We start from the raw sequence: 57,671 nt of genomic DNA on the forward strand, positions 1-57,671 counted from the left end.
GTATATTTTTAGTAATCCCCCTGATGAAACAGTGAGAGTTTTTCTGTTTTGCCGTAAAATAGCGGAAATGTTAATAACAACTAAAGTATAACCCGTGGGGCACGGGTTATACTTCCGTACCCCACGGAAGTAGGACTTGTCGTTATCTATATCTACACCAACTACGGTAGGTTAATATTAATTAACGATTTCTCATTATTAGTAGTTCCGAAAAGAACATACCCATAATAAAAGTGCCATGCCCAACCGCGTACACAGGTTGAACATGGCTGAATATAGGTTGTTGGGGGCTTAAGAATTGAAATCAGGTTTTCCCCAGTCTTCGTATTCAAAGGAACCTTCTTTGGCACCGATGTCGTCTTCATCACCGGGCTTGATGGAATGGTCCGGGTCGTTATCTATGCCGATACTCCATACTTCCATCAAAGCGTTGCCATCTACTTCAATCACCTCAACAAGAGGTTTTATATATGCTGTTTTTTTCATTTGTTCGCTCCTCGTTTATTTAATTATTACCTTTTTGCCGTTGTGGATGTACACACCCTTTGAAGGCTTGCTTACCTGTACACCATTCAAATTATAGTAAGGCGCATTGTCGTTGTCCTTGCCAAACTCGGTAATACCGTCGATGCCCGCAGGAACATCCTCATCGTCGAACACAATGCTGAAACCCTTGGCAGGACTTGTCGGGCTGTTTTTCAGACGGAAGTATGCCTTGAAGTAAGGGATTTTAACTCCATCCATGACCTTTACGAACTTACCATACTTCTTGCTGAAAGCATAGTATTGGAAGCCTGGCTCATTCGTGATAGATACATCTTCTACTGCTTCAACCATGCGATTTTCAGCATTTTTGTTGTAACCAACAGCTTGAAGTTTATCTTCTTTATGCATTTGGTCTTCGTCCATCTGGCAGTAAGAAGTTACATTGTCTGTTTTCTTACTACGGATAAGTGCACCAACGTATGCAGGTACATAATAGTCATCGAGGCTGTATGCACGTACGATAGGGTTAGAAGCGGCATAAGCATAAGTGTAATCTACCGGAACGTATGGCTTAATGTCGTTGGCATCTTTTCCTGTCGGGTACTTTACATCGAATGGGAAGCATACAGTGCCTCCGTTCTTATTGGTTATCTGTGGAATTTCGTGCGTGATGTTCAGCGTGTGATTGTCAATCTGCCATTTGTCCTTATAAGCGGCAACCTTGCTTTGCTTTACATAGATGTTCTGGTTGTCGGTAAATGGGTAATAATTTGGGGTCTTGAAACTGACAGACGCCATGTTTGGAACCGTATTGTCTACAAAATAGATGTTCTTGATCTTGTTGTTTTCTCCGCTCGTGCTTTTCTTGCTGAATGCATTGAGTCCTATTTCCTCCAGATCACCCAAGAACACTACAGTCTCAGTTGCCTGATTGTCCTCAAAAGCATAATCGAGTACTGTAGCTACTTCATACGTATTGGTAGTTCCGTTGTACTTCTCGTTTACCTTTTCTGGAATAATGACCGAGTTTCGTGGCGTGTCGAAAGCGATGACACCCACTGTGTTTATTGATGTGGGGAAATACTCAATGCCACGGTCATAATCGGGATTTGGGGCTATAAACGAAGGATGAATATCCTTAAATCCTTTGGTCTTCATGTTGGCTATGGTTGTTGCATTGTTGGAATCCTCGAACCAACGCTTACGCACAAACAGGGTAATTTTTGTAACATCGGTGTTTAGGAAAGCCCTATCTTCCAATTTAGGAATGTCGCCTAAGAAGCTGATAGACGTCAGGTTCTTGGTGTTAGAGAAAGCGAAGTCGCCGATTTCTGTCACCGTTTTCGGAATCGTTACGTTGGTCAGCTCCACACAACTATAAAAAGCGGAGTCGATTGCAGTGATGAAAGATGGCACCCGCGTATATCTGCTGTTGGCTTTTCCCGGAGGAAATGTCATCAGACGTGTCTTGTCCTTGCTTACGAGCATACCGTCAAGAGAGGTATATTTCTCATTGTCCTTGTGCACATTGATGGATACCAGTTTGCTGCATGAGGTGAACGCCTGCGATGCTACGTTGGTAGTACCGGCAGGAATGTCTATTGACTCCAGTTTCTTACAACTGTGGAAGGATTCTACTCCCAGTGTTTTCAGAGACTCGGGCAGTTTGATGCCTGTAATTGCGGAGTTCTGGAAAGCATTGCGACCAATCTTCTCTAATTGGGAATTGTCGGGGAAAGTTACGTTAGCCAGCTTGCTGCATTCCGTGAATGCGCTCTCGCCAATAGTCGTCAGTGAGGCTGGCATCTTGACTTCAGTCAGTGCAGTACAGTTCTGGAAAGCTCTCGTGCCGATTGTTTCCAAGCCTGAATTTTCGATATTCAGGTTTACCAGACTCTTGCAATTCAGGAAAGCGTTATCCCCGATGCTCTTCAGTGACTTAGTATCAGCATTAACCGTTGTCAATGCAGAGCAGTCTTTAAAAGCTTCCTTTCCCAATGGGATTTTGCTGTTGGCACCGATATTGACTGTTTTGAGATTGGCGCACCCTACAAAAGCTCTGTCAGCCATTTTGTTAAGTTGTGAGTTGGCATCAAAGTTTAAGGTCTGCAGGTTTTTGCAGCCATAAGCCACTTCATAACCCATTTCTTTAACCGATGCCGGAATAGTGAGTTCCGTTACATTTTTCAAAGAGCGGAATGCAGATGAACCGATATAAGATACCTGTGATGTTGCATCAAAGATAATCTTGCTGTACTCTGACCCCTCAAAGGCACCGCTTTCAAGTCTCTTGACCGTATTGGGGATATGCTGATCCACTGTCTTTCTCACATTGCAGAAAGCGTATAGCCCGATAGTTTCTACTACGGCAGGAATCGTATATTGTTCCCCCGGCTTCTGGTTGCATGGGAAAGCGTAGAGTGTCTTTTTGCCTTTGGTAAACATTACGCCATTTTCAGACTCGTATTTCGTATTTCCAGCGTTCACAGTGATTTCAGTCATCCTCTGGCAGGAAAGAAAAATATTATGTCCCAAATCTGTTGCTGACGCAGGAACATTGACCTTTAGCAATTCACTGCCATAGAAAGCACGGTCGCCGATTTTGGTAACACCCTCGGAAATCGTAACTTCCTTCAACTTTGCATACATGAAAGCTCTGTCTGCAAGCTCCACGCCTGAAGGGATTGTTATTTTTTCCAACTTTGAACGGAAAAAAGCTCTTGTTGCGATTTTCTTTACTGAGGTAGGAATATTGTAGCTGCCGTCTGTAAACTCTTTACCCTGTGGACTTGAAATCAACTCTTTCTTCTGTTTATCGAAGAGTATGCCATTGTCTGCAGAATAGTTGGGATTCCCTGCAACCACTGTAAACGTAGCCAATTTGTCACATTCTGAATAAAATCCCTTATCTGCCGGAATGTTAGTCATCTGGGCAGGGAAATTGAGAGATGTAAGTTCCTTGCATCTATTGAATACAATTCCATTCATAGTGGTTGAACTCCCAAGATTTATGGAAGTCAGGTTGTTGCAATTTGTAAAGGCTCCGACCTCCAAAGTCTTTATCTCTGCTGGCACGTTGTACGAGGTAGCCGTCTTTCCTTGCGGATAAAGGATAAGGGAGCCGTCCTTTTTACAGAGGACACCGTCAATGTCCTTCCACGTGACATTGGTGCTTGCTACCGTTATTTTATTTACCTTGGGGCTGTTTGTAATAAGATTTATGCCAAGCTTGGTTACCGACGCCGGAATATTAAAACTCACAAGGTCCGGACTTTCAGAAAATGCGCCGTTTTGAATCGACTCAATTCCTTCCGGCAGGGTCACGGATGTTACGCCTTCAATATTGAAAGCAATTGGTTCTACACCGATTACGTTGTATTCTGTGCCGTAATCGTCTGTGATTTTTTTCGGAATCGTAATGGCACCGGTCTTGGTGGTTCCCGTCGACACGTAAACCTCACCAGGGGTAACTGTACCGGAAGCAGCAGTGGAAACCTTGGTAATCTTGTAAGAGATGCCGCCTACATCGATGACATCACCTACATTGTACGCTCTCATTACTGATGTCATCGCCAGTAATAGGAGCAACAATAAAACTTTTGTTTGTTTCATGTTTACATTTGATTAAAATTAAAATATCGTTTTTTATAACTTTTGAATATTCTTGGAAAAAACTTCTAAACTTATCTTCTGTTGGCAACACTTGACCAACGGACACGATGATTTAGGGAAAGAAATTCCATTGGTTTCCTTTTTCTATCAAGGTTGCACGCAATGCCTCTCGCGCGTACGTTTAAATATTTGTATAAGAATTTAGCGACGGTGCGCCTGTGTGTTGGCAAAATATTCGAGCTAACCAAATATAACGAGTTAAAAATTGCATAAACATCTCTGTTTCCTTGCAACTTATCCATACCGTTATTATATAAATCAGAATAACACATTTTTAAGTTATTTATCCTTTGCAGCACAAATCTTTTCATAAATTGGTGCAAAGATAATAAATATTTATGATATAAACAAGAATAGTTATAAAAAAGCGTGAAACGATATATATCAACATACTAATATATAGCTTGAAAAGAAAGAAGTATTATAACGTTAATTCGGCATAAGAAAGCAGATTAAGTAGACTATCTCTCAGATATTTTTAGCCCCCCTAATGAAACCGTGGAGTTTTTCTGTTTTGCCGTGAAGCGGCAGAAATGTTAATAACAACTAAAGTATAAGTAGTGGGGCACTACTTATACTTTAGTGCCCCACTGAAGTAGGACTTGTCGTTATCTATATCTACACCAACCACGGCAGGTTAATATTAATTAACGATTTCTCATTATTAGTAGTTCCGAAAAGAACATACCCATACTGAAAGTGCCATGCCCAACCGCATACACTGGTTGAACATGGCTGAAATAGTTATTAGTTATCCCAAGAATTAAACCCCGAAAATCCCCAGTCATCGTCAAAAGAACCCTCCTTGGCACCGATGTCGTCGTCTTCGATTTCCTCTCCCGGATTAACCTGTACACTCCACCATTCGCCGTCCATAAGCGTATCACCATTCACGATAACCACTTCTGCTTTGGGCTGTATATATTCTTTTTTATTCATTTCGAAATCTCCTTTATTTGATGATTACTTTCTTTCCATTATGTATGTATACTCCCTTGGCAGGATTGTTCACTCTCATACCGTTCAGATTGTAGTAAGGCGCACTGTCATTGGCGTCTTCTGCTACCTCGATGTTTTCAATGCCCGTTGTAGAAGGGTCGTCATCGTCGAAGCGGAACGAGAAACCTTTAGCCTGATTGTTGCTGTCCAGCTTCAAATAAGCACTGAAGTAAGGCATCGTGTTACCCGGAGCCTGCTTAATCTTCAGGAATTGTCCCTTGCTCTTGCTGAAAGCATATAAATTGTTGTTGGCATCGCTCATTACCTGCGTTTCCTCAACAACACCCACCATCTTGTAGGTAGATGCAGAATACTTACCCGATGGGTCGTTTACGGCGTGATGGTCTTGTGCATCGGTCATCTCGCAATAAGAGGTGGCACCGGCAGCGTTAGGACTGTGCAGCAGCACTCCGAGGAAAGCAGGTACATAGCCGTTGTCGATACGACGTGCCCTAGCATACGGATATGCAGGTGTCATGCGGCTGAAATCAACGGGCAGATAAGGGCGAACATCGCCGTTGTTGTTGTACTGCACATCGAACGGATAGCAACGAGTTGCACCGTAACTGTGGGTTGTCTGTGGAATTTCGTGCGTGATGTTCAGATTATGATTATCAATCAGCCATTTGGTCTTATAATTGTCTACCTTACTCTTCTTTACATAGATATTCTGACCGTCGGTAAATGGGTAATAATCCGGAACTTCGAAGCTGACAGATGCAAGGTTTGGAACCGTATTGTCTACAAAATAGATGTTCTTAATCTTGTTTTCGGCAGTACTTGTCTTCTGTTTGCTGAATGCATTAAGACCGATTTCTTCCAAATCACCCAAGAACACTACTGTCTCAGTTTTCTGATTGTCCTCAAAAGCATAGTCAAGTACTGTAGCCACCTCATAGGTATTTGTCTTTCCTTTGTACTCCTCCTTTACCTCTTTTGGAATAATAACCGAACTGCGAGGATTCTCAAAGGCGATGACACCTACTGTGTTCATTGATGTGGGGAAATACTCAATGCCACGGTCATAGTCGGGATTTGGGGCTATAAACGAAGGATGAATATCCTTAAAGCCTTTTCCTTTCATCTTGTCAATGATTTCCTTATTGCTTGGATTCTCGAACCAAGCCTTACGCACAAACAGCGTAATTTCTTTAACATCAGTGTTGAGGAAAGTCCTGTCTGCCAATGTAGGAATGTCACCAAGGAAACTGATAGACTTCAGGTTCTTGGTGTTGGAGAAAGCAAAATCGCCAATTTGTGTTACCGTTTTCGGAATCGTTACATTGGTCAATTCTACACAACTGTAGAAAGCGGAGTCGATCGCAGTAATGAAAGACGGCAGACGTGTATATCTACTGTTTGCCTTTCCCGGAGGGAATGTCATCAGACGGCTCTTATCCTTATTTACCAGCATGCCGTCAAGAGAGGCATAATTTGGATTGTCTTTGTGCACGTTGATGGAAGTCAGCTTGCTACATGAGGTAAACGCCTGCGATGCTACATTGGTAGTACCGGCAGGAATGTCTATTGACTCCAGTTTCTTACAACTGTGGAAAGATTCTACTCCCAGTGTTTTCAGAGACTCGGGCAGTTTGATGCCTGTAATTGCGGAGTTCTGGAAAGCATTGCGCCCGATTTTCTCTAACTGTGAATTGTCGGGGAAAGTTACGTTAGCCAGCTTGCTACATTCCGTGAATGCGCTCTCGCCAATGGTCTTTAGTGAGGCTGGCATGGTAACGGCTGTCAATGAAGTACAGTTCTGGAAAGCTCTCGTGCCGATAGTTTCCAAGACCGAATTTTTGATGTCCAGAGTTGTCAGGTTCTTGCAATTCCGGAAGGCATTATTCCCAATGCTCTTCAACGAGCCGGATTCGACCTTGACCGTTGTCAATGCTGTACAATCTTGGAATGTATTGTCACCCAATGCAATGGGGCTGTTAGCTTCGATATTGACCGTTGTGAGTTTTGGGCAGCTTGCAAAAGCTCTGGGAAGCATTCTTTCAAGTTTTGAGTTGGCAGCAAAGTTTACGGTCTGCAATTTTGGACAGCCATAAGCCACTTCAGTACCCATTTTTTCAACCGATGCCGGTATAGTGAGTTCCGTTACATTTCTCAAAAGGCGGAATGCAGACTCTTCAATAAGAGAAACTTGTGATGGATCATCGAAGATAATCTTGCTGTAGTGTGACTGCTCAAAGGCACCGCTCTTAAGTACCTTGACCGTTTGGGGGATATGCTGCTCCACTGTCTTTTTTACATTGCAGAAAGCGTATAACCCGATAGTATCAACGGCAGCGGGAATCGTATAAACTTGTTCCGGTTCCTTGTTGCAAGGGAAAGAGTAGAGTGTCTTTTTACCTTTGGTAAACATTACACCATTTTCAGATTCGTATTCCGTGTTTCCATCTGCCACAGTAATTTCAGTCAAGCTCTGACAAGTAAGAAAAATGTTATGTCCCAGCTTGGTTGCTGATTTAGGAACCTTAACGGTTTGCAATTCACTACTATAGAAAGCACGCTCACCAATGGTTGTAACACCTTCAGAAATATCAACAGTCTTCAGCTTTGAATATGCAAAAGCTCTGTCTCCAATCTCCACGCCTGAAGGGATTTTCACGTTATCCAACTTTGAATAGAGAAAAGCTCTTGTCGAGATTTTCGTTACTGTGTTGGGAATGGTATAGCCGCTTGGAAAATCTTTTCCTTGTGGGCTCGAAATCAGCTCAGTCTTGTTTTTATCGAAGAGTATGCCATCTTCTGCGGAATATTTGGGATTCCCTGTTGCCACAGAAAACGAGGACAAATTATCACATTCATAATAGAAACCTTTCGTTGTCGGAATGTCAGTCATCTCGGCAGGGAAAGTGAGAGATGTAAGATTCTTACAGGTATTGAACACTATTCCCGTCATGGCGGTTGAATGTCCAAGGTTTATGGAGGTCAGGTTTACGCAATCGGTAAAGGCTCCGGCCTTCAAAGTCTTTATAGATGTTGGCACGGTGTACGAGCTTTCCGTCTTTCCTTGCGGATAAAGGATAAGAGAATCATTCTTTGTACACAGGACGCCGCTAATATCTTTCCAATCAGCATTGCCGCTTGCCACCGTTATTGTCTTTACCTTGGGGCTTTTAACGATAAGTTTCTCGCCAATCTTGGTTACCGACGCCGGAATTTTAAAACTCTCAAGGTCCGGACTTTCGGCAAATGCGCTGTCGGCAATCGTCGTAATTCCTTCCTGTAACGTCACTGATTTTATCCCCGCTTTGTTGAAAGCATTTGCCCCTACGCCGGTTACATTATATTCTGTAGCGTAGTTGTCTTTGATGCTTTGGGGGATAGTAATGTTACCGGTCTTGGTTGTTCCCGTCCATACCGATACCGTACCGGGGGTAACCGTACCTCCACACTGGCAGATGCCTTGGTAATCTTGTAAGCGATATTGTCTACTATTATGACATCGCCCACATTGTACGCCCTCATTACCGATGTCATCGTCAGTAATAGGAGCAACAATAAAACTTTTGTTTGTTTCATCTTTACATTTGATTAAAATTAAAATATCGTTTTTATAACTCTTGAATACTCTTGGAATATTCTTAGAAAAATCTTCTAAACTTATCTTATCTTCTATTGGCAACACTTGGCCAACGGACACGATGATTTAGGAAAAGAAAATCAACGAAATTCCTTTTCCTATCGAGGTTGTACGCAATGCCTCGCGCGCGTACGTTTAAATATTTGTATAAGAATTTAGCGACGGTGTGTGTGTGTGTGTGTGTGTGTGTGTGTGTGTGTGTGTGTGTGTGTGTGTGTTAGCAAAATATTCGAGCTAACCAAATATAACGAGTTAAAAGTTGCATAAACATCTCTGTTTTTTTGCAACTTATCCATACCGTTATTATATAAAGCGGAACAACACATTTTTAAGTTATTTATCCTTTGCAGCACAAATCTCTTTATGAATTGGTGCAAAGATAATAAATGTTTTTGATGTAAACAAGAAAAGTTATAAAAAAGCGTAAAACGATATATATCAGCATACTAATATATAGCCTGAGAAGAAGAAAGATGTATTATAGGTTACGATTCTTTCAGCAATTGCTCGGCAACAGCTTCCAATTCGGCATACCATTCTTTGCCAAAACGGCGAATAAGCGGACCTTTTAAGAATTTATAAATAGGCAAATCGAGTTCCCTACCCTTCTTCACGGCGTCTTTGCAAATGTCCCAACGATGATAATTCAGACCGACAAGATTGTTGCCAAACTCTTTTACACGAATGGGATAGAGGGCACACGAAATAGGTTTCACGAAGTTTGTCTTCCCCTCACGATACGAACGCTCCAACGCACAGAGGCAACAATCTTTGTCGTGGTAGGTAAAAACACAGTCTTTTCCGTGTACAATGCCGGTTACCAAGTCGCCTTCTCGGTCGGTATAAGCGATGCCCTGCTTGTCGATAACGGCTTGTGCAGAAGCACTGAGGTCGCTCCACACCGTATCTACGGCGTCTTCGATGGCTGCTATTTCGTCCATAGAAACAGGCGCACCTGCATCGCCTTCCACACAACAGATACCTTTACAAGCGTCGAGGTCGCAACAGAACTTCTCCGTTATAACGTCAGGTGAAACCAAAACATCGCCAACCTGCAAGATAGGCATCATCTTCTTATCGCTCATTTCTTTCCTTTTCTCTTTCCCAAATAGGAATTTACCAATCTATTTCGTCCAATCTCTGCTGCTTTAAATAAGCGTTGCAACATGTAAATTGGTGCTTTTTAAATTTATATCTTTGCCTTGCAGCAGGGTGGTATGACTCGATTATACAATGACGTTCGGTATCTATCAGTCTTTTTTTCTTCCTTGCATCATTTCCCCAAAGCATAAATACAATGTTTTCACGGTTTTTATTTAATGCTTTAATGGCTGCGTCTGTAAAATTCTTCCATTTTAATCTCTTATGACTATTGGGTTTAGCATCACGCACAGTCAGTGTTGTATTCAGTAACAACACACCTTGTTCAGCCCAACGAGTCAAATCGCCTGATTTGGGCATAGACTTGCAAAAGTCTTCTTCTATCTCTTTATAAATTTTTCGGAGCGATAGCGGCAGCTTTATTTTTTCAGGCACAGAGAAGCTCAAGCCCATAGCTTGTCCGTTGTAGTAAGGGTCTTGTCCAAGAATAACTACCCTAACCTTATCGAATGGGCAAAGATTAAAAGCATTGAAAATAAGCTCTTTTGAAGGATAACATACTTCATTTTCATACTCGCTATTTAGTTTTTCAACGAGTTCAGCAAAGTAAGGTTCTTCAATTTCTCCCCTCAAATTTTCTTCCCATGAAGCTTCAAGAGGAACATCTGTACCATTAATCTGCAAGATAGGCATCATCTTCTTATCGTTCATTTCTTTCCTTTTCTCTTTCCCAAATATGGATTTACCAATCTATTTCGCCCAATCCCTGCTGTGCTAAATAAGCGTTGCAACGTGAAAACTGATGCTGTCCGAACCAGCCACCTCTATTTGCCGACAGCGGAGAGGGGTGCACCGATTCGATAATACAATGGCGATTGGCATCTATCAATCGCTTTTTCGAGCGGGCAAAACCACCCCAAAGCATAAACACAACGTGTTCGCGATGGGCATTGAGTGCCTCGATAGCGGCGTCTGTGAAGTTCTGCCAGCCCAAAGTTTGATGACTGTTGGCTATATGCGCACGCACTGTCAGCGTGGCATTCAGCAGCAACACGCCTTGTTTTGCCCAACGTGTTAGGTCGCCCGATGTGGGTACGGGTTTGCCAAAGTCGTTTTGTATCTCTTTATAAATGTTTTGGAGCGATGGCGGCAGCATTATTCCTTCGGGCACAGAGAAGCTCAAACCCATAGCCTGCCCTTGCTCGTGATAAGGGTCTTGCCCAAGAATAACCACCTTAACCTTGTCGAACGGACAAAGATTAAAGGCATTGAAAACGAGCTTTCCCGGCGGAAAGCACAATCCGTTTCTATATTCGTTGCGCACACTTTCGGTGAGTCGGGCGAAGTACGGCTTTGTAAATTCCCCCTCCAAATGTTGTTTCCAAGAAGCCTCAATATCTACCATAACATTTTCTTAGATACAATTCAGCCCTATCAAGCATAAGTCTGATAGGGCTAAACCATTGTTTCTATCTTTATTTATCTTCTATCAGACATTCGCCGGTCATCTCTTTGGGTTGTTCCAAGCCCATAATGTGGAGAATAGAAGGCGCAACGTCAGCCAATCGACCCGACTTTACACGAGCCGAATTGTTGTCGGTAACGTAAATAAATGGTACAGGGTTCAACGAGTGTGCCGTATTTGGCGAGCCGTCTTCGTTCAAAGCATTGTCGGCATTACCGTGGTCGGCAATGATGATAGCTTCGTAATCGTTCGCCTTTGCTGCTTCGATAACCTCCTTCACACATTTGTCTACCGCATGAACGGCTTTCGCAATGGCATTCATAACGCCTGTATGACCCACCATATCGCCATTGGCAAAGTTCACAACAATAAAGTCGTACTCTGCCGTATTGATGGCTGCAACCAACTTATCTTTCACTTCGTAGGCACTCATCTCCGGTTTCAAGTCGTAAGTAGCAACCTTTGGCGATGCCACCAATATGCGGTCTTCGCCCTCGTAAGGCTCTTCACGTCCACCATTAAAGAAGAATGTAACGTGTGCATACTTCTCTGTTTCAGCCGTATGCAACTGTTTCTTGCCTTTCATGCTTAGGTATTCGCCAAGCGTCATCGTAACATTCTCTTTTGGGAACAGAACGTGAACACCCTCGAAACTTGCATCGTATGGTGTCATACAGTAGTATTGCAAATCCTTTATGGTGTGCATACCCTGCTCCGGCATATCCTGTTGCGTAAGAACGTAGGTAAGTTCCTTTGCCCGGTCGTTGCGGAAGTTGAAGAAAATAACCACATCGCCCTCGCCAATGGTTCCGTTTACATTTGCATTTGTGATTGGCTTGATGAACTCGTCGGTAACTCCGTCGGCATAACTTTCCTCCATAGCTTTCACCATGTCGGTAGCTTGCTTTCCTTTTGCATCGACAAGCAGGTCGTAAGCCTCCTTTACACGTTCCCAACGCTTATCGCGATCCATTGCTAGAAGCGTCCAACGATAGATGCAATGTGCGCACCGTTGGCGTCGCATACCTTCTGTATGTCGGCAATAAAGCCGGCACCGCTCTTCGGGTCGGTATCTCGACCGTCCATAAAGCAATGTACATAAACGTCGTTCAAGCCGTATTCCTTGCCGATTTCGATTAGTTTATGAAGATGTTCCAATGAAGAATGAACGCCACCGTTAGACGTTAAACCCATCAAGTGAACCTTCTTACCTGTCTTTTGCGCATAGCTGTAAGCGTTAATGACTTCTTTATTCTTCAGAATATCACCGCTTTGGCACGCTTTATTAATCTTTACTAAATCCTGATATACAATTCGTCCGGCACCAATATTGAGGTGCCCTACTTCCGAGTTACCCATTTGACCGTCCGGCAGACCCACATTTTCGCCCGAAGCCTCCAGCTGTGAGTGTGAAGAAACTGCATTCAGATAGTCCAAGTAAGGTGTTGGCGTATTGTAAATAACATCTCCTTTACCATGTTTTCCGAGACCCCAACCATCGAGAATCATCAGAAGTGCTTTTTTTGCCATAATTATTTTATTCCTTAAATACCTATTTTATTGATTTTTTATCCATTGCAAAGGTAGCAAAAAACTTACAAAGCACAAAGAAATAAGACTTTAAAGCCTTATTAAAGCATTAAAAAAAGTGCAAACTCCCTTATACAGATTATCGCTTTCCGATTTATCAATAACGCAGGCTCGGCATAAGAATTATGCCGGCATATTGTTTATTAAGATACTTAAAGAAGGAACTGTTTGAGATTTAATATGCTTATAATCAAGAAGAAGCGAAGTATCTTCGTCCTCAAATTCTTGCGGTGAACTCGCATTATTCATGAGCGAAAAGAAAACAATAAAAACGTAAATATTTTTCACAAATATAACTCTTATCTAACTATCTATTCGTCAGCGCATTACAAAACCTATTGTTTCGCATTCCAAAAGCGGCTGTTTTGCACGGTAAAAGCGTAGGTTTTGCGTTGCAAAACCTACGCTTTCGCAATGTCAAAACACAGTTATCGCTTTTTAACGGAATTATCATTACAAAGTTAAGCAGAAATATTCTCACGGTTTCATTAGCGAACTTGCTTAAAAACATCTGTGAGATAACCTTGTTTAACCTGTTTTCTTATATCGAACTCACGTATTGATAATATCGAAAAAGCGATAGCTTAATATGTCTTTATCTTACTTTTGCTTATAATAATGTATAGAGCAAATAGCCCCAATGTGCTACCAACGCAGCAGCAAGACCACCGATGGTATGCGAAAGAATGGCTTTTGAGGTGAGTTCACGATACCCGATTGTATCGAGCATGGCAGTGTGCGTGCTGAGGAAACCGCTCCAACACATACCCATACCCGTAAACACAGCAATGGCATTACCGTCTATCCAGCCTTCAGAAAGAAAGTTTGGAACAAGGCTAAGGGCAGCTCCCACAGCACCAAGTGCCGTAATAGGGAATGCAATTTGGTGTGGGTCGGAGAAGCCGAACAATGGTTCCAACAACCAGTTCAGGTAGTTGGCTGCTTTGGGCAATACTGCTATGCCTTCGTAAGCTGCACCGGTAAACTCGCCCGTCTTGCTTGGACCGAAAGTAAGAATCATTACAAGCGTAGAGATAATAAGCACACCGGGGATAATGGCAACACCTACTTCCACTCCCGACTTACCACCGTCGAGCAATGAATTAAGTGTGCGCAAGAAGACAGACTTATCTTCTTCGTGCTGCGGACGCTCTACCTGCTTTTCAAACTTCTCTGCATCGAGTGCATTTTCGGTAAGATATTGTGGATAAGACTTCAATACAAAGTATTGCATGCAACGTGTTGAAACGATGCAACCGCAGCAAGCACCGAAGAAACCAATCAGTGGCTCAACGAAATAGCCTTGTCCGAGCATAAACACAATTACAATAAGTCCCATACCGAACGCAGTACCGAAGTTGGTAAGCGAAATGTACTGAAACTTCTTGAAGTATCCGCTAAAGTGCTTATCCTGCGCTAAAGTAATGATAGCAGGGTTGTCCGAAAGGAAAGTAAGTATTGCTCCGAGCGATGCAACACCGGGAAGGTGAAACAACGGACGCATGAGCGGGCGCAGAAACTTCTCGATAAGGTCTACTACACCAAATTCTACAAGGAGCTTGCCTAACGCTCCGGTCAGTACACAGATTGCCATTAGATAGAAGCAAGTGTTCAACAACAAATCGTGCGCTGTGTGCATAATTGTGTTGAGCATAGGTGCAACACCCATTACCCAGCCAATGCCGCCGAATAAAGCAATAATAATGAGCAGACACATAACACCTTTGGGCAATATCTGCTTCGACTTTTGGGTCGTGTTTTGTTGGTTTTGTTCCATTTTTTGTTTAGGAGTTGTTTCACTGGTTTTAAATTTCGGGCGTAAAATTACTACATTTTTCATAATTACCGCATTAAAAATCGGAAAATCTTTCATTCTCTTCAAACATATTCGGGAAGTTCGGTAAGAAGACACGAATATAGCGTTTCTTCAACCGTTTTTTCATTATTATTGAGTATTGCCACATAAAACAAAAGTTCATATCTTTGCAATCAAGTAGGCGACATAATTAATTGGTACCGCACTCAGGTCTGTATTTCAGCCGGTCTGCCGGCTTGAAGAGGTTGCATAGCAGGCTACACAACTGACGAGAGACGAAAGAATGGTGCGGAAAAGGTGTAAAGGCAGATGGCAACGCCTATGGTAAAACAAAATAAAAAAGATGTAGGCGATTAATTTCAGACATCTATTTGCAAACAACTATAATCGTATAACAACAATGAAAAGAATTTTATTTATCTTCGCTTTGATAGCAACCATTGCATCGGCGAACGCACAAACAAGTAGAAAAAGCATGGAAGCGCAACCTCCAACCCTCACTTCCGACGAGCTATTGGACCAAGCTGCCCGGCTTGTAGGCAAGGAAGTATATGTAAAAGGCAAGGTTACGCATGTTTGCCATAACTCCGGAAAGAAGGTGTTTCTTGCTACCGGCGACGAGAACAAGACGATTCAGGTGTTCGCCGATGCAAATGGCAACATCGAAAAGTTCAGCACCGACTTGATAGGAAAGCAGATTGGCGCGAAAGGAATTGTTGCAGAACACCGCATCAGCAAGGAAACCATCGACAAACAAGAGAAGGAAATAGCAGCCGAATTGGAGAAAGAGGACTGCATGAACGTAGAAAGATGCAACAACGTAATGAGCAATTACAAGAAAATGCAGGCGTGGATAGCTGCCAACAAAACCGACTATTACCCCATTTACTTCGTGAAAGCCACATCGTACGACGTTCTGAAGTAAGCGCACAGCGCAACTTAAAAACAGTTGTTACTTAGCGGTGATAGCCTATTTAATGAGTGAAAAGAAGGGAATAAAAGAGGATAAAGCAACTTAGACTTACAAAAAAGCCCCATCGAAAGGTTATAGACAACCGACTGTAACCTTTCGGTGGGGCTTTTATATGGCTGCTGTTTATTTCTTTTTCAATAGCCGATAGCCAACCATTCCGCCAATGATGGACGCTACGAAAATACCAACTTTCGCCTGAATGTAATTGTCGGGCGAATTGAAAGCAAGCATCGTAACAAACATTGACATCGTGAAACCGATGGAAGCGAGAAATCCCAAGCCTACAACAGTGCGCCACGTCATAGACCGCGAACGCTTTCCGAGTCCCAGCTTCTCCGTTACCCACACGGCAAAGACAATGCCTAAAGGCTTGCCGAACAGCAAACCGGCTATCACGCCCAACGCTACGTTGTTGGCACTTAGCACTGTAAAGTTCATATCAACGAAGGATATTCCTGCATTCGCCAGCGCAAAAATGGGCATAATAACGAACGAAACCAAGGGGTGAAGCCCATATTCGAGACGCTGAAGCGGTGGCATTGCCTGTACAGAATCGTTCTTTACCTTTGCAAGAATTTCCAATTGCTCAGGCTCGAGCGTTCTGACATCGTTCGGTTCTGCCTGTTCAAACTGCCTTGTAAGCTTTTTTATGCGGGCAATAAAGGCTGTTTCGGGAATACGAGAGTCTGCCGGAATGACCATCGCAGCAAGAACTGCGGAAATCGTAGCATGGATACCGGACGTCAGGAACGCCACCCACACGCCTCCAATGCCCAATACGCCATAGAACCAAATGTTCTTTACGCCCAAGCGGTTGCCGATAAACATAACCAAAAGGAAGGCTAAGCCCACCGCCAAACTGCTAAACGAGATGTGAGAAGTATAGAACAGCGCGATAACAAGCACCGAACCAAGGTCATCGACAATCGCCAGCGTAGTCAGAAAAACCTTTGCCGAGATAGGTACACGGTCGCCGAGTATGTACAAAACCGCCAAGGCGAAAGCTATATCCGTTGCCATCGGAATTCCCCAGCCATGCGCTACGGGCGTTCCCCAATTGAAAAGAAGATAGGTTCCTGCGGGAAACAGCATGCCAAAGATGGCTGCAGCCACAGGCAGCGTAACTTTACGGAGTTCGCGAAGCTCACCGCCGACAAACTCTCGCTTTAGTTCCAGCCCCACCACGAAGAAGAACATCGACATAAGACCGTCGTTAATCCAGTGCTCTACACTGAAGTTCAGCAGCGGCTGCCCATCAACGATAAAGCCAAAATGATGTTCAAGGAAGTGGGAATAGTCCTCTCTTAAAGGCGAATTTGCCAATACCAACGCCAAAACGACGAAGATTGCCAAGACAATACCGCTCGAACGCTCACGCTGCAAAAACTGCATGGCGGGAATGATGAGGTGATTTTCGATATTCTTCTGATAGTTTTCTCTCATATATTATATAAATGTTATCCTGTTCGTAATAAACACACGCATAGTTTTAAGCAAGTTTCTGTGTAGAAACCAAGCCTGTTATCCGTTCCGTTTGCTCAGCTTTTTCTGTACTTCAACGTACTCTCATAATGTTTCACTGCCTAAAAAATCAAGCATAAATGCCACTAACAAGGTGGAGTTTTTCTACTTTTACAAGTACAAAGATACGTTAAAAATATTACAAAAGCAGAGTAAAAGGGCTTTATCGTTTCATTTTTAACATTTAATCTTATTCTTTTATAGCTTTTTTCAAGTATTGGTTGCTGCCGGAATGTTTGCTATTCAATTGTTATTGTTCAGAATTAAGTTGTATATTTGTGCTACAAAACAACATATACGGAACAGAATAACACATCATTTTGGCAGACAGTGAAGGGTTACTTCAATGCGCTGCCCGACAAAAAAAACGAGGAAGAAACGATAAAACAGATAAGCAGTGGCGTTGCTTTCCATAATTAATAGTGGGCGTTTTTTCGGCTTAACTTTGTAAAGATAATTCTCTTAAAAAACGATAACTGCGTTTTGGCGTTGCGAAAGCGGCTGTTTTACGATGTAAAACCTACGGTTTTACCGTGCAAAACAGCCGCTTTTGGAACGCAAAACAATAGGTTTTGTAATACACTGACGGACAGATGGTTAAGCGATAGTTGCGCTTGCGAAAAATATTTACGGTTTTATTACATTCTTTTCGTTCATTTCTCCTGCTCTTCCGTACTGCTTCTACCACACGCCTGCCCTATCGTTACTCGTCGTAACCGATGGGGCGGAACTGCTTTTGCCGCTCGCTATACACGAATCCTGCCGTTTTCAGGCGGGTTTGCAAATGCTCCGGCGTTTCGTTGAAATAGTAGCAGAGCGATGAAAGCGTATCAAATTCCTCGTCGCGCAAGAGCATGTTCACTGCACTTACAAGGATTGCGGGGTCGTTGGGTAATTTTTCCATAAGACTAAAATATGTATTCTGCATTGGCAAAACGTAGCAACAAAAAGCCTCAAAAGCCTATTTCTTGCAGCCCTGCCAATAAGTTCTGATTATAAGAAATGTCCCAAATGACAATGCAAATGGGACATTATTGGTTTATTTCATTGATTTTCCGACAAACTGCAAAGGCAGCAAGTCTTTAATGGTGTCGATAACATAAACACCTTCCGTACCGTAAAGCAAGATACGAACAGCCTGTTTGTAGCGGTCTTCTATTTCCAATACCACCTGTCGGCATGCTCCGCAAGGCACAATAGGCTGCTTCATCAGTCCTCCGCCATTGCGTGCAGCTATCGCCAACGCCTTTATGGGTTGGTCGGGGCGTGTGCTTTGCGCTGCAAAAACAGCCGAACGCTCGGCACAAAGTCCTGACGGATAGGCTGCATTCTCTTGGTTTGCGCCCATCACCATTTCGCCATTCTCCAACAGCAAGGCTGCTCCCACGCTGAAATGGCTGTAAGGCGAATAGCTGTTTTTGGTGGCTTCAATTGCCGTTGCTATAAGCGTTTGCTCGTCGGCAGACAGTTCTTCCAACCGGCAGACACCTATTTTAATATTTATATCAATTTGCTTCATAAGCTATTTCTTAGTCTTTCTTCTTTTCGGGTCTATATTCATAGCAACCTATGTCGGGCTTCTCGTCGCGTGCAAAGCCGTCGTGGTCGGTGGCACTGATGCCATTGGGCAAAGCAATACCTATATCGCGGGCTTTCGATTTCTCGGAAAGATGGAAGTCGTAAGCCTGCTTGTTGCCGTCTATCTTACAGAAATGCTTCTCTCCCGACTGCACCGTGTCGGCAGCTTCTTCCCACACCACTTCGACATACTTGGCTGCATCGAGTTCCTTTGGCTTTATGGTGCGCAGGATACTGTGGTCGAATTTGAAGTTCTGAGCGGCTTCATCGGTGAAAGCACCCATTATCACGTCTTCGGCATACCCCGTTATAAGGGTGTTGAAAACATTGAATTGTTGGAGCGTGTATTGCTTTCCGTCGTTACTGTTTCCGAACCGCAACGCTGCACCACGGTTTCCGTCGAAAGGATAGAACTGCGCAAGGGTGCAATGGCTCAACGTTATGTCGCCGCCAAAGAAGGCAGCACAGTCTTTCAACGTGTTTGTTATTTGGCTGTTGCTGATGTCTATTTTGCAGTTGGTAGCAAGCAAACCATACCCCTGACAGTTATGTACGGTGCTCCGACGGAGCGAAAGCGTAGAACGCTCGACACTCGACGAGTCGCACACAATGCCATTGTAGGTCGAATGAATATCGGCAAACTCTATTTCGTTGTCGTAACTTGACGTATTGAAATGAATGCCTTGCCACTGTCCGCTCACACGGTCGTAGGGCAAATAGTCGAACATATAGTCCAAACGGTCGCCCCGCAGCGTAACAATCTTGTCGGCTGTTCCTGCTATTTTCAGCTGTCCGTGCACATCAATGCCCGCCTTATTCGAGAAATAAAGGGTGGTTCCTGCGCCAATGGTAAGCGTTGCCCCCTCGTTCACCTTAATGCCTCCTTGCACCACAATGGCTTTTGGCTTTGTATGGTGGTATCGTGCTTTATCTCAATGTTATTCAAAAGTTCGGCGTCCCAACTGTAAGCCTTCAGGTTTACTTTCTGTTGCACGGTGCTTTCGAGTGTAAACACAAGGTTGTCTTCCACCAACTGCGGGTCGGTTTTGCCGTTCTTGGGCGTTGTAAGTTCCACGAAGACACGAATGCTGTCCTTGTTTCGCACCTCAAGTCCGTTTACCTGATACCCGTTTGCCTGTCCCAAGAAGATGCCGTCTACATTCACTCGGAATCCCGTTTGGTTGCCTTGCTCCAACCGAACATTGGCAAGGCGTATGCCATTGCCCGACCGATTGTAGACCCAAAATGTCTTTGTAGGGGTTGGAACTTTCGAGAACGTAGTATCAAGGCGCACCGTATCTGTTGAAAATGCCAACAGATTGCTTTTCGACGTCGTAAAAGTATCGTCGTCGTTGCAAGCCGTTACCAATCCGACAACAGCCAACAGCAGCATATATGCAAGTATTCTAAACTTCTCCATTGGTATAATAACGCAGAAAAACACTACTTATTACATTATTATAATAAAATTACAAGCAAACAGGAGAGTATCTTCGTCTTCAAATTATTACACCGAACTCACGTTATTCATAAACGAAAAGAAGATAATAAAGACGTAAATATTTTTCACAAACTCAGCTATTATCTAACTGTCTATTCGCCAGCGCATTACAAAACCTATTGCTTCGCATTCCAAAAGCATCATTTAAATATTAAGATATTTTAATAAATAGGGGGGTAAATGTACGAATATCAAAAAAAACTATTACCTTTGCAATTCAATTATAATTATAAAACAATCTGAACAATAAATAAACAGCGTCCATGAAACGAAAGAAATGTTTATTCAGCTTTATACTTGCACTATTAGCAAGCATACCAACATTAGTAAGTGCAGACATTGTTACGGGTAAAGTCGTAGACGACAAGACCGGCGAACCGCTGGCAATGGCCTCAGTACAGATAGTTTGCAAGAGGGGTGAATCTACATATTGGAACTCTACCACTACCGATTCGTTGGGCAACTTCAGCAATCGATGCTATGCCGAAGGGCGAATGACCGTAACGGTGAGCCTTTTAGGCTACCACAGCACAAAGAAAAGAGCCTACTGCGGAAGCGGTACAACTGCCGACACCATAAAGTTGGGAGAGTTCAGACTGAAACCGTCGGACGTTGTACTCGACGAAGTTTTGGTGTCTGCAAAGGCGAAACGTTTCACCATACAGGGCGATACGATTGTGTTTAACCCCGCCGCATTCAAGCTAACCGAAGGTGCACGACTGAAAGAACTCATAGAGAAGCTGCCCGGAGTAACAAAAAGGGACGGTAAACTATATTGGAACAACAAACCTTTACGCCTCCAAATGAACGGACGCGATATATTCGGGGGCAGCGGAATAGTTGCCGATTTGCCTGCCGAAGCCGTTCAGAACATTAAAAGCTACAACAAAGCAAGCGATTTTGCCAAACATTCGGGCAAGGACGACGGCAAGGAAGACCAAGTTCTGGATATTAAAATAAAGGCGAGCTTTATGGATAAATGGTATGGCGACATAAAGGCAAGGGTGCAATCGCCCAAGAACTATCAAGCTTCCATAAGTTCTTCAAAACTCAGTGATAAAAATCCGATAATGTTCCACCTCGATGCCAACAACATAAACCAATATCAGAAGGTGGGTACAAACTGGTGGGAAAACGGAGACTTCGACTATTTCGGCAAGGCGCAGAATGCCGCCTTAGGCTATCAGCATAATTTCACTGCACTCGAAAAGGAAACAAACTACATTGCCTTTACTTCCAACTTCAATCACAAAGACGGCTGGGGAACCGACTACGAAGCTGCGCAATACTTCTCGCCAAACAATATTACGACGTGGAGCCTCGACCGAAAGAAACACTATAACCACGAAATAGCACCCGAAGTGCGCGCCGATTTGGTTTCGTACACCGATAAAAAGAACTTCTTGGGAGTCAATCTTACGTTCAACTACAAACTGGAACGAAACAACACCGAGACCGGTAGCGCACGCTTCGACACCGATACAAAGCCTTACGGCGACTTTCCTTTAGACTTGGCTTTGAGCGCAGGGCACGGCGACGCTGTCTATCGGCACATCATTAACAGGGAGCGGTCGTACCAACAACGCATCAACGAAGGTGGAGAAATGCAACTCTATGCCCTCTGGAGACACTTCATCGGCAAGAAAGCACAGTTGGAAATCAACACCACTCTTTCGTATGGGAATGGCAATAACCGCTTCGACGCCCACCGCGAGTTGGAGTATATAAGCAAAGGAACAGCTTCGCCGCTCTATCAATACAGCCGTGCGCCCTACCATAACATAGAGGCAAACGGCAAGGTAACGTTGGAATACCATATCAACGATGCCCTCTTGCTGAAAGCCTCGCAGAAGTTCAAGGCAGGAAACAATACCATTCGGCAGAGTTTTTACAGTTCTTCAATCGCTTCAAAGATTGAAAACGACCCCGCAAGCGTGCTCGATGCGGCAAACAGCTATCGCAGTAAGCAGCACGAAACCAATACAACAAGCAGCGTAGGACTGGCCTACAAGGTGGGCAACTGGCAGTTTATTCCTAAAATAGACTTCAATTTAAACCGGGAAGAACTGAACTATCAGCGTGGACGACTGGACACCGTGGCACACCGCAACAGCAATACGTGGACGCCGGAAATGCTCATAAAGTGGAAAATAAATAAAAGCAACCGCTTCGATTTCGCCTTCAACTACACAACAAAACTGCCCGAACTGCTTTCAACTTTGGGCTACCGAGACGATACCGACCCATTTTGGATAGTGGAAGGCAACCCTTTCCTGCAACGCAGTCATCAGCACACAACCTCGCTAAACTATGTTGCCACACTGGGAAAGCAGCAGGCAATGTTCCTTTTCAAGGTGGGTTACACACACATTATCAACCCGATAGCAACCGTCTACGACTTCGACTCGCAAACAGGAGTGTACCGCAGCCACAGCGAAAACGTGCGCAGCGGAAACGATTGGTTCGCAGAACTGACCTTCGACAAGAGCTTTGGCGACTACATACACTTCTCGAACAAGGCGGAAGCGCATTTCAAGAAGTCGTATGGCTACCTTGCTGCCTTCAACGAACATACCGCACAAGAACAAAACCAGCTGAAAATGTTCACTTTCACATCAAATCCCGAACTGTCGTATGAGAGCGATTGGCTGCAAACAAGCCTCTTCGGAGAAATTGATTTGCAACGAAACAGATACTCGTTGGCAAGCCAATACAACAACACACCTATTCGCTACGCCTACGGTTTGCGCACAACAGTGAAGTGGAAGGGCTGGGAAATAAGCAGCGAAATAAAAGACAAAGCCACAACAGGCTATCTTGCACAGGAACTGAACCGCCACCGCATACTCTGGGAGGGCTACATTCGCTACGTTTGGAAGAAGAGCAAGAGTTGGATTGGCTTAAGTTTCGACGATATTCTGAACCAAAACCGCAACTATTCTCTCGATGTAAACTCATCGAGTCGCACCGAAAAATGGAACGAAATACAGCACCACTACGTTTCTTTAACCTTCAATTACCACTTCGATGCGAAGGGAAAGAAAAATAAGGAATAGTGTAATGCACAGCAAAACTGCCTTCGGCGCAATTTATTTACATGTAAATAAATTCTTCTTTACGTGTAGATAAATATTTACTTACACGTAAAGAAATATTTTTCTACGTGTAAAGAAATGAAGAAACCTAAACAAAGCCCCCTCTCGAGCGTCTGCTCAAGAGGGGCTTGCATATATTTTACGTGTCAGAAGCTGATTAGTCGAGCCACTTAACGTATGAGAAGTCTTGGCGGTGTGGCAGCAAATCGTTCTTAGGATACATACGAACGGCACACTTGAAAGCACCTGCATCAGAAGCATCGAAGTCTAATCGGAAGGTGTAGAGGTTGCCGTCGGTATTTACAAGCTTGAACGGAAGCACCTTGTGAATGGTTACATCGTCGGTAGGATTGCTGTCGAGCATCACAAATTCCAAACCTACTGCATCTTGAAGACCTTGTTCGTCGATGGTGTAAGTAAGGGTTGTTACCTTGCCTGTTACAGCATTGTGCAACGAATCGAAGTTGCTTTCTACGACATTGATGCTGTCCCAACGCTCGGCAACGGTCTCCTTCCACAGTGCAATTTCCTTTGCAAGGCGGTTGTCGTTGGCGTGCAACCGTGCAGCACGTTCTGCCTGCTTGTTGTAGAACTTAGAATAGTAGTCGTCCAACTGACGCTTCATGGTGTAATGAGGTGCGATAGTAGCGATTGAATTCTTTACTACCTTCACCCATTCTTCCGAATAGGTCTTGCCTTCGGTCTTGTTGAAGAACAACGGAGTTATCTCGTTTTCCAACAAACTGTAAATAGTTGCAGCATCGAGTTGGTCTTGATACTCTTGATTTTGGTAGGTACGCTTCTGCGGCAATGCCCAACCTGCGCCTTCGCGATAGCCTTCTACCACCAGCCGTCGAGTACTGAAAGGTTCACAACACCGTTCATCTCTGCCTTTTCGCCCGATGTTCCGCTGGCTTCCAATGGGCGTGTCGGGGTGTTCATCCAAATATCGACACCCGAAACAAGGCGGCGTGCAAGTTCCATGTCGTAGTCTTCGAGGAAGATAATCTTACCGAGGAACTGCGGCATACGCGAAATTTCAAAGATGCGCTTAATCAATCCCTGACCTGCACCGTCGGCCGGGTGTGCCTTACCTGAGAAGAAGAAGAGCACCGGACGCTCCGGATTGTTCACAATCTTTTCCAAACGCTCCAAGTCGGTGAAGAGAAGATGCGCACGTTTGTAGGTTGCAAAACGACGGCAGAAGCCTATCATCAATGCGTTAGGGTTGATTTTCTCAAGGATAGAAACCACCTTTGCCGGGTCGCCTTGGTTGCGAAGCCATTGCTGGGTGAACTTATCGCGGATATATTTAATAAGTTTGTTCTTCAAAGCCATACGTGTTTCCCAGATTTCGGCATCGGGAACATCGTATATTGCATGCCAAATGCTCTCGTTGCTTTGGTCTGCCATGAAGTTCTTATCGAAGTATTTGTTGTAGACTCTGCGCCATTCGGTAGCTGCCCATGTAGGGAAATGGACACCGTTAGTAACGTAGCCTACGTGGTTCTCTTCGGGGAAATAGCCCTTCCACAGCGGTGCAAACATCTTTTGGCTTACCCAACCGTGCAAGCGAGATACACCGTTGATTTCCTGCGACGTGTTGCAAGCGAAGGTACTCATACAGAAACGTTCGCTGTGGTCGTCGGGATTGGTGCGCCCCATGCCGATAAATTCGTCCCAAGTAATGCCCAACTTTGCCGGATAACCTGACATATACTTGCTGAAGAGCACTTCGTCGAAGTAGTCGTGCCCTGCCGGTACAGGTGTGTGAACGGTGTAAAGCGAAGAAGCGCGCACCAGTTCCATAGCCTGATTGAAAGTCAAACCTTGTTCAACATAATCGCAAAGGCGTTGCAAGTTGCAAAGTGCAGCGTGGCCCTCGTTGCAGTGGTAGATGTCTTTCTTTATGCCGAGCTTCTTCAAAGTGAGTATGCCGCCGATACCGAGCAATATTTCCTGCTTGATGCGGTTTTCCCAATCGCCGCCATAAAGGGCGTGGGTGATAGGACGGTCGAACTCTGAATTCATTTCGTTGTCGGTATCGAGCAAGTAGAGTTTTATGCGTCCTACGTTCACTTGCCATACCAATGCGTGCACTATATAGTTGTTATAAGGTACTTCAACCCTCATTTGGTTGCCGTCAGCATCAAGTACACGCTCGATAGGAAGGGAGTTGAAAGTCTGCGCATCGTACTTTGCTATCTGCTCGCCGTCCATTGAAAGGCTCTGACGGAAGTAGCCGAAACGATATAGGAAACCCACTGCGCAGAGGTCTACATTGGAGTCTGACGCTTCTTTAAGATAGTCGCCTGCAAGCATTCCCAAACCTCCTGAATAGATTTTCAGCACTTGATTGAGTCCGAACTCCATACAGAAGTAGGCTACCGAAGGACGTTTTGCGTTAGGTTTCACGTTCATATAGTCGGTAAACATCTTATAAACGTCCTTCACACGCTTCATCAAGTCTTTGTCTTTAACAATGGCTTCCTTGCGGTCGTAGCTTAATTGTTCGAGCAACAATACCGGATTGTGCCCTACTTTCTCGTAAAGGTCTTCGTCCAAACGAGTGAAAAGGCTGCGCGCCTCGTGTGTCCAACCATACCAAAGGTTGTGTGCTATCTCGTCGAGACAAGCCAATTCCTTTGGAAGACTTGATTTAATATTCACCTCTTTCCATTGAGGTTCATTTGAATAATCAGACTTAATTTTCATAATTTTATTTATTCTGTTTTTATATTTTATGCGTTAATCGTTGCTGTTCTATACGTTTGCTTTCGTTGTTTCGCATTTATTCTTGCGTTGCGGTTCTTTATTGCGATGTCGTAAGCAGTTTCGTAAGCGTGTATAAACTCGCTCCATAGGGCTTTCTTCGATAGCTTTTGTGCATTTGCCCTGCATTTATCGACTGCCTTTTTGTCCATTACGGCGTACTCTTTTATCGTTTCCTTGATGCTGTCTGCCACTTCCGAATAGTTGTCGTCGGTGCGATGTATCACCTTTACACCGTCCGTTATCTCGCAATATCTGCCCTTCCGGCGGTTTGCCCATAAGCCAAAGCCTGCAAGGTCGGTTGTTATGCAAGGCACTTTAAACGCTACCGCCTCCAACGGAGTATATCCCCAAGGCTCGTAATACGATGGATAGATGCAGAGGTCGTTGCCCAACACCACATCGTAATAAGGCATATCAACGATGCCATCGCTGCCATTCAGGTAGCAAGGCACAAATATCAGCTTCACTTTGTCGGTCGGCGCATTCTTAATACCTAAGTGGCGCATCATGTTCAGCACTTTATCGCTGTCCGTATCGTACAGTTCGTGGGTAACAAACGGCAGCTCCAATGCGGTGTCGTACACGTTGTTGGTTGCCAAACGCTCCTGCAAATCGGCACGAGGGCGTGCCACCCACCCCGGCACTTCTATGAAAGCGAGAACGTTGCGTTGCAGTTTCTCGTCGTGGTTCAGTCGGTTCATTGCATCAATAAACACGTCGATGCCTTTGTTTCTGAACTCATAACGACCACCGGTAGATACAATGAGTGTATCGTCGCCGAGTGTTGTGCCCGTGAGAGCCTCTGCTATGCGCAGCAACTGCTTGCGTGCTGCTTTGCGTTTCTTGGTGAATGCGGCTGCTTTCGGTACGAAATCGTCTTCAAAACCATTTGGTAGCACCACGTCTACAGGCTTATCCAAAAGTTCCTTACACTCTAAAGCGGTAATCTCGCTCACCGTTGTGAAGCAGTCTACATAATGTGCGGTTTGCTTTTCAATGGAGTGTTTGCTCTCCATATTCAGCTCTTCTGCCATCTGATCGCCATTGTAAGCCTGAAGATAGCCGTACAACGGTTTGTTGTTACCTGCTATACTGCGCCCTATTCCCGTTGCGTGGGTAGTAAAAAGTGTGGCTATCTCGGGCACATTGTGTTGCAAAACCAATGCTGCGAAGCCTGTTTGCCATTCGTTGGCGTGGAATATGACGTTCTTACAGTTGCGCAGGTAGAAACGGTAATAGCTTTCTACAACCTTCGCAGCTGCAAGAGAAAACATCGCGGAGTCGTCGTAATCGCCATAAGCATGCAGGCTGTCCACGCCATAGTGTTCCCAAAGTTCACCGTAGAAGCCATTCTTCTTGGCATAAAAAGATTGGAAATCTACCAAAAACGCTATCGGACTGCCGGGAACATTCCACCGCCCGACCTTTAAAGTCAAGCCTTCGTGGTTTGCAACTGCCACCCATTCCTTAAAAAGCTCCTTATCTTCTGTGAAATAAGGGTTCTCTGTTCCATTACAACAATCGGGACCGACAAACACAACGTGGTCTCTCATCTTGTCCTGCAATGTCTTTGCACGTGTGGAAAGTACTGTGTAGATACCACCTACCTTGTTGCATACTTCCCAACTTGCTTCAAAAATAAAATCCAGAAACATCTCTTTCGCTACTTATCAATCTTTGCAAAGGTAAGATAAAAAACGAATAACAAAGAACAAAACCTATTATTTTAAGACTTTTGACCTTTAAAATATGATATAAATCACGTTTTTAACGTGAATTCGGTATAAGAACTACACCGCTATATTATTCATTAAGATACTTAAAGAAAGAATTGATTATGATTTAATATGCTTATAATCAAAAAAAGGCAAAGTATCTTGGGGCTTAAATTCTTACACTGAATTTACGTTATTCATGGGTGAAAAGAAGATAATAAAGACGTAAATATTTTTCGCAAGCATAGCTATTGCGTAACTTATTCTGCATCAACATATTACAGAACCTATTGTTTCGCATTCCAAAAGCGGCTGTTTTGCACGGTAAAAGCGTAGGTTTTGCAGCGCAAAACAGCCGCTTTCGCAATGCCAAAACGCAGTTGTTGCTTTTTAACAGAATTATCTTTACAACGTTAAACAGAAAAACGCTCACTGTTTCATCAGGGGATTTGCTTAAAAACATCTGTAAGACTACTTGCTTAAACCTGCTCTCTTATGCCGAACTCACATGTTTTTAGCAACAAAAAAAATAAATTTTGAAAAAGAAATGACCTATTTTCTGCAACAAAAAGAAAAAGAACTATCTTTGCAGAAGTTATGAAAACAAAGCTCATTATATTCATATTCGCAGCCTTCGTATTGACTTCGATGGCGTTGCCGTCTATGGCTGCAACCACCCGACCGACGTGCCAAGAAGGCGTTCCTGCCGATACAACAACGTTTAAAGGGCACATAGAGAACCAAGAATATCAAATTTGGCTCGATATAAACTTCTATAAACAAGACATTATAGTGCCGGGACAAGAGGTTTTTGGCAAAGTTGCAGGCTATCTTGGCGCAAAACGCGACACTCGAAAGTGGATTATATCCGATGTAACGATAAAAGGAAACACTGCCACACTTACAATTATCAACGACTATGGCAGCGAAGACCTTGTGGCAACGCTTACGCGCAATGCCGACGGCACCTACACTTTAAAACAAGTAGAGGGTAGCACCATACGCATCGTAGTAAACAACAAGTGGGTGAAACTTCCGAAAACGATGCTGTTCAAGTAACGGGCAATCTCACTGTTTAGTTATTTTAATGCCATTTTTCAATCGTATTTCAGGATAATAGTGTACTTTTGCACTAATTCTTAAAATACAAAATCGTTTATAAATATAAAAGAATGATAAAGAAACTGCTTGTTGCACTATGTGCCTTCGCATTCATATCTCAAACAGATGCCGTGGCGCAAGGTACGCCGGACAAAAACCATAACTTCAAGGTTGCTAAGAATTTAGAAACATTTTCTGCCATCTACAAATATCTCGACATGATGTATGTAGACACTTTGAATGCCGATGAAGTTATCGGCAATGGCATCAACGCCATGCTGCGCTCGCTCGACCCCTACACCGTTTTTTATCCGGAGGACAAGGTAAAGGAACTAAACCTGATGATTTCGGGCAAGTATGCCGGCATCGGCGCACTGATAAGATACAACCTTAAGTTAGACAACGTTGTGATAGACGAGCCTTACGAGAATATGCCTGCTGCGGAAGCCGGACTGAAAAAGGGCGATATAATACTGTCTATCAACGATTCGGCGATGCACAAAAAGACCACAAGCTACGTCAGCGACCACTTGCGTGGCGACGTTGGCACTACTTTCCTGTTAAAGATTAAACGCCCATCGACAGGCAAAACCATGAAGTTTAAAATCACTCGAAAGTCTATTCAAATGCCTGCCGTGCCCTATTACGGATTGCAGCAGAACGGAATAGGCTACTTAAACTTGAACTCTTTCACCGTAGATTGCTCAAAAGACGTTCGCCGTGCCTTCATCGAAATGAAGAAAGAAGGTATGAAATCGCTCGTGCTCGACCTGCGAAACAATGGTGGTGGCAGCCTGCAGGAAGCCATAAACATTGTGAATATGTTTGTGCCCAAAGGACTTACACTCGTGAATACCAAAGGGAAACTGCAGCCTGCCAACCGCGAATACAAGACCACAGTCGAACCGATAGACACCCTTATGCCGATAGTTGTATTGGTGAACGGCGAAACAGCAAGTGCAAGCGAAATAACAAGCGGAAGCCTGCAAGACTTAGACCGCGCTGTAATAATGGGAAGTCGCACCTATGGCAAAGGCTTGGTGCAGGCACCAATGGACCTGCCTTACAACGGAAACCTGAAACTTACAACGGGCAAATACTACATTCCGAGCGGCCGCTGCATTCAAGCCATCAACTACAAACACAGCCGCGGGGGCTACGTGGAGCATGTTCCCGACTCGCTGACAAAAGAATTCCACACGGCAAACGGCAGAATCGTGCGCGACGGAGGCGGTATCAGCCCCGACGTAAAAGTTCTTCCGGACTCGCTTCCAAACATTGCATTCTACCTTGCAAGCTCGGGAATAGACTCAACCGAGGTGATGCTGAATTGGGAACTCGACTATATAAAGCAGCACCCAACCATTGGCGAGGCGAAAGACTTTGTTATTTCAGATGCCGACTACGAGAGTTTCAAAGCTGCTGTAATAAAGAGCGGTTTCAAATACGACCGCCAAAGCGAGAAAGCAATAAAGAACCTTGTGGACATTGCAAAGTTTGAAGGCTACTACGACGATGCCAAACCCGAGTTTGAAGCATTGGAAAAGAAACTCCAACACAACCTTGCAAAAGAACTCGACCACCACAAGCAAACCATAAAACAGCTTGTTACTGCCGACCTTGTGGCAGCTTACTACTACCAACGAGGCGCAGTAGCAAACAGCCTGCAGTTCGACAAGCAATGGAAAGAAGCTGTAAAGCTACTCGAAAACGCGGAAGAATACAAAAAGATATTAGCACCAAAGAAGAAAGGCTGATATGCCTATGCGCAGTGCAACCTATTCTGCATGATTGGCAAAACTATTCTGCACATTTGGCATAGCTTAGGTTCTGCGGAAACTTAGTGGGCAAACGATTTTATCTTTCTTACTCAAGGCAGGTATCGAAAAACAGCTTCGACTTTGTAAATATTATTCCGTTAAAAAGTGGCAACTACACTTTGACGTTGCAAAAGCGTAGGTTTTGCGCACCGAAACCTACGCTTTTACTCTTCAAAACCTACGCTTTTGAAACGCAAAACAACAGGTTTTGTAATGCACTGACAACGAGCCGCTTAATCAATAGATACACACCTGAAAAATATTTACACTGTTATTATCTGCTTTCCGTCTATAAAACGAGGAATGCAAAGCCGATGGCGTAGCAGAAGAAACGATGCTTTCCATTCGGAAAAGCAAAACGATATGCTTGTTCACACTAAATTTCTACTACGCCGCAACTCGCTCATACGGTCAGCACAGAGCCGTTACATTAAAGCAACATTACCGTTTCCGCAAGTGTTTTTTAGTATATATAGAAACTAAAAAGCGTGTTTACCCAATGGGCAAACACGCTTTTTATATTGTCAGAGAGTCAGGAACTCTCTCTTATCTCACATTCACCTTAGCGGCTTTGTTGCCTACACGCACGATATAAGTGCCGGCAGCGAGAGACACACGTGTCTCGTTATCAGCCAATTTACTTTGGTAAGCCAACTTTCCGTCAATTGTATAAACAACGAGTGTGCTGTTCTTTGCACCAAGAACGGTGATACCGCCATTTACAAGCTGTACCTTTACATCTTCGCCTGCGCCAACACCATCAACACCTGTTGGGTTCGGGTCGAAGCTTACATAGTTGGTTATCTGGTAGAGATTAGGCAAACGAGTGTTTCGCATCAAACAAACCAGATTGTTAGCAGCATCTGTTAATTTCAGTGTAGTTACACCGTTTTCAATAGAGAACTCATCGCTTTCAAGTTCCTCGCCTTGTGGTTCGCCGTCAATCACGTCGATATGGTCGATAAACCAGCGATATTTGGTAGGCTCGTTATCAACCATAGCCTCAGAGCTTAGGTCTACCTTACCATTCACACACTTAACATCAAGAGGGTCCTGAAGGTTATAAGAGTACTTGTTGAACAGACTCTTGCCATCACGGTCTACAGCTATCGGCATGGTTGAAAATCTCAATCTGTTCTTCACAACGTTCAATACAGCCAGCTTAGGATTTTTAGAAATATCAACTTTCAACAGTCTGTTGTCGTTCAACCAAAGCTGTTCCAATGCAGGTGCATTGTCGAGTGAAACGCTTTCCAGCATATTCTTGCTCAAATCAAGGTTCCAAAGCCCGGTGTTTTCTATCTTAACATCTGTCAGCCTGTTACCGGAAAGGAAAGCAAGACCGAGCTTTTTAGCCTTCGACAGGTCGATACTCTTCAGCTTGTTTTCGTTCAAAGACAAGAAGAAGAGGTTCGGGAACTTGGTCAGGTCTATCTCTGTGAGTTCGTTACCACTCAAATTCAATTCCGTAAGAGCCGTAGAAGCCGGAATATTAACTGCCGATAAACCGGCATCAGCAAGTGCAATTGTACCTGCGTCCTTCAATCCCGAGAGGTCGGCTGCACTCATCTTGACACCTGAGACACTAAAGATAGACAGCTTTTCGTCTGCATTTGCTACAAGAACACGTACCTTGGCACCTGCCTTTGATTTTGCTCTGAAACGCTTATAGGTAGTATCCAATGTGTATTGAGTAACGTTTCCATCAGCATTCCATTCAAAATAAACAGACGTTCCCTTAACAGGACTTGCCAAAGAAAGCTCAACACTGTCGGTCTGAACTTCGGTAGTGAAAGAAGCCAACTCGTATTGTGGCATGCCAATTGGCTGCACGAAAGTTGTCTTGAATACTTTCTCGCCCTTGAAAGCAGGGTAAGCAGCATGGGTCATCTCGCAATATATCTTGCCAACACTAAGATTGACAAACTTGGTAGACCCATCTTTTATGGTATAATCTGTACCTTCTTTCAGTTTCTCGCCGTTCTCTTTCTTCCATACGTACTGCGTTGTAGCACCGTTCTTTGTAATGAACTGTTCGGAAAGGTCGATACCCGGTGAAGATGTAGAGATTTCAAGCGTATGCTGTGGAGCATAGATGAAGTGAGCCTCATCTAATCCGAAGTCCTTAGGCATATTACCCAATGTGAAGTTGTTGCCACTCACATCTAAGTCAGTGATAGGAGCAACAGGCGGAATAGCAATCTCTACCAGTTGGTTGTTGGCAGCATTCAAACGTTCCAAAAGCTCGCTGTGGTTCAGCAACAGACGAGTGAAAGCATTGTTAGAGATATTGAGAGAACGGAGGTTGTCGGCATCAGACACATCTAATGCCGTCATCTTGTTGTTGCTAATATCGAAATAGCGAACAGCATAAAAGTCATCATACTCGAAAGTTTCCAACTGGTTGTTGCTTAAATTAATGTCGCTCAACTGGCTCTTATAGAAATAAGAAGATGGTCCTTTCAGCGTAAGTCTTGAAAGCAAGTTACCGGTAAGGTCAAGCTTTTCAAGCTTATTGTTATAGCTAAGGTCAATATTTCTCAAGCCGGCGTTCCTTAAAGAAAGAACACGCAATTGGGTTAATGCCGTAAGGTCGATATTATCGATATTCAAATCGTTGGTCTCCAACAAGGTAACATAATAATCCTGCGGTACATAAACGACAATGTTTCCGGAGCCTTTGCGCTGTGTATCAATGTTTGGAGCTGTAGGACGGTCTGACTTAATCGCAATAGGAGTCAGATTGCCATCACCCAAATCTACCTTTACGGTAACAGGAGCAGCATCGGTAGCACCCAAGATACCGATAGAAATCTTTACCGGAGCACCTGCAGAACCAAGACTTGACAGTTCGACAGCCTTTATATCCTTACCGAAATCTTCGGCAGTTCTGATAGCGAAATTCTCGGTACGAATAGGATAATCCTTTAATACGCTGTTAGTGAACTGAAGGAACACTTGGTCGGTAAGGGCTTTCAACAATGTAATCTTGCCATTCTCATACTTATAATATGTATCATCGAGCTCAACAGGCTTTGTCGGGTCAGCTTTCGGAACTCTATAGAGCTTTCCGTTGGTCGTTGTTCCCTGACGCAAAACACGCTTGGTAAGGTCAATGACATCGCCCACCTTATAAGTATCGTTCAATTCCATCTCATGCTGCTCATGGTAATATTCGAACCAATTGCCGGGCAAAGGCAATGTCGCAAAGTCCATATAGTTATTGCGAACATTGACACTGTAGAGGTCTTTGTTATTGGTTACGTCGAGCGACCTGAGAAGGTTGTTGTCGCAAGAGAAAGTAAAGAGCTTTAAATTCTTGCTGACATCGAGTTTCTTGAAATTGTTACCGCCGCAGAAAAAGTAATAAAGTTCAGGGCAATGTGAAACATCAATCTCATCAAACTTCACATCAGTATTCACTGCACCAGAAGTATGAGAGACGTAAAGCTCTCTGATTTTGGGATTATTGCTGAGGTCGAGCGACTTAATACGTGAGTCGCTAACGTTCAATATCTGCAATTCCGGGTTCTTAGAGAGGTCTACAGAAGAAACGCCGGTCATATCAAGACTCAAACGTTGCAGATTAGGACAAGCCGTTGGGTCGGCTGTTTTCAAACTCAAAGAGTGATAAGCATCAAATGAGCGCAACGCAGGGAAGTTACGGAGCGTGAAGTTTGGCGAAACGTGCCCGCACTGTGGCATCTCTAATACCAACAATTTGGGAAGATAGCCTATCATCAATGGCGTTGCCGCTGTGAATGGGTTATCCTGCAGATAGATAACCTGCAGGTTCTTTAAATCATCGATATTGAGAGCGTTCAAGATGTTATGCTCCAAGTTTAATATCTGAAGATTGAGCTTACTGCTGAATTTAATCTCATCAATCTCATTACCTGAAGCATTGAAATAGTCTATCTTGGTCGGGTCGCCATAAATTTTCACCCAACCTTCCTTTGATACCTGTCCGGTATAAACGGAACCCTTGATAGATTGTTCGCCGTCCAAACGAGCAACATCTACTTCAAACTCTTCCTCACCGGCACCACAATCAATGCTGACAATCTGCTTGTTCTCCGTTGCTCCGAGTACAAATGTAACACTTGGCGTAACGCCACTACCCTGCACCTTCTCATACATGTTGGTATGAAAACTAATGATGGGCTCCTCATTCTGTGCATGCGCAGCGAGAGGATTTAAAATCATCGCCATCAAAATCAGAAAGACTGACGATAGCAAATTTAACTTATTCTTCATATGTTTAGTAAATAATAATTCGTTGTGCTGCGCTTCCGTTCACTTGGATAAGGTAAATACCCTTCTCCCATGAGGAAGCATTGATATTGATTTCATTGCCTTGAGCCACCTGTGAGTGTACCAACTGCCCCGAGAGAGTATAGGCACGTACATTCATCTGCTTAGCCTTTGCAAGAAAAGCATTGAACGAACGGCTACCCGTCATTGTGAGAACAGGTGTTTGCTTTTGCTCTGTTTTCACACCTTGAATGCCATCAGTACCCTTCTCAAGCAAGACTTGTTTCAGCCCGGCATAAGCGTCAAACTTACCCGCACCCCATTGTACCGGGTCGCCGGTGTTCTTTACATAATCGTCTTTCACTGCTGTCTGCTTGATAATACGCACTACATCTTTATAAGTCAATGTGGGATCAGCTTCCAACCAAAGAGCAATAGCACCGGCTACAACAGGTGTTGCCATTGAAGTTCCGAGCGATTGGTGCCAATAGTAAGCCTTACCGCCCTGCTCCAACTTAGCTTGCAACGCTGCAGAAGTATAACCCATATTCGGATTAGTTACACAATATGTATTGACAGAAGATATAACCGATGCGCCGGGAGCACAGATGTCCGGCAAGTTTCTACCATCAGCAAGCGTACCGAATGAAGAGAAACGTGATACTTCCCCTACAGGGAAGTCGTCGTTTTCGCCTTTTTTGTTGTAGCCATAGACATAACCGTCCAATGAAGGCCAGTGGTTACGAACATTGTAGCTGCCAACGCTAATAACGTTATTTGCACATGCCATATCGCTGATAGAGCCATTGCGTGAACCTTTCGTCCAGCCTTCCTGAGCATAATCGTCGAAGTAAACGAACTGAGCATCGCCATAAACATCGACACGCTGTTCTGCTTTCTTACTCTTAATAAGCAAGCCTAACTTATAATTACTATCCTTGTTGGTCGTTTGATTATCGCTTGTGAAGAACTCGGCAAGTACATAATAGCGTCCTGTTTCCGGGTCTTTAATAGACGCAGCACTAACGTATCCGTCGAAAGCCTTCGCAAAAGTCTGGTTTACAACAGCACCGTTAATGGCGTAATCGCCACCGGAAGAGTAAATAATTGGTTGCCCGTTGGTGTTTCCTGTTACAGGGATACGCACAGCGGCTTTATTATTACGTGCACTATTGGTAACAACTATCTGTAGCTCAAACTCGTCAGCATCGTTGCTATAAGCGCAAAGCTGACCGTTGCGAAGATTATAATAGGTTTTCTGTGCTGTCTTATATTCACCTTCAATCATTGGACGAATAAAGGTCTGAACAGTAGAATCTGCCTTATCAAACTTAGCTGTTAAGGCTACAGGATTATCAGCCTCGTTACCGGCAGCCACGCAAATGATGGCTTCTTCGCCGCAAAGAGAGAGGAAACGATTCATGACACTGGTTGGGTCATGTGCACCAAGGTTACTACCTAACGAAAGGTTTATGACACAAGGCTTGCGTTCGGGACCGGACAATTTAGAATAGTTAATGATGTCGTCGATGCCGAAAGCAATGTACTGGTCGCGCAAATCGCCACATGAAGCCACTATCTCTGATTCGGTAGCACCTCCATAATAAAGGTTAGGCACTGTAACATTGTAAGACACATTCTGGTCATCGGTCTTTGCCGCAAGAATATTTCCTTTGTAGCCGCCTGCCATAATACCGATGTGTGCGTACCGTGGAAGTTTGTATAAGAGTCTGTAGTGAAGTCCTCGATGGCATACGTATTGTCCTGTTGCTTCATGGTGTCGAGTACCGCACGAGGATAATAGTTCTGATAGAGATAGCCCGAGCTGGTTGTGGTCGTAGATGTAATCTTACTGATATAACCGAAACGGGTTGTTCCATCGGGCTTCAGGAAGTTGATATGGTTAGGGTCGATACCACCATCAACAAGACCTGTTACAACTCCTTTGCCGGTATAAGCCTGCGGAAGGTCTATTCCCTGGTGAATTTTATCAATGCCTATCTCCTTACGAACGATGTCCATTTTCTGATAAACAGGGCGCGATAACTCCATACGGTGTACACACTCCAGTTCCGCAATGCGTTCCACGTCGGCTGTGGGCAGCATGACAATGGCAATGTTACCACGCACTCTGAGCACATTGACGCCTTGCGCCGAAAGTTCGTCAAGGGCATTCTTCCCCTTAAATTCTACCATTGCCATGACATTCTGCTGAACTTCTTTCGGACGTTCAAAAGAACGGGTACGGCTATTGTATGTCGGAATCGATGTATTCCGTATCTGCAATAACATCATCTGACTTTGCAGGTCGAGCTTGGACTGACCGAAGGCTGTCCAAGCCATGCCCAAGCATAAAATAATAAGTGCTAATTTTCTCATTGTTTCTTGATTATGATTTTTTTACCATTAATAATATACAAACCGTTTGGCAGGTTTTCACCTTCTACGCGAGTACCGTCAAGACGATAAACGACCGTCTTTTTATTAGTAAGTTGCTGCTGAACTTCATCAATACCTGTAGGGCCGCTTAGCAGAATTTCCAAACGGTCGCCATCTTTCAATGTTACTTCAAAGCTCGTTCCTCCGGGATAAGTCGGTGTAAGAGCTTCACCATTCAGTTTCGCAACCATCTTACTGAGGTCATTGCCATAAGCACCGAACATAAACTTATTGTCGTCGGCAGAGAACATCAACGTATTTTCTCCACTCTGCATTGGAACTGTTGAATGGTCGGAACGATAGAAGTTGAAACCATAGTTAGCAAGACTGATGTCGTCGATGAATACAATTGCCTTCTGGTCGCGTACAATGGCAGAGGTTGTAATCTCTATCTTCATTCCTTCGGTCAGCTTAACTTCGTAAGAACCATCGTAGCCGGCAGTCATTGCATTGCCATCTACCTTAAACGTTTCTATCTTGCAGCCGCTGTTCGGCTTTATCTGAATCATGTTATTTGCTTCGTTCAGCTCAATGGTATTGTCGCCATCTTTAATCGCTATCACCTTATTATTATAGCTGTTGCCGTGATAAACGGTGATGTTTTCGGCTTTATCGACATTCAGCGTTGCCTTTATTGTTGCGTATTTATGTGCCTTGATGTCGAAAGTAGTTGCAGCTTTCACAAGATATTCAAAGGTTCCATAAACATTTGTTACAACATCATTGACCTTGAATGCGTCCAAAGCGTAGTTCGTGTTGTCGAAAGTAAGTGCCAATTTCGTTCCTGCTTTCACGGTAAAGCCGGCATCGGTGTAATTGTTTACTTCTTTTCCATCAGCTGTTACCTTAGATAGAATGCCTTTCACTTCATCGCTTGAGAAGTTGAACTTCACCGGACAGTCTACATCAGGATAGTTTGCCGTAACAACAACGACGCTGCCTTCTTTAGGTGTAACAAAGAACAGCCCGCCGGAACCTTGCACTTCTGCACCGTCGAGCGTTACCTTATAAATAGGCGCATCGCCATAGTTGGCATTGCCAACAGCCAAGGTTTTCTCCACATCGGGAATCCATTTCACGGTATTATCGCCATTCTGAAGGTCTACAACCGTGTGCGACTCGTAGCGTTCCATCTTCACTTTCGCTGCATTATCTACCTTAACGGTACACGATGCAGTACGTGCGTCTGCCAGCACGCCTGACTTTACGGTGAAAGTAAGGTTCTTGTCGTCGTCAGACAGATAGATGCTGCAAGAGGTAAGATTAGAGATTGACTGTTCAACAGCCTCGCCTTCTTTATTCGTCTTATAGATTCTTCTCAGATAAAAACCTTCCTTGGCTTCTATCTGAACAGAACCATACTGCGGGACTGTCAGTTCGTTTACACCATTGACGATGTTCTCAACGGCTACATAATTAACTTTCACCGTAACTCTGCCGGCATCATCTACATCTAATTTAATAGGCGTATCAGCGTGGCGTTCATTGACATTAGAGCCATGACCGCCAAGAAAAGAAAATAGTAGACTTTCTTCATACATTTTAAAGTTTTTATTATTATCTAAGTTTAATTTTTGCTTTACAAGAGTTTGGTACGCTCCCACTTAATTATTCACATAATGAAACCTACCTTACATATTGAATACTCCGCTAAGTATTGTTTTATCTGTTCAGGATTGCAAAGATAGACATAAAACATATACAAACAAAACTTTTTCATTAATTTTATCAGCTTTTCAAAAACTTTCATTTCAAACATAAAAAAGGAAGAACAACTTTCTTACAATTTATTACCTATCATAATATAGGGAAAGTAGCATTAAGCAATAACAAATTGATAAGAAAGGAATTAAAAGGACTTGCTTTTTGCTTATATATATCCCAAGACGCTGTTAATAGCAATCTGACTTGCAACGATACAGGCAAGCATATCTATCTATTCGACACTGTTGCTGCACTTATAAAACTTTTAACCCCAACCAGTCATTAGGACGCATTTGCTTAGATGTGTTAAGTAGGTGCTCATAATTAATTGACATTGTATTTACGGCTATTTTCCGGTCAGTCTGCCGTCTTGAAGAAGGAGTGTAGCGGGCTACACGACTGATGAAAGGCGACAGAATGACGGAAAAGAGACGTGAAGACGATGACAAAGTGAAAGCATAAAAGATAAAAGCAATATAGATACGTTTAATTTTGAACACCTACTTATTACCGTCATGCTCCCTTACCGGTTTCGTCCGCTTGCCGGCATCTGTGCAGCCATTATAGCCCGCTACGCCTTCGATGAACACCCCTCCCAAACAACTATCAAAGTCGTAACGGAGTTACGGCATTCATCGTAACTCCGTTACGGCAATCGTCGCAACGGAGTTACTGCAATCGTCGTAACTCCGTTACGACAAATGCCGCTGCGTAGTATCGATAAACACAGCTGTTCTGATACTGCCAATACGATTTGGATATAAATATACGTGTTGGATATAAACCTACGCTTTTGGAAACCAAAAAGCGTGTTTGCCCAACGGACAAACACGCTTTCTTGGTGTATTCTGCCTGATGGTATCAGACAAAGATATATGTTACTTATTGCGAAGTTTGTAGGTCTTTACTTCAGTGTCGGTAGTAACCTTCAAGATAATAATGCCTTGTTGCAGGTCGGCAATGTTGATGTTTGGCTCGTAGCCGCCTTGCTTCAACAGTTGTCCTGCTGCAGAATAGATGCGGTAGTTCTTGTATGTGCCACCCATCTGAATGTTTCTGTCGGTAACGGTTGGAGCAGCCGGGCCGTCGGCATCATCTACGTTGCCGATGCCGGTATAAATATCGGCAAGTGCTTTCACGATAACAGTTTCAGCACCGGGCACCTGAACAAGGAACGCAGCAGCATACTTCTTATTGTCTTCGCTGTAGAAGATGAACGAAGCATCGCCACCTTCCGGGTTCAGTTCGGGGGTAAGCAACTGGAAGTTCTTCTTCATCTTTGAAGGCGACAGCACAATGCTGACCTTATCGGTTGGATTGTTCTTGGTTGTAACCTTGAACACAACAGGGTCTGTTTTCTGCTTCATCTTGTATGGAACATAGAGGAACTGCTTATCGACGGTGATTTCGGGCAAGTCGGTACGACCGAACGAAACATTGTCGATCATCCAGTTCAAAGCAGAGTAGTTGCCTCCTTCCTTGCTGTAGAAAGAGAATGCAAGGTGGAAATTGTCGTCTATGCTGATATCTTTCACCTCTGAAAGGTCTATGCGATAGTTCAACCAAGTTTCGTTTTCAATCTCAACGCCGGTCGGCTTATACTTATCAATGTCGAGCACTTGTTCCTTAAGAACGCCGTTCTTCTCGGTAATGATGTATGCTTGGAAGAATTCTTCGTGCTGTTCGTCCTTGCTTAAACCGTTGAAACGAAGACTGAAAGTGAGGAACTTGCTTGCAGCCTGCTTGTAAGAAAGCGTTGGCGAAACAAGCCAAGACTCGTATGGATTGTGGTCTACAACGCCTGTCTTCCAGAATGTAATGTATGCTCCTTCGCTCTGTATCTTACCATCTAAAAGGTTGTTCTCCCTTTGCTTCCAAGTCCAGAATGGACGGTCGCCACGCATAATCAGGTTTTGCCAGCCCGGTATGCTTAGGATTTGTCTGTGGCGCATACCGTTGAAACGCTCGTTGAGCAGAGACGATGGCGCAGCATCGGCATTTGCCATCATAGCCTTGGTAATATCGTTGAAAGCTGTGCGCTGTGCGCTTTCGTTATGATAGAAAAGCACAGTGTTTACATTTACATCTGCGTCGGTTGTGTTCACGAAGCGAACGAGTGTAGGACGATGATTATCGAGCGTAAACTCGCCATCGGCATTTGCCTTGCCCTCGTTTTTCATGGGCAGCCAGTGTCCACCGCCGTCGATAGAATATTCTGCACGGAAAGAAGTGGCAGCAGTGGCAGGGGTCATCTTCACTTTGTTTAAACCGTTTATCAGAACATCGTCAAAATAGAGCATGCCGCCCTTGTTCAGCGTAATATCGCTTGCACCGTTCCATTTGCCTTCTACCTTCCAATAGCCGAGGTCGTACTTGCCGAAGTTCTTCCATTCGGGTTCTTTTGCAAAACGTTCTTCAATGGTGTTGGCTGTAAACTTCTCAACCTTTGCACCTACTGTAGCCTCTTCGCAGATACCCTTCAAGTTGTAGCGCATGGTGTCGCCCAAGATGGTTGAAACCACAAGTGTTGCTTCGTATGTGCCTACGGTAAGCGGACGGAAGTCGATGCGGAGCTTGGGCTCGCCATAGAGCGTGCCTTTGCTCTTGTTGTACATGAAAATGTTGGTGTTGCTCTTGAAGCAGTTTACTTCTGATGAATGCTCGATAGCAATCTTTACATCGGTGATTATATCTTTTACATCAAACTCTAAGTTCTGCGTAACCGACTTGCCGGGTTCGGCCTTCATTTCGGTAATAGGAGTCTTTCCGGACAACTTAACAGACGGTTTCTTGCCTTTCTCCATAAAGTAAGCTATCAGTACCAAGTTACTGTTATGTGTTTCGTCAGCACCTGTAAGGCTCAACTTAAACGTGTCAGCATCTTTGAAAGCACCTTTCTTTGTAGGAGTTACAATGAGTTGTGCACTTACAGACCCGTTCTTTCCTATTTCTTCAATATCGAGCTTCATCATATCACTTGCCAAAGTATATTTGTCGCCACCACTGAAGTTTGGTTTCTGTGCTTGGTTCAAGTGCATTGTTTGTATGGCAATGTCGTATGTCTCGGTCTCTCCTACTTCACCGTAGATTGTACGTACCTGCGGGAGAATGGCAATAAGTGGCGTAGCCTTAGCTTCAGAAGCAGGCATACGGTTGGCACTGAAGTCGTCTAAACTTACTTCGCTGTTTTCTTGTACTTCAACAGCAAACTCCAACTTCGTTGCATTTTCAGGACAGATGGTGCGGAAAGTCAATGTTCCCCACGACTTCATCTTGCCAAAGAATACTTTAGGATTGTTGATAAAAGCATCTTCGCCAGACTTCACCACTTCGTCTTTGTCGTTAAGCCAACGAAGTGCAAGGCGCAAAGGCCCTTCTTTCTTGGCACTTGAAATTGTGGTATAGTGAATTTGACATTCTATTTCATCGCCAAGAGTAACATCCTTTTTCTGCAAATCAATAACTTGTTTCAGGAAACCTTTATCGCTTCCTGTCTTAATGCCTACACCAAAGCCGGTGTCTGAATGGTAGCTGTCGCGCTTTTCACGCTTGAAGATTTGCTCGCCTTTAACCTCCCAGTTCTTAGGCATATTCGCATCGAAGTCCCAGAAGAAACGATTTTCCAACAGTTCCTTTTCAGGTTTATCGGGCGTTTCTTCATTTGTACCTTTACCCTTCAACGTTACAGTTGCAACCTTGTTACCAATGGTTATTGTTATCGTTGCAGTCTTGTCGCCGGCAGTTTTAGGCTGGAACTTCACAAACAACTTTCCACCTGTTGCAGGGAGAGCTTCGCCTGATTCGGTTCTAACAATAAAGTCATCTCTGTCCTGTCCATCTAATACGGGTATAATCTTTTCGCCCTTAAAGTTCGCAACAGTAATGGTGGTGAACTTCTCCTCTGATGCTTGGTTTACAACAACCGAACCGAAATCGAGTTCAGCAGGTTCAGTCGTGATACTGATAGGTTCTGATTTTTCTCCTGTCTCAATATTCTTAAGTTTAAAGAGCGCATAACTATCTTTATTGCCTTCCATATAAAAAGCAACAAAGCCAACTCCCTTATCCTTTACTGTCTCAGGGATTTCTGCAGAATAGTGTTCATACACCGAATTAGACGATGTAGGAACAACATCGCCAATCTTCTCGATTAATTCACCTTTCTTATTAATAAGAATAACTGAAAGTTTAGCATCGCTTTTAACAGTTCCTGTTTTCCATTCAAAATTCAATTGCTTGCCGGCAATGTCCTTTAAGCTCAATGCCGGAGAAACCAAATAAGCTTTAAAGTTTTCTGTTAGCTTTTTTATAGATAAAGGCAATATACTAAGGCTAAATTCTTGATTGGAATAAGGCGCATTCCAATAAACACCGGTTTCAACATTGGCTATACTAAACCAAGTATTTCCAATAGCCTCCTTATATTTCTCTGTTTGTGATAAAGTTTGTAGCGGTTGAGCATCGTCCAGCTTACTGAAATCAAGTACCTGCACTTGTGCATGCACGTTACTTGTTACACCAAACAATGCAATTAACAACCAAATCCACACGGCTTTCCGTGCAATAGTTTTAAATTGCGTCATAATGAATTTTGTTTTTAACTTTAATAAATACGTAAAAATCTTTCTATATTTTACTATTCTCTATATGAAAACGAGGATGTGTCATTTTACACACCCTCGTTTTTAATATAAAGGTTACTTTTAATTTTTGTTTATAGAAATTACAATAAACTTAATTATAGCAACTCTTACTATTTCCAAGGTTTATAAGCCCTAGAAGGATCAGGATTGTTCTTACCTTTAACAGCAGGATTATCGTTTTCTTCCAAGTTAACAATACAGAAGTTCATCCATGCAGGACGACCATTTGTATTAAATCTCCATTCTTCAAAGAAGTTTGTATCTGGATAACCACGTGTTACAGACAAGTTTGCACGCTTGACATCGAAGAATGATAGACCTTCACCCCAAAGCTCAATACGCTTTTGGAAGAGGATTTCGTCAATAGCATCTGTGCCGGTATAAGTATAGCTCTTATCACGATATGCTTTCATGAATTTCTCAAGAAGGGCGATACCAGTACCTGCAGCTATACGTTCAGCAGCTTCAGCTTCAATGAAATACATTTCTTCAACACGCATCAAAGGATAAGCAGATGCACAAGCAATTTGTGATTCTGCATAATTACCTTCATTAGGACGGAACTTTAATGAACCGTATGTAGGAAGTTTTTTCTTAAAATCAATCTTATGCTTAGAACCATCTATATACTTATTCTTTGCCTCTAATGGTGAGCCATCAGGAGCCTTCCACATCGTTTTACGCCAGTCTGTGTCACTAATTCTATCATAGAATGCTTTACCTATCATATTCATAGGACCATTCCCAGCATAACCGAATGATGTTTCGTTAGAAGCAAAAGAGGTAAAGTTTATAATACCTGTCTTCACAGCAACATCTTCTGATGTGTACTGAGCACCCCACATCCATTTAGAAATATCATTGAAGCCTTTCTTTACGTCAGTAGCTTGTTCCTCAGACATAGGAGCTTTTCCATAAGTATCAATGGCCTTACGAGCATAGTCCTTAGCTTGTGCATAGTCTTCATTCCACATATAAAGACGAGCCTTCAAACCATAAACAACAGCCAGATTAGGAAGCGTGTTGTTATTATTTGATGCTAAATTCACAATATACTTTTCAGCATTGTTCAAGTCTGATTCGATAAACTTAAACATTTCTTCATGTGTAGCACGAGGGTTGTTACGTGAAGCTTTTTCACTCAAAGTATCAGTAACAATAGGAACTGTAAGATTCTTAACATTGTATCCTTGCTCGTTTGTACATGCAGGATTTATATCAGTTGGCAAGAACTCATACATACGTGCCATATCAAGATAGTTTGCAGCACGATAAGCATATCCCAAACCGAGGTAACCTAACTGTTCTTTTGTAGCCTTTTCCGGATTAACAGCAGCAATTACCAAATTCGCAGAGAAAACATAGCTATAATAATGTGTATACACAAACTGACCTATCAGATAAGAAGGACCAAGAGCAACAGTTGCCGCCCAAGGACTAAACTGATTATAGTCGTGGTCTACTACTACATAGTCATCAGCCATAACATCACGAATACGCATAAGAGCCGGAGTTCCATACGTCCAATGATAGCGAGTATTCCAAACAGATTTACCATATGCCGGCAACCCATTTACAAGAGAAGCTGTTGCAGTTGCGGAACGTCCAAGCATATCTTGAGTAACAGCACCATTACGTGGTTCTGCCTCATCAATACAACTGGTCATTGCAAATAGGGTAAGACCAGTTAAAAGGACACCATATATTGATTTATTGATTTTTTTCATATTCTTTCGTATATTTTAGAATGTTACTGTAATACCACCAGAAATTGTTCTAACATTAGAGTAGAGTACGTTTGAAACTCCACCATTAATAGACTGACGTGGGTCAAGACCTTTGCGCTTAGACCATAGCCACAAGTTGTCACCTACAGCATAAATACGAACCTTAGCAACACCATATTTACGTGTTAACTTTGCTGGTAAAGTATATCCAAGGTTGATATTTTGTAGACTGAGGTAAGAAGCGGATGTCAGCCAGCGGTCAGAAGTTGATGTTGTATATTGGTCTTGACTTTGTACACGTGGGATATTAGAACCCTTGTTTTCAGGAGACCATGCTTTCAACAAGTCAGTGTGCATAGCACTACCACGGTTATGGTTCATTGATGCAGCGTAGTTGCTATCGTATACTTGACCACCAAGTTGGTATCCGAAGTCAATAGAAAAATCGAAGCCCTTCCAAGTAAAGTTTGTACCGAAGCCACCATATACGTCAGGCAAAGATGTGCCACAGAGATGGTAAGTAGCATTTTCTGCATTATCAACCTTAACTCTCTCTTCCACGATTGGCTGACCATTCTTATCTAATTCATATTCGCCAGCAGCGTTCTTCTTGTACTTATCTTGCCAATAAAGTGCCTTACCAGTTTCAGGGTCTACACCGGCATATTTCTTCAAACGGAATGTGTACATTGGTTTACCTTCACCATAGAAGAAATTACCACTGTTGTAACCTTGAACACCATCAACCCACATTGTCTTATTTGCATCAGCAATACGAGTAATCTTATTCTTATAAGTTGTCAAGTTCAAGTGTGCCCCCCATTTAAAGTCGCGTGTGCGGATAATATCACCGAACAACTCAACTTCAAGACCACGGTTGCTCATATCACCAATGTTATCGTAGTAACCTGTCCATCCAAAAGTAAGTGGCAATGAGAAGAATGCAAGCATATCTTTTGTAGAGCGATCGAAGTAAACGATGCTACCTGTCAAGCGTTGACGGAAGAATGAGAAGTCGAAACCAACGTTAAACATTCCTTGCTTTTCCCAAGAAATCTTTTCATTACCACGAGATCTCTTAACTGTAGCCACAGCATTGTCAGACGAAACGATAGAATATGTATTTGTGTAAAGGAACTGACCAATGTTGTCATTACCTTGTGCACCATAAGAAGCCTTGAACTTCAACTCGTCTACCCAAGGAGCGTTGAACCAAGATTCTTTAGAGATAAGCCATGCACCACCTAACGACCAGAAATTACCCCAACGGTGATTTGGGTGGAACATAGAAGAGGCATCACGACGATAAGATACTTCTCCGAAATACTTATTGCCATAGCTGTAATTTATACGACCAAACCAACCTTCAGTATTGTATAGGCTGCTGGCAGAGTTTGTGCTTTTTGTTACAACAGCACCAGAAAGTTCAGCATAGTCTAAATCGAACATATTACTCTTAGTACCACTCAAAGATGTAGAAGTCAAGCGATAGTACTCATGACCAATCATAAAATCGAAGTCGTGGGAACCAAATACAGGTTTCCAATTCAAAACTTGTTGATAGTTGTATGACCATGTACGACTATGACCTATCGTAACAGAGCCATTTTCGGTAGAATAAAGTCCAAACCAAGGATTAACTGTACCTTTAGAACGTTCCTCTTTCAAATAAACGCTATTAACACTTCTGAAAGTTAAATCTTTCAAGAAACGAACATCAGCAGTAGCCACACCATTGAAAGTATTTCCATCAGCAAAGTCAAGGTTTACGCGGTTGTCAGACAAGGCGTTTGATCCTGACATAAAAGGACGTAACAATCCAAGACCACTCTTGTTATCACCATAATCATAAGCATCAAGCCCTGATGCTTCATGGCGCATAATATTCTTGTTTGCATCACGAAGATACAAAGGATAAATAGGGGCAATACGGGTAAAAGTAAACATATTTCCTGAATCGCTAGAAGTACCATTACCACCATTTGCAGCATGTGTTGAATAGTGAGAATAGTTCATGTTACCACCAATACGCAACCAATCGTTGATTTGGTAATCAGCCTTCAAACGACCGGTGAAACGGCGGTAGTCAGAAGCTACTGTAATACCATCGTCCTGCAAATAGTTGATAGAGCCATAGAAAGTAGATTTATCCGTATTTCCTACTGCTGTTGCAGAATACTCTTGACGAAGAGCGTTACTGTAAATTGCATCGATCCAATTGTCCGGTTGGAGCCAATATTGCTGTCCGTCCTTACCAGTTACCATACGACCAAGAGTTGCATTAGGATTCAATTTACCATCAGTACCTATGAGTCTTTCGCCAGTTGGATATGTGTAAACATTGTAACCCAAGCCATAGCTATCAGAACCTGTAAGTTTCTTATTTGCCCAAATGTATGCTTTTTCAGGTGTCATACCCATACCGTCTTTTGCATCTGTTGCATAGTTGTAAAGACCCTTATAATACAATTCATAGTAAGCAGCAGGGTCATTGATATAATCATAATCAGGAATTGCACGAGACTTTGAACCCCACTTAGCATCAACGGTAATAGTACCACGGTCAGCGCGACCTGCCTTTGTTGTAATAATAATTACACCATTAGCACCACGGGCACCATAAAGCGCAGCAGAAGCAGCATCTTTGAGGACTGTCATGCTTTCAATATCCTGTGGGTTGATAGATTTGATATCACCATCGAATGGAGAACCATCTACAACATACAAAGGAGCACCACCAGCATTGATAGAACCGATACCACGAATAAGGATACCTGATGAAGACCCCGGATCACCAGAGCTTTGTGTCATCTGCACACCTGATACTTTATTCTTCAAAGCATCAACAGCACTTGTTACTTGTACTTTTGTAATATCGCCAGATTTCACAACAGCAGCCGAACCTGTAAATGCAGATTTCTTCTGTGTACCATAAGCTACTACCACAACTTCGTCCATGGTCTTGCTGTCTGATTCGAGAACAACACGCATGTTTGGAGCAGCCTTCACTCTCTTAGGAGTCATACCTACATATGAAAATTCAAGCATAGCACTGGCAGGTACCCTCAACTCGAACTTACCGTCAAGGTCAGTCTGAGCACCATCAGTAGTACCGAGTACCTTAACTAAAGCTCCAATTACAGGTTGATTGTCCTCTGCCGAGATAACAACACCTGTAACATGTGTCTGTGCCATAGCCATTCCTAAACTTAGGAAAAGGCAGGCGAGAAACATTGTTAGTCTTTTTTTCATAAAATCTCTCACTTTAAAATTTAATTATTAACAGTTATTGATTCATTTTTGCTTGGGAACTCGTCCCATTTTCTCATAGCTTAGTTAAAAACGAAAGTGTTTTCATCTTTTAACGTAATTGCAAAGATAATATTTCGTACTTAACGAAACAAATAAAATTAATGAAACGACCTCTTTTTTTACTTTTATTAACGATAAAAGGATTAAACCTTAATGAAAGGCGGCTAAAATCTCTTTGTAATGTTAGTATGCAAGGTATTAAAGCATCGTTTGTCTATGGATACAAGCGCAAAAACGTAATTATGATAAGACGGAATGGAAAAAGATGTAAATATAACAAATAATGCAATATGCGTTTCAAAGGTGCTGACAGATACTCTTATTATAATGTAGGCATACAGAGCGAATATCTCATTCTTTTTCCAAATAGGACGCAAGTGTCTGCCGTATGTATTCCTTAAAAGCATCGTTTTCGAGAATGTCAATATCGGAATACAGACCGAGAACAAAGCGACCCAGTCCTCGGAAGTCGCAAACTTCGATGTCAAGCAGCCAGTGTTTCCCATCAATAACGGAGAGATACTTTGCCCCATGCGGATATTCTTCCAAGAAAATATTATGGGCGAGTTGCCCAAGACGAAGTTTTACGTTATGATGTTCTTCGCCACTGAACATAAAAATGTCGGTAAAGACTTGCCGATGACAATGCTCGTATATCCACGGAGCGTCTATTTCTTCGATACGTTGCATACGATTAAGACGGAAAGTCTTGTTCATTTTCGACTTAATCTCGTGGCAACGCACATCTTGGTTATTGTTCATCAGGAAGAAAGGTTCGACAATACGGTCGGAAACAGAATGGCTATGCGGACTGGAATAACCTACAAGGCGAAGCATCTTTTTGTTTTCGATGGCATGCGTAATGATTTTCACATTATTAATATATGTCTGTTGCTTTGCCGTGCTTACGCTATGCGAAAAGTTGTAGGCACGGTCGAGCTTTGCACGCAGCTGATTTACCATATCGCTGCTGTTGCCTGTCATAAGCAATACATTATATATAGTACGCACTTCGGCATCGGTGAACTGAAGGGTTTGCGACAAAGTGGTGAAGAAAGGTGAACGACGGTCGATATGATACTTGTCGCCTTGCTTGAAAAGGATAAACCCTGCCGACTTTATAAAGTCGAGCAGATAGTATATTTGCCGACGCGAGATGTTCATCTTCTTGCTCAATTCAACGGCAGAATAGCCTACCGAATCGGCAAGCAGCAGAATAAGCTGAAGTTCGTTTTGAAGTTTGGAATAGCGCATAGGCAAATTTTGAATGAATGTTTTATAATTTCTTTCCGCTTCATCGCATTGAGCGGACAAGGCAAAGTGTTTTCAGACGAAAAGAACTAAGAAAGCAACCGAATGATTAATCTTTAAAATCGATACTCAGTTCTTCGGGCGGAAGCAGGGTGAAGGATTTACGATGGTGGGGCGAAACGCCATACGCTTTAATGGCTGCACGGTGTTTCTTGGTGGGATAACCTTTGTTCGACATCCAGTTGTATTGCGGAAACTCTTCGGCAATCGCCTTCATATAATCGTCGCGATAGGTTTTTGCGAGGATTGAAGCCGCAGCAATGGAAAGATATTTGCCATCGCCTTTCACGATGGTTGTGTGCGGCACGTCGTGGTAAGGCTTAAAGCGGTTGCCGTCTACGATAATAGCTTCGGGGCGAATGCTGAGCGCATCTAACGCCCGGTGCATGGCAAGAATACTGGCATTGAGAATGTTTATCTCGTCAATCTCCTCTGCCGTAACCACTCCAACCGCCCAAGCAAGGGCATCTTTCTCTATCATAGAACGCAGCAAGTAGCGTTTTCTTTCTGAAAGCTGTTTAGAATCGTTCAGCATTTCGTTCTCGTAATCGGGCGGAAGTATAACAGCCGCAGCAAAGACACTGCCTGCCAAACAACCACGTCCTGCCTCGTCGCAACCTGCTTCCACCTTATTTATATAGTAAGCACTCTTCAACATATTAACTTTATATAACTAAACTTTTTATCTGATTGAACATCTACTGCACAAAGGTAGTGTATTTTTGCCGGCAGAAAAAGAAAAAACAAAAAGAAATAAGTATGAAAAGAGAAATAAGTATGGCAACTGCCAACAGCAACAGCGAAAGTTTGGAAATGGTTCGTAACCTCAAAGCATGGGCAACAACCCCTACAAAGTGGTTGCGGAAATATTACAGTGCAATGCTGGAAGAGGAAGTCAGCAGCCGTCAGGCTTCGCTACTGACGCAGGCACAGATAGCTTTGTTTCTATCGGTATTCGCTACAACCAATAGCTTTCTACTAAAAGCAGGGTTCGTGGCGTGGCTATTGGTGTGCGTATTGGGGTTAAAGAAATGAACGAAACTACGCCTGCACACCTTTACGATTAAGAAAAAAGCAGACAAGAAAAACGTAAATATTTTTCACAAGCATAGCTATCGTGTAACTTATTATTTATCAACGCATTACAAAACCTATTGTTTTGCGTTCCAAAACCGTAGGTTTTGCACGGTAAAAGCGTAGGTTTTACATCGCAAAACCTACGCTTTTGCAACGTCAAAGCGCAGTTATCATTTTTTAAGGGAATATCCTTTACAAAATAAGGGCAGTTTAAACAAACAACAATCCTTAAAATATAAATGTTCAAGAGCTATTTGCTAAAACATTTTGACCACTCGCTTAATGCCTGCAACAAGAGTGTCTATCTCTTCTTTTGTATTGTAGAGTGCAAACGAAGCACGAACTGTTCCTGCAATATTAAAACGTTCCATAAGCGGTTGGGCGCAATGATGACCTGTGCGCACTGCAATTCCGAGTTGGTCGAGGAGCGTTCCCAAATCCATCGGGTGTATATCGCCAACAAGGAAACTTATGGCAGCGTCGTGATTAGCTACCGCAGCAGTAGTGTCGTTGGGCACACCGAAGAAGCGAATATCGGGAATACTGCGCATCTGCTCTATGGCATAGGCAGTAAGCATTTGCTCGTGCTGATGTATGTTCTCCATTCCAAGTCCGGCAATATAGTCAAGCGCAGTTGCCAAACCGTGGGTGGCTACATAGTCGGGCGTACCCGCTTCGAACTTCAGAGGGGGACGTTCGAAGGTTGTACCGCTGAAACTTACACGCTCTATCATTTCGCCACCACCCTGATAAGGCGGCAACTTGTCTAACCATTCTTTCTTTCCGTAAAGCACACCAATGCCCGTAGGACCATAAACCTTGTGCCCGCTGAAAGCAAAGAACTCGCAATCCAACTCCTGCACATCGACCGTAAAGTGAGGAACGCTCTGTGCGCCGTCGAGCATTATGGGAATATCGTGTGCGTGAGCGATGCGAACGATTTCACGAACAGGATTAATCGTACCCATTACGTTGCTGACGTGGGCTACACTGACGAGTTTTGTCTTCTCGGTAATAAGGTGTTGGAAAGCCTCCATGTCGAACATACCTTCGTCGTCGATAGGGATTACTTTCAGAACAATGCCACGACGCCGGGCAAGAATTTGCAAGGCACGATATTGGAATGATGTTCTACGTTGGAAACAATTATCTCGTCGCCTTCCTGCATAAAACCTTCGCAGAAGGAAGAAGCCACAAGGTTAAGGCTCTCGGTGGTGCCACGTGTGAACACAATCTCGGCAGTGGAACGGGCATTGATAAACTTCCGCACCGTTTCGCGCGCAGCTTCGTGCAGGTCGGTAGCTTGCTGAGAAAGCCAATGAATGCCGCGATGCACATTTGCATTTACGTTGAGATACTCGTCGCGCATAGCGTCCAACACGCAAAGAGGTTTCTGCGTTGTTGCCGCATTGTCGAGATAAACCAACGGTTTTCCGTAAACCGTGCGTGAAAGGATTGGAAAATCGGCACGCACCTTATATATATCGTACATCATCTTTACTTTTCATTGGCACAGCTTGCACCCGCCACACTTGTCAAGTTCGCCCCGGAAGCGTTTTTCCACCAAGTGATGGAGTCGGTCGCGGAGCGGAACAAGTTCCATTTTATCGATTACTTCGTTCACGAAAGCAAACTCAAGGAGGAGTTTTGCCTCGCGTTTGTCGATGCCACGCTGCTGCATATAGAAGAGTGCGGCATCGTTCAGCTGCCCAACCGTTGAGCCATGATTGCACTGAACATCGTCTGCATAGATTTCAAGCATAGGCTGGGTGTACATGTGGGCAGTGGAAGCAGCACACAGGTTCTGGTTCACTTCGTGCGAAAGGGTCTTCTGTGCGTCTTTTGCCACATAGATAAGACCTGCGAAAGCACCCACGGCATGGTCGTCGAGCACATACTTGTAGAGTTGATTGCTCGTGCAATTGCCCACCGCGTGGTTGATGACAGTATTGTTATCAACGTGCTGATGCTTGTCGGCAACCACGCAACCGTTCAGGAAACATTCGCTGCCTTCGCCGCTGAAAGTCAAATCGAGCTTGTTGCGGGTTACGCCATTATGAAGTGTGATAATGTTGTGCGACACACGGCTGTTGCTTTTCTGGTCAATGTAAACATTCGAAATGCGCACATTCTTCAAATGGGTTTCCTCCAAACAGTTCAGTTCCAACTTTGCATTGTCGCCAACGTATGCCTCGATTACCTGCGTAGCAAGGAAGTTGCGGTCGTCGGCAGAGTCGTCGCAAAAGAGCATTGAAAGCTCCGCTCCTTCTTCGAGCACGATGAGTATGCGACGATTGAGCATAAGGTCTACATCGGAACGAAGAATGTTAATAACCTGTATGGTGCGGTCGGCTTTTACGCCTTTCGGCACATAAACGAACAAGCCGTCCTGTGCCAGCATTGTGTTGAAAGCCGTCAAGGCGTCTTTAGCTGTATCGGCGAGCTTGGCATAATGGTTGGTTATGATTTCGTCATGTGTCTTAATGGCGTTCGAGAAGCTATCGACAACAATGCCATCGTTGAGCTGCGCGTTGGGCATTTGGTCGTTGTAGAACCGGTCGTTCACAACGAAATAGAGCGAAGTGCTGAGGTTTGGAACGTCGCACTTAAACTCTTCATAAGGATTGATGGGCATTTTCAATCGCTGCAAATTCAATCCATAATCGGGTGCAAACAGCTTTGGAATATCCGTATATTTGTAGCGTTCCACCTTTTTCGTGGGAAAGCCCTGTACCTTGAAATCTTCGAAAGCCTTGTCGCGCACCTTGTTCAAGACGTCGCAGGAATGTTGCTTTATCATTCCTTGCGCCTCGTTATATAAGTCTATATATTGTTTTTCGCTTTGCATGTTCAGCCTTTCTATTTGTCTGCTTCCGCCTTTATCCAGTCGTAGCCACGCTTTTCTATTTCGCCGGCAAGTTCGGGTCCGCCTGTCTTTACGATGCGTCCGTTGTAAAGAATGTGTACCACGTTTGGTTTTATCATATCCAAAAGTCGGTCGTAGTGGGTGATAACGATGGTTGAAGTTTCCGAAGTGTGCATTTTGTTCACACCGTCGGCAACGATGCGCATAGCATCTACGTCGAGTCCGGAGTCGGTTTCGTCCAAGATGCTGAGCTTCGGCTGCAACATTGCCATCTGGAAAATTTCGTTGCGTTTCTTTTCACCACCCGAAAAGCCTTCGTTTACGGAACGATGCGAGAGTTTGAGTCTAAGCCCACGAGGTCGCGTTTCTCGCGCATCAGCTTCATGAAGTCGGCAGCTTTCAAAGGTTCCAAGCCTTGATACTTGCGCTTTGCATTCACGGCGGTCTTCATGAAATTGGTCATACTCACGCCCGGAATTTCCACCGGATACTGGAACGAAAGGAAGATGCCTTCGTTGGCACGTTCGTCTGCGCCCATTTCCAAGAGGTCTTTACCATTGAATATAGCCGAACCATCGGTTACGGTGTACAACGGATTGCCCGTGAGCACTGCGCTGAGGGTTGATTTTCCGGAACCATTCGGTCCCATGATGGCATGTATTTCGCCATCTTTTACGGTAAGGTCGATGCCTTTTAATATTTCTTTATCTGCAATAGTAGCGTGCAGATTTCTTACTTCTAACATATTGTTTTTGTATTATCGTTTCTTGAATAATAAATTATCTAATGCTCCTACAAAGATATTTCCTACGAATTCTAAGAAGACTTCTCCCATCGCTTGTCCGAAAGTATAGTCTCTATCTTCCAACGTGCTCTTTCAAGAGCTTTTTCCTGCTCTGCAAACAGACTTGGAGGGTCGGGAACATAGAACGGACCACAGCGAAAAGCCTGCGGTGCAATCTTTACATCGTCGGCTCTGCGGTAGGTCATAACAGTTTGCGAAGCGCAGAGCGTATCGCTTTTTACTTTCTGTTCTATGACGTATTTCTGCCACTCTTTGGGTTGCCAGTCTTGAGCATTCAAAACAGAAACAGCCAAAAACAGCCCTGCCGTCAGCATTTTTCTTTTCATCTGTTAGTTTCTTTTCAATGGATATTCTATATCTTTCGTATTGTTTCTTTTCTATTCTGAAAAAGCTGTTCGAGAGTCTCCTTTAAATCGCTCGGTATCTTTTCGAAGATTGCTCGGTATCTTTTTGCAGTTCGCTCGGTATCTTTTTAGAGTTCGCTCGGTATCTTTCGTTTTATCCCACCGTTCCTTCCAATGTAACTGAGAGAAGTTTTTGCGCCTCAACAGCAAATTCCATAGGAAGTTTGTTCAACACATCTTTCGCATATCCATTGACTATCAAGCCGATGGCGTCTTCCATCGGAATGCCTCGCTGGTTGCAATAGAACAGTTGGTCTTCGCTGATTTTCGATGTCGTAGCTTCGTGTTCGACGATTGCCGAATCGTTATGCACGTCCATATAAGGGAAAGTGTGCGCTCCGCAGGTTGAACCCAAGAGCAACGAGTCGCAAGAACTGTAGTTTCGCGCATTGTCGGCATTGGACGCAACACGCACCAAGCCGCGGTAAGAGTTCTGACTCTTGCCTGCCGAAATACCTTTTGAAATGATGGTACTCTTTGTATTCTTGCCCAAATGTATCATCTTCGTGCCCGTATCGGCTTCTTGATAGTTGTTGGTAACGGCTACCGAATAGAACTCCGCCTGCGAGTTGTCGCCACGCAAGATGCAAGATGGATATTTCCACGTAATAGCCGAACCCGTTTCTACCTGTGTCCACGAGAGTTTAGAGTTCTTGCCACGCAAGTCGCCACGCTTTGTTACGAGGTTCAGCACACCGCCTTTGCCGTTTTCATCGCCCGGATACCAGTTCTGAACCGTTGAATATTTCACTTCCGCATTTGCCAACACTACGATTTCGACAATGGCTGCATGAAGTTGGTTTTCGTCGCGCATCGGAGCCGTGCAACCTTCAAGATAACTCACATACGAATTGTCGTCGGCTATAATCAATGTGCGTTCAAACTGCCCCGTATTCATTGCATTGATGCGGAAATACGAACTTAATTCCATCGGACAGCGAACGCCCTTCGGAATGTACACGAACGAACCATCGCTGAATACTGCCGAGTTGAGTGCAGCCGTAAAATTATCCTTGTAGGGGACAACCGTTCCTATATATTGACGCACCAATTCGGGGTGTTCCTTCACAGCTTCACCAATCGAACAAAAGATAATTCCTTTTTCAGCCAACTGCTTCTTAAACGTAGTTTTCACCGACACCGAGTCCATAATGGCATCTACTGCCACACCGCCCAACGCCAACCGTTCCTCAAGTGGAATACCAAGTTTGTCGAAAGTCTTCTCCAATTCCGGGTCAATCTCCTTGTTCTTAGGCTTCTTCGCCAATGGGTCGGCATAATAGGAAATTGCCTGATAGTCTATTTCCGGCAAGTTCAGATGCAGCCACTTTGGCATCTCCATGGTCTGCCAATGGCGAAACGCCTTTAAACGAAAATCGAGGAGCCATTCAGGTTCCCCTTTCTTTTCCGAAATAAGCCTGACGACATCTTCGTTTAAGCCCTTCGGAATTATATCCGTATGTACATCGGTGGTGAACCCGAACTCGTATTTCTGTTCGGCAACCTTCCTTACATACTCATTGCTATTGTTTTCTGACATTTACTTTTTACCTTTTATCAAGCGGTCGAACCAATGGAAAGCAAGTTCCAATATCTGCTTTTCATTATTCTTGCGCCACCTTTATACATTATATTATATGTAGACAAAGATTGTGCCGATATTCTTTTCCGTAACATTTGTTACCAAAATGCAAACCGCCTCGCTTTTCCGATGAAAATGAGAGGCGGTTTGGCACATATCTTAGAGTTTTTGTTCTACCTCTATTTCGGTGAATGTCTCAATCATATCACCCGTTTGCAGGTCATTGTAATTAACAAGCGAAATACCGCATTCCAATCCTGTTACAACTTCCTTCACATCGTCTTTATAACGCTTCAACGCACTGATTGGTGCTGTATGGATTACGATACCATCGCGAATAACACGTCCTTTGTCCTTGCTGTGTACTTTTCCTTCGGTAACGATACAACCCGCAACAGTTCCAACCTTTGATATTTTGAATACTTGTTGCACCTCCACCTGACCGGTAACGATTTCTTTCTTCACCTTGTCAAGCATTCCGACCATCGCCGACGTTACATCGTCAATCGCATCGTAGATAACCGAATAGGTATTGATTTCCACGCCATCACGGTCTGCCAACTTACGAGCATCGGCAGAAGGGCGCACTTGGAAGCCAACAATTACAGCATCGGAAGCTGCAGCAAGCATCACGTCGTTTTCGGAAATCTGTCCAACCGCCTTGCTGATTACGTTCACATTTACCTTTTCAGTAGAAAGCTTGATGAATGAATCTGCAAGTGCTTCGATAGAACCGTCGGTATC

The 57,671-nt window shown here is 43.7% G+C and carries 29 protein-coding genes and 7 pseudogenes (1 of these 36 running past the window's edge); 6 read left to right on the forward strand and 30 right to left on the reverse strand.

Annotated elements, in window-relative coordinates; all coding sequences use genetic code 11:
• Positions 1-291 precede the first annotated feature (291 nt).
• The 9 genes and pseudogenes from JCM15124_RS06025 to JCM15124_RS06065 form a co-directional block, all read right to left on the reverse strand.
• On the reverse strand, positions 292-486 hold the full coding sequence (locus JCM15124_RS06025) for a hypothetical protein (RefSeq protein ID WP_024998709.1): 195 nt from the start codon (positions 484-486) through the stop codon (positions 292-294).
• A 15-nt stretch (positions 487-501) separates the two neighbouring features.
• A complete protein-coding gene (locus JCM15124_RS06030; protein WP_024998710.1) occupies positions 502-4,044 on the reverse strand; it encodes a leucine-rich repeat domain-containing protein in 3,543 nt (1,180 codons plus the stop codon).
• Positions 4,045-4,905: 861 nt separating this feature from the next.
• Positions 4,906-5,097: a hypothetical protein gene (locus JCM15124_RS06035; protein ID WP_024998106.1), complete on the reverse strand. Its 192-nt coding sequence runs from the start codon at positions 5,095-5,097 to the stop codon at positions 4,906-4,908.
• A gap of 13 nt (positions 5,098-5,110) precedes the next feature.
• Positions 5,111-8,797 carry a leucine-rich repeat domain-containing protein gene (locus tag JCM15124_RS06040; RefSeq protein ID WP_024998711.1) on the reverse strand — a complete coding sequence of 1,229 codons (3,687 nt, stop codon included), beginning with the start codon at positions 8,795-8,797 and terminating at the stop codon, positions 5,111-5,113.
• A 440-nt stretch (positions 8,798-9,237) separates the two neighbouring features.
• Positions 9,238-9,837, reverse strand: coding sequence for a DUF3109 family protein (locus tag JCM15124_RS06045; protein WP_024998712.1), 600 nt, complete (start codon positions 9,835-9,837; stop codon positions 9,238-9,240).
• 31 nt (positions 9,838-9,868) lie between these two features.
• Complete coding sequence (locus tag JCM15124_RS06050) at positions 9,869-10,564, reverse strand: uracil-DNA glycosylase (RefSeq protein ID WP_024998713.1); 696 nt, start codon at positions 10,562-10,564, stop codon at positions 9,869-9,871.
• 31 nt (positions 10,565-10,595) lie between these two features.
• Entirely contained in the window at positions 10,596-11,258 is a 663-nt protein-coding gene (ung, locus tag JCM15124_RS06055; RefSeq protein ID WP_024998714.1) for a uracil-DNA glycosylase, read from the reverse strand.
• A gap of 70 nt (positions 11,259-11,328) precedes the next feature.
• A pseudogene (gene gpmI / locus JCM15124_RS13475) lies at positions 11,329-12,848 on the reverse strand (2,3-bisphosphoglycerate-independent phosphoglycerate mutase).
• Between the two features lie 670 nt (positions 12,849-13,518).
• Positions 13,519-14,685, reverse strand: a complete 1,167-nt coding sequence (locus tag JCM15124_RS06065) for a nucleoside recognition domain-containing protein (RefSeq protein ID WP_024998715.1) — start codon at positions 14,683-14,685, stop codon at positions 13,519-13,521.
• A 439-nt stretch (positions 14,686-15,124) separates the two neighbouring features.
• Here JCM15124_RS06065 and JCM15124_RS06070 point away from each other — a divergent pair, with 439 nt between their 5' ends.
• A complete protein-coding gene (locus JCM15124_RS06070) occupies positions 15,125-15,649 on the forward strand; it encodes an OB-fold nucleic acid binding domain-containing protein (RefSeq protein WP_024998716.1) in 525 nt (174 codons plus the stop codon).
• A gap of 171 nt (positions 15,650-15,820) precedes the next feature.
• On the opposite strand, the gene nhaA is transcribed toward JCM15124_RS06070, so the two are convergent.
• The 4 genes and pseudogenes from nhaA to JCM15124_RS13485 all read right to left on the reverse strand — a co-directional run bounded on the left by nhaA (position 15,821) and on the right by JCM15124_RS13485 (position 20,216).
• A complete protein-coding gene (gene nhaA, locus JCM15124_RS06075) occupies positions 15,821-17,140 on the reverse strand; it encodes a Na+/H+ antiporter NhaA (RefSeq protein ID WP_024998717.1) in 1,320 nt (439 codons plus the stop codon).
• 781 nt (positions 17,141-17,921) lie between these two features.
• Positions 17,922-18,122 carry a DUF4250 domain-containing protein gene (locus tag JCM15124_RS06085; protein WP_024998718.1) on the reverse strand — a complete coding sequence of 67 codons (201 nt, stop codon included), beginning with the start codon at positions 18,120-18,122 and terminating at the stop codon, positions 17,922-17,924.
• A 135-nt stretch (positions 18,123-18,257) separates the two neighbouring features.
• A complete protein-coding gene (gene cdd, locus JCM15124_RS06090; RefSeq protein WP_024998719.1) occupies positions 18,258-18,737 on the reverse strand; it encodes a cytidine deaminase in 480 nt (159 codons plus the stop codon).
• Positions 18,738-18,747: 10 nt separating this feature from the next.
• A pseudogene (locus JCM15124_RS13485) lies at positions 18,748-20,216 on the reverse strand (right-handed parallel beta-helix repeat-containing protein).
• A 344-nt stretch (positions 20,217-20,560) separates the two neighbouring features.
• On the opposite strand from JCM15124_RS13485, the gene JCM15124_RS06100 reads away from it, so the two are divergent.
• Complete coding sequence (locus JCM15124_RS06100) at positions 20,561-23,353, forward strand: TonB-dependent receptor (protein WP_024998720.1); 2,793 nt, start codon at positions 20,561-20,563, stop codon at positions 23,351-23,353.
• 196 nt (positions 23,354-23,549) lie between these two features.
• Here JCM15124_RS06100 and glgP read toward each other — a convergent pair.
• Positions 23,550-26,107, reverse strand: a pseudogene (gene glgP, locus JCM15124_RS13490) (alpha-glucan family phosphorylase).
• Positions 26,108-26,133: 26 nt separating this feature from the next.
• Positions 26,134-27,822, reverse strand: a complete 1,689-nt coding sequence (locus tag JCM15124_RS06110) for a glycosyltransferase (RefSeq protein ID WP_024998721.1) — start codon at positions 27,820-27,822, stop codon at positions 26,134-26,136.
• Between the two features lie 657 nt (positions 27,823-28,479).
• Here JCM15124_RS06110 and JCM15124_RS06125 point away from each other — a divergent pair.
• Together JCM15124_RS06125 and JCM15124_RS06130 are read left to right on the forward strand one after the other, a co-directional pair.
• Positions 28,480-28,941, forward strand: a complete 462-nt coding sequence (locus JCM15124_RS06125; protein ID WP_024998723.1) for a hypothetical protein — start codon at positions 28,480-28,482, stop codon at positions 28,939-28,941.
• Positions 28,942-29,054: 113 nt separating this feature from the next.
• On the forward strand, positions 29,055-30,740 hold the full coding sequence (locus JCM15124_RS06130; RefSeq protein ID WP_051527366.1) for a S41 family peptidase: 1,686 nt from the start codon (positions 29,055-29,057) through the stop codon (positions 30,738-30,740).
• A 609-nt stretch (positions 30,741-31,349) separates the two neighbouring features.
• On the opposite strand, the gene JCM15124_RS06135 is transcribed toward JCM15124_RS06130, so the two are convergent.
• The 4 genes and pseudogenes from JCM15124_RS06135 to JCM15124_RS15870 form a co-directional block, all read right to left on the reverse strand.
• Positions 31,350-35,060 carry a DUF6383 domain-containing protein gene (locus tag JCM15124_RS06135; protein WP_024998725.1) on the reverse strand — a complete coding sequence of 1,237 codons (3,711 nt, stop codon included), beginning with the start codon at positions 35,058-35,060 and terminating at the stop codon, positions 31,350-31,352.
• A 4-nt stretch (positions 35,061-35,064) separates the two neighbouring features.
• A pseudogene (locus JCM15124_RS13495) lies at positions 35,065-37,436 on the reverse strand (S8 family serine peptidase).
• Positions 37,433-39,033 (reverse strand): annotated as a pseudogene (locus tag JCM15124_RS13500) (hypothetical protein). Before JCM15124_RS13500 ends, JCM15124_RS13495 begins: the two co-directional pseudogenes overlap by 4 nt.
• A gap of 421 nt (positions 39,034-39,454) precedes the next feature.
• On the reverse strand, positions 39,455-39,700 hold the full coding sequence (locus JCM15124_RS15870) for a hypothetical protein (RefSeq protein WP_156930679.1): 246 nt from the start codon (positions 39,698-39,700) through the stop codon (positions 39,455-39,457).
• A 15-nt stretch (positions 39,701-39,715) separates the two neighbouring features.
• On the opposite strand from JCM15124_RS15870, the gene JCM15124_RS16935 reads away from it, so the two are divergent.
• Complete coding sequence (locus JCM15124_RS16935) at positions 39,716-39,841, forward strand: hypothetical protein (RefSeq protein ID WP_262499269.1); 126 nt, start codon at positions 39,716-39,718, stop codon at positions 39,839-39,841.
• A 237-nt stretch (positions 39,842-40,078) separates the two neighbouring features.
• Here JCM15124_RS16935 and JCM15124_RS06155 read toward each other — a convergent pair whose 3' ends face one another.
• The 5 genes from JCM15124_RS06155 to rnhB all read right to left on the reverse strand — a co-directional run bounded on the left by JCM15124_RS06155 (position 40,079) and on the right by rnhB (position 50,851).
• The gene (locus JCM15124_RS06155) at positions 40,079-43,783 is read right to left on the reverse strand and encodes a choice-of-anchor J domain-containing protein (RefSeq protein WP_024998726.1); all 3,705 of its coding nucleotides are present in this window, start codon (positions 43,781-43,783) and stop codon (positions 40,079-40,081) included.
• A gap of 170 nt (positions 43,784-43,953) precedes the next feature.
• A complete protein-coding gene (locus JCM15124_RS06160; protein WP_024998727.1) occupies positions 43,954-45,570 on the reverse strand; it encodes a RagB/SusD family nutrient uptake outer membrane protein in 1,617 nt (538 codons plus the stop codon).
• 15 nt (positions 45,571-45,585) lie between these two features.
• Positions 45,586-48,822 (reverse strand): SusC/RagA family TonB-linked outer membrane protein, encoded by a 3,237-nt coding sequence (locus JCM15124_RS06165; protein ID WP_024998728.1) that lies wholly within the window; start codon positions 48,820-48,822, stop codon positions 45,586-45,588.
• A 411-nt stretch (positions 48,823-49,233) separates the two neighbouring features.
• Complete coding sequence (locus JCM15124_RS06170; protein ID WP_024998729.1) at positions 49,234-50,136, reverse strand: helix-turn-helix transcriptional regulator; 903 nt, start codon at positions 50,134-50,136, stop codon at positions 49,234-49,236.
• A gap of 106 nt (positions 50,137-50,242) precedes the next feature.
• Positions 50,243-50,851, reverse strand: coding sequence for a ribonuclease HII (gene rnhB, locus JCM15124_RS06175; protein WP_024998730.1), 609 nt, complete (start codon positions 50,849-50,851; stop codon positions 50,243-50,245).
• Positions 50,852-50,952: 101 nt separating this feature from the next.
• Between rnhB and JCM15124_RS06180 the strand changes: the two genes are divergently transcribed.
• Positions 50,953-51,228 carry a hypothetical protein gene (locus tag JCM15124_RS06180; RefSeq protein ID WP_024998731.1) on the forward strand — a complete coding sequence of 92 codons (276 nt, stop codon included), beginning with the start codon at positions 50,953-50,955 and terminating at the stop codon, positions 51,226-51,228.
• A gap of 299 nt (positions 51,229-51,527) precedes the next feature.
• Here JCM15124_RS06180 and JCM15124_RS13505 read toward each other — a convergent pair.
• From JCM15124_RS13505 to infB, 6 genes and pseudogenes are all read right to left on the reverse strand, one after another.
• Positions 51,528-52,762, reverse strand: a pseudogene (locus tag JCM15124_RS13505) (aminotransferase class V-fold PLP-dependent enzyme).
• A gap of 12 nt (positions 52,763-52,774) precedes the next feature.
• Positions 52,775-54,118, reverse strand: coding sequence for a Fe-S cluster assembly protein SufD (gene sufD, locus JCM15124_RS06190; protein WP_024998732.1), 1,344 nt, complete (start codon positions 54,116-54,118; stop codon positions 52,775-52,777).
• An 11-nt stretch (positions 54,119-54,129) separates the two neighbouring features.
• Positions 54,130-54,881 (reverse strand): annotated as a pseudogene (gene sufC, locus JCM15124_RS13510) (Fe-S cluster assembly ATPase SufC).
• A 71-nt stretch (positions 54,882-54,952) separates the two neighbouring features.
• The gene (locus JCM15124_RS13515) at positions 54,953-55,267 is read right to left on the reverse strand and encodes a hypothetical protein (RefSeq protein ID WP_232220099.1); all 315 of its coding nucleotides are present in this window, start codon (positions 55,265-55,267) and stop codon (positions 54,953-54,955) included.
• Positions 55,268-55,439: 172 nt separating this feature from the next.
• On the reverse strand, positions 55,440-56,885 hold the full coding sequence (sufB, locus tag JCM15124_RS06205) for a Fe-S cluster assembly protein SufB (RefSeq protein ID WP_024998733.1): 1,446 nt from the start codon (positions 56,883-56,885) through the stop codon (positions 55,440-55,442).
• A 201-nt stretch (positions 56,886-57,086) separates the two neighbouring features.
• On the reverse strand, positions 57,087-57,671 hold the end of the coding sequence (infB, locus tag JCM15124_RS06210) for a translation initiation factor IF-2 (protein WP_024998734.1). It continues 2,295 nt past the right edge of the window; only the last 585 of its 2,880 coding nucleotides appear in the window; its start codon lies beyond the right edge, outside the window; its stop codon occupies positions 57,087-57,089.

Source organism: Prevotella falsenii DSM 22864 = JCM 15124 (assembly GCF_000613945.1).
Taxonomy (GTDB): Bacteria; Bacteroidota; Bacteroidia; order Bacteroidales; family Bacteroidaceae; genus Prevotella; species Prevotella falsenii.

Bases quoted from the DNA above. Each gene is read 5' to 3' on its own strand.
- JCM15124_RS06025 (WP_024998709.1), bottom strand. From the start codon at position 486: ATGAAAAAAACAGCATATATAAAACCTCTTGTTGAGGTGATTGAAGTA.
- JCM15124_RS06030 (WP_024998710.1), bottom strand. From the start codon at position 4,044: ATGAGAGCGTACAATGTAGGTGATGTCATCGATGTAGGCGGCATCTCT.
- JCM15124_RS06035 (WP_024998106.1), bottom strand. From the start codon at position 5,097: ATGAATAAAAAAGAATATATACAGCCCAAAGCAGAAGTGGTTATCGTG.
- JCM15124_RS06045 (WP_024998712.1), bottom strand. From the start codon at position 9,837: ATGAGCGATAAGAAGATGATGCCTATCTTGCAGGTTGGCGATGTTTTG.
- JCM15124_RS06050 (WP_024998713.1), bottom strand. From the start codon at position 10,564: ATGAACGATAAGAAGATGATGCCTATCTTGCAGATTAATGGTACAGAT.
- ung (WP_024998714.1), bottom strand. From the start codon at position 11,258: ATGGTAGATATTGAGGCTTCTTGGAAACAACATTTGGAGGGGGAATTT.
- JCM15124_RS06065 (WP_024998715.1), bottom strand. From the start codon at position 14,685: ATGGAACAAAACCAACAAAACACGACCCAAAAGTCGAAGCAGATATTG.
- JCM15124_RS06070 (WP_024998716.1), top strand. From the start codon at position 15,125: ATGAAAAGAATTTTATTTATCTTCGCTTTGATAGCAACCATTGCATCG.
- nhaA (WP_024998717.1), bottom strand. From the start codon at position 17,140: ATGAGAGAAAACTATCAGAAGAATATCGAAAATCACCTCATCATTCCC.
- JCM15124_RS06085 (WP_024998718.1), bottom strand. From the start codon at position 18,122: ATGGAAAAATTACCCAACGACCCCGCAATCCTTGTAAGTGCAGTGAAC.
- cdd (WP_024998719.1), bottom strand. From the start codon at position 18,737: ATGAAGCAAATTGATATAAATATTAAAATAGGTGTCTGCCGGTTGGAA.
- JCM15124_RS06100 (WP_024998720.1), top strand. From the start codon at position 20,561: ATGAAACGAAAGAAATGTTTATTCAGCTTTATACTTGCACTATTAGCA.
- JCM15124_RS06110 (WP_024998721.1), bottom strand. From the start codon at position 27,822: ATGTTTCTGGATTTTATTTTTGAAGCAAGTTGGGAAGTATGCAACAAG.
- JCM15124_RS06125 (WP_024998723.1), top strand. From the start codon at position 28,480: ATGAAAACAAAGCTCATTATATTCATATTCGCAGCCTTCGTATTGACT.
- JCM15124_RS06130 (WP_051527366.1), top strand. From the start codon at position 29,055: ATGATAAAGAAACTGCTTGTTGCACTATGTGCCTTCGCATTCATATCT.
- JCM15124_RS06135 (WP_024998725.1), bottom strand. From the start codon at position 35,060: ATGAAGAATAAGTTAAATTTGCTATCGTCAGTCTTTCTGATTTTGATG.
- JCM15124_RS16935 (WP_262499269.1), top strand. From the start codon at position 39,716: ATGCTCCCTTACCGGTTTCGTCCGCTTGCCGGCATCTGTGCAGCCATT.
- JCM15124_RS06155 (WP_024998726.1), bottom strand. From the start codon at position 43,783: ATGACGCAATTTAAAACTATTGCACGGAAAGCCGTGTGGATTTGGTTG.
- JCM15124_RS06160 (WP_024998727.1), bottom strand. From the start codon at position 45,570: ATGAAAAAAATCAATAAATCAATATATGGTGTCCTTTTAACTGGTCTT.
- JCM15124_RS06165 (WP_024998728.1), bottom strand. From the start codon at position 48,822: ATGAAAAAAAGACTAACAATGTTTCTCGCCTGCCTTTTCCTAAGTTTA.
- JCM15124_RS06170 (WP_024998729.1), bottom strand. From the start codon at position 50,136: ATGCGCTATTCCAAACTTCAAAACGAACTTCAGCTTATTCTGCTGCTT.
- rnhB (WP_024998730.1), bottom strand. From the start codon at position 50,851: ATGTTGAAGAGTGCTTACTATATAAATAAGGTGGAAGCAGGTTGCGAC.
- JCM15124_RS06180 (WP_024998731.1), top strand. From the start codon at position 50,953: ATGAAAAGAGAAATAAGTATGGCAACTGCCAACAGCAACAGCGAAAGT.
- sufD (WP_024998732.1), bottom strand. From the start codon at position 54,118: ATGCAAAGCGAAAAACAATATATAGACTTATATAACGAGGCGCAAGGA.
- JCM15124_RS13515 (WP_232220099.1), bottom strand. From the start codon at position 55,267: ATGAAAAGAAAAATGCTGACGGCAGGGCTGTTTTTGGCTGTTTCTGTT.
- sufB (WP_024998733.1), bottom strand. From the start codon at position 56,885: ATGTCAGAAAACAATAGCAATGAGTATGTAAGGAAGGTTGCCGAACAG.